General features: G+C 69.9%; 44 protein-coding genes, 4 pseudogenes and 1 riboswitch (1 of these 49 only partly in view). Of the genes and pseudogenes, 27 read left to right on the top strand and 21 right to left on the bottom strand.

Annotation, left to right across the window (positions count from 1 at the left end):
• Nucleotides 1–120: 120 nt before the first annotated feature.
• Nucleotides 121–498, bottom strand: a pseudogene (locus tag ACIRQP_RS14400) (transposase); the annotation flags it as partial.
• Between the two features lie 370 nt (nt 499–868).
• Here ACIRQP_RS14400 and ACIRQP_RS14395 point away from each other — a divergent pair.
• The 5 genes and pseudogenes from ACIRQP_RS14395 (at nt 869) to ACIRQP_RS14375 (ending at nt 3237) form a co-directional block, all read left to right on the top strand.
• Nucleotides 869–1219 (top strand): hypothetical protein, encoded by a 351-nt coding sequence (locus ACIRQP_RS14395; RefSeq protein WP_403888571.1) that lies wholly within the window; start codon nt 869–871, stop codon nt 1217–1219.
• Between the two features lie 25 nt (nt 1220–1244).
• Entirely contained in the window at nt 1245–1778 is a 534-nt protein-coding gene (locus tag ACIRQP_RS14390; protein ID WP_403888629.1) for a DnaB-like helicase N-terminal domain-containing protein, read from the top strand.
• 65 nt (nt 1779–1843) lie between these two features.
• Nucleotides 1844–2149: a hypothetical protein gene (locus ACIRQP_RS14385; protein ID WP_403888568.1), complete on the top strand. Its 306-nt coding sequence runs from the start codon at nt 1844–1846 to the stop codon at nt 2147–2149.
• Nucleotides 2150–2239: 90 nt separating this feature from the next.
• Nucleotides 2240–2758: pseudogene (locus ACIRQP_RS14380) on the top strand (hypothetical protein); the annotation flags it as partial.
• 122 nt (nt 2759–2880) lie between these two features.
• Nucleotides 2881–3237 (top strand): DUF317 domain-containing protein, encoded by a 357-nt coding sequence (locus ACIRQP_RS14375; protein WP_403888566.1) that lies wholly within the window; start codon nt 2881–2883, stop codon nt 3235–3237.
• A gap of 186 nt (nt 3238–3423) precedes the next feature.
• Here the strand turns inward: ACIRQP_RS14375 and ACIRQP_RS14370 are convergent, their stop codons facing one another.
• Nucleotides 3424–3558, bottom strand: coding sequence for a hypothetical protein (locus ACIRQP_RS14370; RefSeq protein WP_403888563.1), 135 nt, complete (start codon nt 3556–3558; stop codon nt 3424–3426).
• A gap of 378 nt (nt 3559–3936) precedes the next feature.
• On the opposite strand from ACIRQP_RS14370, the gene ACIRQP_RS14365 reads away from it, so the two are divergent.
• Complete coding sequence (locus ACIRQP_RS14365; protein WP_403888560.1) at nt 3937–4305, top strand: VOC family protein; 369 nt, start codon at nt 3937–3939, stop codon at nt 4303–4305.
• Here ACIRQP_RS14365 and ACIRQP_RS14360 read toward each other — a convergent pair.
• From ACIRQP_RS14360 to ACIRQP_RS14340, 5 genes are all read right to left on the bottom strand, one after another.
• Nucleotides 4280–5203, bottom strand: a complete 924-nt coding sequence (locus ACIRQP_RS14360) for a transposase family protein (protein WP_403888557.1) — start codon at nt 5201–5203, stop codon at nt 4280–4282. The genes ACIRQP_RS14365 and ACIRQP_RS14360 overlap by 26 nt on opposite strands.
• Nucleotides 5200–5718, bottom strand: coding sequence for a hypothetical protein (locus tag ACIRQP_RS14355; protein WP_403888554.1), 519 nt, complete (start codon nt 5716–5718; stop codon nt 5200–5202). The genes ACIRQP_RS14360 and ACIRQP_RS14355 overlap by 4 nt, the downstream gene beginning before the upstream one ends.
• 145 nt (nt 5719–5863) lie before the next feature.
• Nucleotides 5864–6034, bottom strand: coding sequence for a hypothetical protein (locus ACIRQP_RS14350; RefSeq protein WP_403888551.1), 171 nt, complete (start codon nt 6032–6034; stop codon nt 5864–5866).
• A gap of 379 nt (nt 6035–6413) precedes the next feature.
• Nucleotides 6414–6680 (bottom strand): hypothetical protein, encoded by a 267-nt coding sequence (locus ACIRQP_RS14345; RefSeq protein WP_403888548.1) that lies wholly within the window; start codon nt 6678–6680, stop codon nt 6414–6416.
• A gap of 680 nt (nt 6681–7360) precedes the next feature.
• Nucleotides 7361–7975, bottom strand: a complete 615-nt coding sequence (locus tag ACIRQP_RS14340) for an IS5 family transposase (protein WP_403888545.1) — start codon at nt 7973–7975, stop codon at nt 7361–7363.
• 508 nt (nt 7976–8483) lie between these two features.
• Here ACIRQP_RS14340 and ACIRQP_RS14335 point away from each other — a divergent pair.
• Nucleotides 8484–13178, top strand: a complete 4695-nt coding sequence (locus ACIRQP_RS14335; RefSeq protein WP_403888542.1) for a DUF6531 domain-containing protein — start codon at nt 8484–8486, stop codon at nt 13176–13178.
• A gap of 9 nt (nt 13179–13187) precedes the next feature.
• A complete protein-coding gene (locus ACIRQP_RS14330) occupies nt 13188–14198 on the top strand; it encodes a hypothetical protein (RefSeq protein ID WP_403888539.1) in 1011 nt (336 codons plus the stop codon).
• Nucleotides 14199–14249: 51 nt separating this feature from the next.
• Here the strand turns inward: ACIRQP_RS14330 and ACIRQP_RS14325 are convergent, their stop codons facing one another.
• The 5 genes and pseudogenes from ACIRQP_RS14325 to ACIRQP_RS14305 form a co-directional block, all read right to left on the bottom strand.
• Nucleotides 14250–14426 (bottom strand): hypothetical protein, encoded by a 177-nt coding sequence (locus ACIRQP_RS14325; protein ID WP_403888536.1) that lies wholly within the window; start codon nt 14424–14426, stop codon nt 14250–14252.
• Between the two features lie 1109 nt (nt 14427–15535).
• Nucleotides 15536–15925 (bottom strand): annotated as a pseudogene (locus tag ACIRQP_RS14320) (transposase); the annotation flags it as partial.
• Nucleotides 15926–15965: 40 nt separating this feature from the next.
• Nucleotides 15966–16373 (bottom strand): hypothetical protein, encoded by a 408-nt coding sequence (locus tag ACIRQP_RS14315; RefSeq protein WP_403888533.1) that lies wholly within the window; start codon nt 16371–16373, stop codon nt 15966–15968.
• Nucleotides 16374–16574: 201 nt separating this feature from the next.
• Nucleotides 16575–16931, bottom strand: a pseudogene (locus tag ACIRQP_RS14310) (Tn3 family transposase); the annotation flags it as partial.
• A gap of 241 nt (nt 16932–17172) precedes the next feature.
• Nucleotides 17173–18138, bottom strand: a complete 966-nt coding sequence (locus tag ACIRQP_RS14305) for a pirin family protein (protein ID WP_403888531.1) — start codon at nt 18136–18138, stop codon at nt 17173–17175.
• Between the two features lie 115 nt (nt 18139–18253).
• Between ACIRQP_RS14305 and ACIRQP_RS14300 the strand changes: the two genes are divergently transcribed.
• On the top strand, nt 18254–18598 hold the full coding sequence (locus ACIRQP_RS14300) for a tetratricopeptide repeat protein (RefSeq protein WP_403888529.1): 345 nt from the start codon (nt 18254–18256) through the stop codon (nt 18596–18598).
• 87 nt (nt 18599–18685) lie between these two features.
• Here the strand turns inward: ACIRQP_RS14300 and ACIRQP_RS14295 are convergent, their stop codons facing one another.
• The 5 genes from ACIRQP_RS14295 to ACIRQP_RS14275 all read right to left on the bottom strand — a co-directional run bounded on the left by ACIRQP_RS14295 (nt 18686) and on the right by ACIRQP_RS14275 (nt 26666).
• Entirely contained in the window at nt 18686–21091 is a 2406-nt protein-coding gene (locus ACIRQP_RS14295) for a phosphoketolase (RefSeq protein ID WP_403888526.1), read from the bottom strand.
• 42 nt (nt 21092–21133) lie between these two features.
• Nucleotides 21134–22543 (bottom strand): NADP-dependent succinic semialdehyde dehydrogenase, encoded by a 1410-nt coding sequence (locus ACIRQP_RS14290; RefSeq protein WP_403888523.1) that lies wholly within the window; start codon nt 22541–22543, stop codon nt 21134–21136.
• 163 nt (nt 22544–22706) lie between these two features.
• Entirely contained in the window at nt 22707–23036 is a 330-nt protein-coding gene (locus ACIRQP_RS14285) for a WhiB family transcriptional regulator (protein WP_403888626.1), read from the bottom strand.
• A gap of 389 nt (nt 23037–23425) precedes the next feature.
• A complete protein-coding gene (locus ACIRQP_RS14280; RefSeq protein ID WP_403888623.1) occupies nt 23426–25276 on the bottom strand; it encodes a transketolase in 1851 nt (616 codons plus the stop codon).
• Nucleotides 25277–25343: 67 nt separating this feature from the next.
• Complete coding sequence (locus ACIRQP_RS14275) at nt 25344–26666, bottom strand: NAD(P)/FAD-dependent oxidoreductase (RefSeq protein WP_403888520.1); 1323 nt, start codon at nt 26664–26666, stop codon at nt 25344–25346.
• A gap of 326 nt (nt 26667–26992) precedes the next feature.
• On the opposite strand from ACIRQP_RS14275, the gene ACIRQP_RS14270 reads away from it, so the two are divergent.
• Both ACIRQP_RS14270 and ACIRQP_RS14265 read left to right on the top strand, forming a co-directional pair.
• Entirely contained in the window at nt 26993–28138 is a 1146-nt protein-coding gene (locus ACIRQP_RS14270; RefSeq protein WP_403888517.1) for a glutathione-independent formaldehyde dehydrogenase, read from the top strand.
• A gap of 99 nt (nt 28139–28237) precedes the next feature.
• Nucleotides 28238–28687 (top strand): DUF5709 domain-containing protein, encoded by a 450-nt coding sequence (locus ACIRQP_RS14265; RefSeq protein WP_403888620.1) that lies wholly within the window; start codon nt 28238–28240, stop codon nt 28685–28687.
• A gap of 125 nt (nt 28688–28812) precedes the next feature.
• On the opposite strand, the gene ACIRQP_RS14260 is transcribed toward ACIRQP_RS14265, so the two are convergent.
• The gene (locus ACIRQP_RS14260; RefSeq protein WP_403888514.1) at nt 28813–29190 is read right to left on the bottom strand and encodes a hypothetical protein; all 378 of its coding nucleotides are present in this window, start codon (nt 29188–29190) and stop codon (nt 28813–28815) included.
• A 157-nt stretch (nt 29191–29347) separates the two neighbouring features.
• A complete protein-coding gene (locus ACIRQP_RS14255) occupies nt 29348–30403 on the bottom strand; it encodes an amino acid ABC transporter permease (protein WP_403888510.1) in 1056 nt (351 codons plus the stop codon).
• Nucleotides 30404–31054: 651 nt separating this feature from the next.
• Between ACIRQP_RS14255 and ACIRQP_RS14250 the strand changes: the two genes are divergently transcribed.
• The 11 genes from ACIRQP_RS14250 (at nt 31055) to ACIRQP_RS14200 (ending at nt 43188) form a co-directional block, all read left to right on the top strand.
• The gene (locus ACIRQP_RS14250) at nt 31055–32068 is read left to right on the top strand and encodes an LLM class flavin-dependent oxidoreductase (protein ID WP_403888507.1); all 1014 of its coding nucleotides are present in this window, start codon (nt 31055–31057) and stop codon (nt 32066–32068) included.
• Nucleotides 32069–32219: 151 nt separating this feature from the next.
• On the top strand, nt 32220–33185 hold the full coding sequence (locus ACIRQP_RS14245) for an ABC transporter substrate-binding protein (RefSeq protein WP_403888504.1): 966 nt from the start codon (nt 32220–32222) through the stop codon (nt 33183–33185).
• Nucleotides 33186–33201: 16 nt separating this feature from the next.
• Nucleotides 33202–34200, top strand: a complete 999-nt coding sequence (locus ACIRQP_RS14240) for an amino acid ABC transporter permease (protein ID WP_403888501.1) — start codon at nt 33202–33204, stop codon at nt 34198–34200.
• A 71-nt stretch (nt 34201–34271) separates the two neighbouring features.
• Complete coding sequence (locus tag ACIRQP_RS14235) at nt 34272–35024, top strand: amino acid ABC transporter ATP-binding protein (protein WP_403888618.1); 753 nt, start codon at nt 34272–34274, stop codon at nt 35022–35024.
• A 100-nt stretch (nt 35025–35124) separates the two neighbouring features.
• Nucleotides 35125–36117 (top strand): ABC transporter substrate-binding protein, encoded by a 993-nt coding sequence (locus ACIRQP_RS14230; RefSeq protein WP_403888498.1) that lies wholly within the window; start codon nt 35125–35127, stop codon nt 36115–36117.
• A gap of 65 nt (nt 36118–36182) precedes the next feature.
• Nucleotides 36183–37379 carry an LLM class flavin-dependent oxidoreductase gene (locus ACIRQP_RS14225; RefSeq protein ID WP_403888495.1) on the top strand — a complete coding sequence of 399 codons (1197 nt, stop codon included), beginning with the start codon at nt 36183–36185 and terminating at the stop codon, nt 37377–37379.
• A 648-nt stretch (nt 37380–38027) separates the two neighbouring features.
• Nucleotides 38028–39869: an APC family permease gene (locus tag ACIRQP_RS14220; RefSeq protein ID WP_403888615.1), complete on the top strand. Its 1842-nt coding sequence runs from the start codon at nt 38028–38030 to the stop codon at nt 39867–39869.
• A gap of 111 nt (nt 39870–39980) precedes the next feature.
• A complete protein-coding gene (locus ACIRQP_RS14215; RefSeq protein ID WP_403888492.1) occupies nt 39981–40163 on the top strand; it encodes a hypothetical protein in 183 nt (60 codons plus the stop codon).
• Nucleotides 40160–40897: a hypothetical protein gene (locus ACIRQP_RS14210; RefSeq protein ID WP_403888489.1), complete on the top strand. Its 738-nt coding sequence runs from the start codon at nt 40160–40162 to the stop codon at nt 40895–40897. The genes ACIRQP_RS14215 and ACIRQP_RS14210 overlap by 4 nt, the downstream gene beginning before the upstream one ends.
• Before the next feature lie 141 nt (nt 40898–41038).
• Nucleotides 41039–41962, top strand: coding sequence for a DUF6895 family protein (locus ACIRQP_RS14205; RefSeq protein ID WP_403888487.1), 924 nt, complete (start codon nt 41039–41041; stop codon nt 41960–41962).
• Nucleotides 41959–43188 (top strand): serine hydrolase domain-containing protein, encoded by a 1230-nt coding sequence (locus ACIRQP_RS14200; protein WP_403888484.1) that lies wholly within the window; start codon nt 41959–41961, stop codon nt 43186–43188. The genes ACIRQP_RS14205 and ACIRQP_RS14200 overlap by 4 nt, the downstream gene beginning before the upstream one ends.
• A gap of 85 nt (nt 43189–43273) precedes the next feature.
• Here the strand turns inward: ACIRQP_RS14200 and ACIRQP_RS14195 are convergent, their stop codons facing one another.
• Nucleotides 43274–44665, bottom strand: coding sequence for an LCP family protein (locus ACIRQP_RS14195; protein WP_403888481.1), 1392 nt, complete (start codon nt 44663–44665; stop codon nt 43274–43276).
• Between the two features lie 369 nt (nt 44666–45034).
• On the opposite strand from ACIRQP_RS14195, the gene ACIRQP_RS14190 reads away from it, so the two are divergent.
• From ACIRQP_RS14190 to metE, 5 genes are all read left to right on the top strand, one after another.
• Nucleotides 45035–45598, top strand: a complete 564-nt coding sequence (locus ACIRQP_RS14190) for a hypothetical protein (protein WP_403888478.1) — start codon at nt 45035–45037, stop codon at nt 45596–45598.
• 14 nt (nt 45599–45612) lie between these two features.
• Complete coding sequence (locus tag ACIRQP_RS14185; protein WP_403888476.1) at nt 45613–46098, top strand: hypothetical protein; 486 nt, start codon at nt 45613–45615, stop codon at nt 46096–46098.
• A 249-nt stretch (nt 46099–46347) separates the two neighbouring features.
• The gene (locus ACIRQP_RS14180) at nt 46348–47709 is read left to right on the top strand and encodes a bifunctional o-acetylhomoserine/o-acetylserine sulfhydrylase (RefSeq protein ID WP_403888473.1); all 1362 of its coding nucleotides are present in this window, start codon (nt 46348–46350) and stop codon (nt 47707–47709) included.
• Complete coding sequence (locus ACIRQP_RS14175) at nt 47706–48863, top strand: homoserine O-acetyltransferase (protein WP_403888612.1); 1158 nt, start codon at nt 47706–47708, stop codon at nt 48861–48863. The genes ACIRQP_RS14180 and ACIRQP_RS14175 overlap by 4 nt, the downstream gene beginning before the upstream one ends.
• A 144-nt stretch (nt 48864–49007) precedes the next feature.
• A riboswitch (cobalamin riboswitch) is annotated at nt 49008–49184 on the top strand.
• 181 nt (nt 49185–49365) lie between these two features.
• The gene (gene metE, locus ACIRQP_RS14170; protein ID WP_403888470.1) at nt 49366–51699 is read left to right on the top strand and encodes a 5-methyltetrahydropteroyltriglutamate--homocysteine S-methyltransferase; all 2334 of its coding nucleotides are present in this window, start codon (nt 49366–49368) and stop codon (nt 51697–51699) included.
• Nucleotides 51700–51726: 27 nt separating this feature from the next.
• Here metE and ACIRQP_RS14165 read toward each other — a convergent pair whose 3' ends face one another.
• A protein-coding gene (locus ACIRQP_RS14165) for a purine-cytosine permease family protein (protein ID WP_403888467.1) crosses the window boundary here: on the bottom strand, nt 51727–53110 show its 3' portion. 365 nt of this gene lie beyond the right edge of the window; the window shows 1384 of its 1749 coding nt (coding positions 366–1749); its start codon lies off the right edge, out of view — the gene reads right to left on this strand; the stop codon is at nt 51727–51729.

Genomic DNA, 53110 nt, shown 5'->3' with positions numbered 1-53110 from the left:
ACGACACCGCGCAGTAGCCACGAGGTACGACAAACTCGCCGTCCGCTACGAAGCCACAGTGCTGATCGCAGCCATCAACGAATGGCTCTGACCAGGCTTTCACAACAGGCCCTAGTACCCCGACGACAGGCCGTGCAGGTAGAGGAGGGGCAGCACCTCGCTGATCTTCGGGGACTTGCGGCACCACGGCGGCATGATCGCGGAGGAGAACCGCTTGCGCTCGCCCGTCGCCTCGTCGACGCGCTTGTCGTTCACTCGCGGCGCCTTCACCTCGACTGCCCCGGCCGCGGTGGTGACCTTCCCGGGCTGGTGGTAACCGTTGCGGACGACGACGCGGCGCCCGTTCTCGTCACACCGATCAGCCAACTCTGCCAGGCAGGCGTTGACTTCAGCTTCCAACGCGGCGGCCAGCATCCGGCGGGCGCCCTCGCGGACGATCTCGTCAATCAGAGAGGAGCCGTTGGCGGTGAAGCCGTCGGCATTGACTGCGCTGAGCACGGGGTGTGCCTTCCCGACCCGCGCGGCTACACCGGCCTACTCGATACCAGTCGATCAGTCACTCGGAAGGTACGTCTCCCGAGCCCGATCCACAGGATCTGAGCATTGCTCGCAGCCCCCCGCCTGACCTCACAGCCGAGCCCGTCACCACCTCATCCTGAAATGATCAGTAGGGCACAAGGGCCCCCTTATCGGCTGTCGGTGAGAGAGGTGCCAATTGAGTAGGTTGCTGGATGCTTGCGAGACGACGGTCTCCCCGAGTTATCGCCTGTTTGGGCTGGTCGACACGACCATGGGGGCGGAAACGTTCGATGATGATACGGACAGATCGAAGTGGCTGCTCCCGGGGCCGGGCCTGGTGTATCTGCAGGTGCCCTCGGAGGTGGGCACGACGGCGATACGTCTGGAGTCGTGGACCACCGCACCGGCACTGCCGCCCGGTCAGTGGGCGGGGCATGAGGAGGTCGAGGCGGACCTTCCCGAGGGCGAGCTTGGTCTGCGGACCGTCGACGGCGGGCTCAGGGAGATTCCGCTGGTGTTGCCGTCGCCGGGCACGTACCGGATGCGGTGGCAGTGGGTGTTCAACCCGGACACGGGTCCTTTCACCTCTCCTCTGCAGGGTTGTTCCGACGTGCTGGCCACGCCCGCCGCCCATGAAGCCGCTCTGGGCGGGGCGGATCAGTTTTGTCTGGTGCAGATCTGGCGGACCGCCACCGCTTGAACCGCGTTGAAGGGACGAGGAACGTCTGCTCCTGGCCACCGCCACCGCCTGCCCGGACAAGCTCACGGCGATGCGGTGGCTGCGGCCGGATGACTTCGCACTGCCGCTGCACGGCCAGTTGTTCCGGTGCCTGACCGCGCTCGCGTACCGCGGTGATCCCGTGGACGCGGTGACCGTGCTCTGGCAGGCCCAGCACCAGGGGCTGCTGACCGCGGACTTCACACCGGCCGACCTGATGGCCCTGGTCTCCGCACCGACCGGTTCACCCGAGTACTGGGGCGAGCAGATCCTGCGGCGCGCCCTGCTCCACCAGGCCCGCACCGTCGCCCTGCGGATCCGCTCGTTCACCGACGACCCGGCCAACACCCCGCACCAGTTCATCACCGGCGGCTGCCGCGCCCTGGCCGACCTCACCGCCGTACGCAACCGCTGGCAGCACACCAGCACGCAGCCGCGTCCCCCGGCAACGTCCCGTGCTCCACGCACGCCGGCCGTCACCCGCGCCGGCCCGCCTCCCCGCGCCAGCGCGCCCTCCTCAACCTCCCACGTGACCCGATAACCCCTCCCCGCATCAGGTCCGGCCGGGCCCCGTGTCAGGCCGGACCGTGACATCGAGGCCCCACCTTGCCCCTCTCCGACATCGCCGCACACGTCCGCCTCGCGGCACACCCCGACCATTCCTCCGCTGTCATCGCCACGATCACCGGCTCCGACGCCTCCACCGCCCGCGCCGTGCTGAGCGTGCAGGGCTTCCGTCCGCTCGGCGAGCAGACCATGGTCCCGGCCCGCATCGACCACGAGGAGCACCACTACGCAGGCCAGGCCGCCCGCGCCCTGCGCGAGGGCGGCGCCACCGTCGACATCACGCCCGGCCTGCAGGAGGACACGACACCGAATGGACCTGGGCCGACTACCCGACGCACTGGCTGAACCGCGACGAGATCCGCGAGGTCTCCAACGAGGCCCAGAAGATCCACGACGACATCGTCTCGGGCCGCCTCACCATCCACCTGCACGCGCATGACGGATGGACCGTCGTCGCCGCCGGCACCTACCGCCACGGCCAAAGCATTCACCTCCACGGCGAGAACACCTGCGCCAAGTCGCCCTCGTCTACGACAACCCCCCACAAGCCATCGCGGCGTTCCACCAGTTCTACGGCGACGCCGACCGCAACGGACCGGCGCCCGCCACCGACACCGAACGAGCCACAGCACAGGCCCTGGCCCCCACGACCACAGCCCGGCCGACGCAGTCGCCGGCCACAGCGCAGCCCGAGACGGCCACGCGGCAGAGCGGCCCCACAATGCCGGGAACCCCGGCGATCACGAACACGAAGCCCTGCCGAACGAGTTCTTCGAAGCGCACGGCGAGTGGGAGAAATACCGGACCTGGAGCGACCACACCACCGTCGCCAGCCACGAATCCCTCACCCTGCGCGCCGAGTTCGTCCACGAAGCCCATCAAGGCGATGTCGCCTGGACCGTCGCCGGATACGAATCCCCTGTCGGCGTGCGGATCTGGCACGCCACCGCGTCCACCGCCACGCCCGTCGAGATCATCCGAACCCTCCTCGACAGCCTTGCCACCGAAGACGCCTGGGGGCACGGCAAGGCGACTCCGTTACGGAGAAGACGATCAACCAGGCAACGCGCCCGCTCATGGACGCCGGCTGGCCGCAGACCATCGACGGGCGCTGGATCCGATGGACAGCACCCCAGGGCGAATCCGCCAGCGTGCACTTCGACTCCTTCGCCGCCAACGCCCGGCCCGACACCCCCCTACCGACCTGGACCATATGGGGCGGCAACCATATCGACCGACCCGACTGGACCCTGCGCTTCTCCACACATGCCCCCGCCGAACTCCTGCAGGACCTCACCTTCGAACTCGCCCTCGGTCAGGGAGTCCAGCAGGTTCCGGCTCGCACTCTCCCGCGACCGGCGCGTCTGGCCGAGCAGGCCCCACCGTACGTTCCGCCCCCGCCGTGCCGACCCGACTCGCCACGGTCACGCTGAACCAACAACCAGCCTCGCCGTTTCGTCTGCGGTCGTGATCGGCCACGCCACGCGAGATGCCGTAAAAATCGGCCAGCATGCACGAGGCAGGACATGCAGCACCCTGGGCCAGAGGACGCGTCCCTTGGTGTTTATGCGACTGGGTGGCCCAGTTGACCCCTTTGAGTGCCACGCTTGGCCAGTCTCTCAGTCCCAGGTGAGCTCTTTGAGGCCCAGGTTTACGGCGCTGGTGTCCTCCGGATAGTCCGTGAGCCCCAGGATCCAGCGGGTGGTGACGTGCTCGAAGTGGCCTCGCCGGCGGTGGTAGGTACTGGCGGCCATCCGTAGGAAGCGGGCCGCGGCCGGGCTGTAGTCGCCGTCTGATGGCCGGTCGACTGGTTGGGGAGCCCGCCGGCTGCCGCATTGCTCCAGGCGGGGGCAGGCGGGGGTCGGCCAGCAGCCGGATCAGAGCAGCGTGCCACGCGGTGATCTGCTCGGCGCGCTCAAGAAGCGCGGCGTTGATGGCGTCGGCCTCGCCATTGAAGCTCTGCCATCTTGAAGTGGCTGGTCAGCAGGGTGGCGTGACCTTCGTTCGGGGTGCTCTTGCTGGTCGTGGGCGGCAGTCTGTGTTGTAGATCGTCCGGCGGGGTGGTTTTGCCGATGAGTTCACCGTCCTCGAGCGGTCTACCCAGCGACACGACCGTTCTCGGCAGGAGTGCTATGTCCACCATCCAGCCAGTGATCATCACTGCCGACCAGGACGTTCTGCTCGGCTTCTATACGAAATTGTTCGGCGCTGAGGAGATCTTCCGGGTGCCGGCAGAAGGCCCGGCCTTCTACCTCGGCTTGCGCATCGGCGACACCGATCTCGGGCTGGTGGCCAAGGCGGACCCGGGGACCGGGGCGGCACCGCGGATCCTGCTCAGCATCGGTGTCGACGACGTCGACGAGATGCTCGGCCGGGTGACGGCACTGGGCGGCTCGGTCCGCGGCGGCCCCAATGACATGCCGTGGGGACAGCGCGTCGCCCACATCCAGGACCCCGACGGCAACCCGGTGAACCTCACCCAGCCGATCCCGGCCCGGTGACGCTGTTCCGGGGTGCTTGTGCTGGTCGTGGGCTGCCTGCGGTAGAGATCAATCCTGTAGTGGCCTCGATGTTCGTCAGTACGAGCAGCGCGCGAAACAGGTGGGTGGCGCGGGCGGGGTCAGTACGCAGCTTGGTGAGGATCCGCCAGTTCTTCAGATGGGCGAAGCCGCGTTCGACGGGGACGCGTCCGGCGGCCAGGATGCGGTTGGCCTCCTTCTCGGCGGGTGCGAGCTTGCGGGCACGGGTGGCCTTGAAGCCGGTGACGACGACGGGGTCGTCCCCGTCGTCGTCACCGTCGTCGTCCAGGCCGAGGAAGCCCAGGTCGGCCAGGGCGCCGAGACCGGCAGCGCGCAGGTGGACCAGGATGCGGTCGCGGCGGGCGGCGGTGATGTCGTGGGTGCGTCCGGGCCGGGCGGCCGACATCCACACCAGACGGCCCCGCTCGTCGGTCATCGCGAGGACGTGCAGGCCGTGGCGCCGATGCTTGCCGGAGTAGTTCGGGCGGTTCGCCTCTCCGGTACGGCGCTGTGTGGGGATGAGGGTGCCGTCGATCAGGACGACCTCGCCGCCCCGCCGGGCGATCTTCTTCAGGGCGCGGTCCAGGCGAGGGGCCTTCGCGGCCAGCAGGTGGATCAGCTCGTCGCGCCAGCGCCGGATGGTGGTGGCGGAGATGTCGTTGCCGCCGGCCATGTCGGCCAGGCGCTGGTCGTGCCGCAGCACGGCCAAAACGATCACCGCGATCCTCCCGGGCGGCAGCGCCCGCCACCTGGACCGTATTGCTTTGAGATGGCGTCGCAGCAGGTCGGTGAGGTAGTGCAGGGTGTGCGTGGACAGCGGCAGGCGGCACTGGTAGACCAGGGACACGGTGTCTCCGGCGTGCTCTTTGGTTTTCGTCACACAATTCCAACAGCCGCCGGGGGCACCTTGGTTACGCCCCGATCGCCGTGCGGACCGGTCACGGGCGGGTGGTGAACTTCCCGTCGGGTCGTTTGTGCAGCCAGCCGCGGTCGGCCAGCTTCGTGAGCTTCCCGCCGCAGCGGCTCCAGCTTGCCCCTCACCCCGGTGTCCAAGCCCAGTACCTCGCCGATCTGCCGGGTGGAGACCGGGCCGGCGGCCTGCCGCACGGCGGTCAGGATGCGCTGGTACTCCGCCGGCAGTGCGGACTCAGCCACCCCCGGTCCACGGTCCGGGACCAGCCGCACCGCCCGTCCCGCCACCTGGACCACCGGCGACCCGGCCTCCGTGCGCTCGTCGGCGAGCTGCTCACTCATCCGCTGCCACACCCGCTCGGCCACGGCCAGCTCATCGCGCTCAGCTCGTACCTCCGACAGCTGCTTGACCAGCTGCTCTTCGAGTCCGTCCAGCTCCGCACGCCGCGCGGCGATCCGCTCCAACACCCCGGGATCCATCATGGGCCGGAGCGTAGGAGCGGCACCCGCGACGATGGACGGGAATCCGCAAACCCACCCCTGTCAGACGATCTACAACACAGACTGCCGCCCACGACCAGCGCGAGCACCCCGAAACGAGGTCACGCCACCCCGCTGACCAGCCACTTCAAGATGGCGCAGCTTCAATGAAGAGCTCCTTCAACTCGGTGTGCCGCAGACAGTTGGGGACGGAGACATAGAACTCCAGGATCGCCTTACGCTCCTTCTCGGTGAGGAACGGAGCGCGGTACTCGCACAAGTCCAGCGTCCTCGCCAAGTCCACTGGCAGGGGTGGCAACACAGCAGGGTTCCTCTCCGGGGAAACGGCGGCGGAATGTCGGAATGCCGAACCCGCCGCAGGTCGGTCCATGTGGCCAACTGTGGTGTTCAAAAGTGGCCAAGTGAAGCGCACAGTGGCCAACTGGGACACTCAGTCGTGAAGTCGGCCCGGGGCGCGGTTCCGGTCTTTCGACCGACCCGTTTCCCCGGGCTGACTTCACCACACAGTCACACTCCACCCGCTCTCCGCGCGTCCGCTCGGCCTGCACCAGCAGGGCCTTCACCATGGCGAGCGCCACCGGCGAGACCCGCGAAGGCCGAGGCGGTGAAGGCACTGGACGAGAACGCGTCGCGAGAGTGGTTGTGGCACCTCGCGTGCCACAACCGCGGGCCAAGTGTCAGGACCAGCGGATTGAACTAGCCTTGTCGTCAAGGATGCCGAGGTCGGTGCGGTTTCCGGCGTAGGCGATCGAACCGCCGGCCCAGCCGCGGTGTTCGAAGAGGCTGAGCCAGCAGTTCCTGTAAGCGCGGTACGAACCGATCTCGTCGTTCCACCCCGGCTGGATCAGTTCCACCCAGTAGTCGGGCTGATCCGTCGGACCGCTGCAGTCGAAATCACCCTGATAGATCAGGGAGTCGCCGCCGTAGTCCGCGTTTTTGTACATGATGCTAATCGGGGCCAAGACAGCCGTTCCTGTGCTTCCTCCAGTAACTCCCTTTGTGCTGCCGCTTGTCGCTGTGGGCGAATCCAGTTGCGCCACGAGACGCGGGTCCGCCACGGCCGCGCGTGAGTTGTTCGGAGCGTCGGTGATACGGCCGTCAGTGGCCTTGGCCATGGCGTCAGTAAAGCTGTCGTAGCAGCTTCTCGCACCAGTCGTCACGTTGACCACGCAGTGCCGAGTTTTCTCTGCCGCTTGGGTCGGCTGCGCCGTGAGTGCGAGCCCTATTCCAGCGATGACTGCGGTTATCGCAGTTCTTCGGTTACGCATTCTGGGACCTCTCGATCAGTCGGTCCCGCCTGGCCAGGGGGCTCGGCGGTTCTAGCTGGAGAGTGCGAGTGTGTCCGAAGAGGCAGAGTGCGAGCGCGCCTCCTCGACCTGGCTGTAGCACGATGCTTTCCGCTCGCGATCAGATTCGGTAATGCTGCTGGGCGTTCGGTCGGCAGCATTACCCAGGCGTCGTTTCTGTGCGCCCCACGCGGGCAGCGATAAAACTATCGTTGAGGCCGCGTCATGTCATGAGTAGCGCGGTACTCAGTTCCAGACGGGTATCCGCTGCTGGGCCCGGATCCACCGGTTTGATTGTGGTGTGATCGTTTCGGGGTCGTGCAGGTTATGAGGATGTCTCATGTGGTGTGCTTCGCGAGCCTCTTGTAGCAGGTCAGGGCTGCGGCGAGGCCGAGGAAGGCAAGGAAGCGGCTGCCTTTTCGTTCGTACCGGACGGTGAGTCGGCGGTAGCCGAAGAGCCAGGAGATCGACCGCTCGATCTTCCAGCGGTGCCGACCGAGCCGCTCGACGGACTCAATACCAGGACGGGCGATCCGCGCGATGAGGTTCCGGCTGCGGAGCCAGCGGAGGTGCTCCGCGGAGTAGTACGCCTTGTCCACCCGGACCTTCACCGGCATCCTCCGACGTGGTCCGCGCCGGGACCGGACGGCGGGAATGCCGAGAATCAACGGCTTGAACGCCTGGCTGTCGTGCAGGTTCGCACCAGACACCGCGACGGCCAGCGGCAGCCCCTGGGCTTCGGACAGCACGTGCAGTCTGCTGCCCTTCTTGCCGCGATCGACCGGATTCGGCCCGGTCAGCGAGCCCCCCTTTTCGCCCGCACCGAGGCGGCGTCGACGGTCGTTGCGGCCCCGTGGGACCGGGCATGACCCGCGCCGTGTGCTGACCGACCTCCCGGTGATGCTCGCCGAGGCGGCGAGGCCATCTCCGACCTGTTCGTGCTGCGTGACCATAGCGCGGTGTTCGGCATGGTGGCCTCCACGCCCACAGCCTGGCGCCTGCTCGCCCGGACCGACGACGCACTGCTCGCCCTGCTGCGCCCGGCCCGCGCTCAAGCCCGTGAGGTGGCCTGGTTGCAGGCCGCTGAGCGGGGTGGGGGCATATCGGCGGTCCGGACCGGCGGACGCGAGGTGCCCGGTCAGGTGCTGGAACTCAACGCCAGACTGGTCGCCTGCCACTCGGAGAAGGAGGATGCCGCGCCGACACTGAGCGGAACGCGGTCCGCGCTTATGCACGCCGGGAGTGGATCGTCTCCCAGGAGAGGTGAGCCGGCATGTGAAGCTCAGTGTTTTTCGATCTTGTCCAGATCGTGCGGGGGCAGGTGAAAGGCTGGTGAGGATGACGGATTTCTGACTGGGGTGAGCCGAGCGGATCATGGCAGCGTAGACCTGGTCGGTGGTGAGTGAGAGCAGTTCGGGGGGCTGACCGGTGGGGTACACGATTCCTGAGGGTGTCGACACGATGCTGGACGTCGTGGGTGTGGGGTGGCCGAATGTCGACGAGGACGCGTATCGCGACATGGCGGATGCGCTGCGGGAGTTCGCGGAGGACGCGGACGACGACGGGCACACGGCGCATGGGCACATCCAGCGGTTGTTGTCGACGGGGCGGAGTGAGTCGCTGACGGCGCTGGACGCGCACTGGAAGAAGGTCGAGGGGAAGAACAAGGACCTGGCGGGTGCGGCGCGTCTCATCGCGGGTGCGTTGGACCGGGTGGCGGACATCATCGTCGCCCGGAAGATCGCCGCTGTCGCGGAACTCGCGGACCTGTGTGCGACGGTGGGGATCACGCTCGCTTTCGCGCCGGTCACGGCCGGGCTGTCGACGCTGATCGCGGGGGCGAAGATCGTGGCCACCCGTATCGCGTTCAAGAGGATCCTCAAGGAGATGGCGGAGGCGGCGGTCTCGGAGATCACCGCGATCCTCATGCAGCCGGTGGTGGCCGCGTTGGAGAGCATCGTGACGGATCTGGTGATCCAGACCGCGATGAACGTGACCGGTCAGCAGGACGGTGTCAACGTCGACCAGGCTGTCCAGGCCGGCAAGGACGGCCTCCAGCTGAACTCGGCCGGTGGCGGTAGCGGTTCGGGCGGTGGCCTGGGCATCGACCACGACGCCCACGGCAACACCGGGACCAAACTCGCGAGCGTGCAGGTGTCGATGAACACCCGTGCCGCGGCCAAGATAGGCAGGGCCAAGGGCCATCACGGCCGGGCCAAGGGCAAGGACTCCCTCACCGCCGTCCTCGACTCCACCATCGAAGGCGTCGTCGAGAAGCTGGCCAAGGGCCACGACCACATGGGCAAGCACGTCGGGAAGGAGCTGCCCGACGCCATCGGCCTCAGTTCCAAGACCCACAGGAACACCGACGTGGACGTCGACGACCGCATCAAGAGGGTCACCAGCAGCGGTCGCGGGGACGACGGCGACCTGGGCGGCAGGCGCGGCGACTCCGGCGGCCCCGCCCGCAAGCACCCCGACAGCACCCGCACGAAGCCGGCCTCCCTTGACGGAGCGACGAAGGATCCCCGCGGCAACGCGGTCTCGCTGGAGAAGACGGTCTGCAAGAACGACCCCGTCGATGTCGCGACCGGCAAGATGCTGCTTCCTCAGACGGACCTCGCTCTTCCTGGGGTGCTGCCCCTGGTCCTGCGGCGCACGCATGTGTCGACCTACCGCTACGGCCGCTGGTTCGGGCGTAGTTGGGCCTCCACGCTCGACGAGCGAATCGAACTCGACGCCCGTGGCCACGGCGCGCTGTGGGCCCGCGAGGACGGTTCCCTGCTCATCTACCCGCGCCTGCCCCGGGCGGACGGCGAGCAGGTCCTGCCGCTGGAGGGAGACCGGCTGCCGCTGGTCCACGGCGGTGTGTCCGGGGACAACACCTCCTACGAAATCCACGATCCGCACAGCGGTCAGATGCGGGTCTTCACCGGCAGCCCGTACCGCGCCTCCACCGCCTACTGGCTGTCGGAGGTGGAGGACCGCAACGGCAACCACATCTCCTTCTGGCGCCGCCCCGATGGAGCACCGACGGCCGTGACCCACTCCGGCGGTTACGCCGTGCAGATCTCGGCCGACGTCTCGCGGGTGACCGGCCTCGCCGTCCGTGGCCCGCAGGGGCCGGTCACGGTCGTGGCCTACGGCTACGACACCCCGGGCGACCTCACCGTCCTGACCGGCCCCGAGGGCCCGGACGGTCCGGCCATGCGGTTCACGTACGACGACAGCGGCCGGGTCACGTCCTGGACTGACCGCAACGACACCACCTTCCGCTACGAGTACGACGGTGAGGGGCGTGTCTCGCGCACCATCGGCCCGACCGGGATCCTCTCGTCCCAATTCGCCTACGACGACTCCGCCGAGCACGGGTACCGCACCACCCGCTACACCGACTCGACGGGCGCCACCAGTGTCTTCCTTCTCAACCACCTCCTCCAGGTCGTCGCCGAGACCGACCCCCTGGGCAACACGGTCAGCCAGGTCTGGGACCGCTACGACCGGCTCCTGAGCCGCACCGACAGCCAGGACCGCACCGTCACCTTCACCTGGGACGAGGACGGCAACCCCACTTCCGTACGCGAACCGGACGGTCCCCTCGCCACCACGCAGTACGACGAGCGGAGTCTGCCGACCGTCGTGACCGCCGCCGACGGAAGCGTGTGGCACCGCACCTATGACGACCGCGGCAACAACATCACCCTGACCACCCCGGACGGGTCCACCACCTGCTACGCCTACGACCCGAACGGCGCGCTCGCCGCGGTCACCGACCCTCAGGGCATCCGGCAGACCTACCGCTCCGACGACGCCGGTATGGTCCTGGCCCACACCGACGCACATGGCAGGACCACCACCCTGGTCCGCGACGCGTTCGGCCGGCCCGTTTCCCTCACGGACACCGACGGCGCCGCCACCAAGTGCACGTGGAGCGTTGAGGGACATCTCACCTCACACACCCGTCCCGACGGCGCCACTCAGCGGTGGGCCTACGACGGGGAGGGCAACTGCCTCACCGAGACCGACGCCAACGGCGGTATCACCCGCTACGAATACACCCACTTCGACCAGCCGGCCTCCCGCACCACCCCCGACGGAGCCCGCTACGAGTTCCACTACGACACCGAACTGCGCCTGGCCGAGGTGCACAACGCCTCCGGACTCACCTGGAGCTACGCCTACGACACCGTCGGGCGCCTGGTCTCCGAGACCGACTTCGACGGCCGCACCCTGCACTACGCCTACGACCCCTCGGGCCGCGCGCGCTCCCGCACCAACCCGCTGGGCCAGACCGTCACCACCCACCTGGACGACGCCGGTCGCGTCACGGCCCGCGATGTCGACGGCGCCGTCACCACCTACACCTACGACCGCGCCGGGCGCCTCGCCGAGGCCCACTCCGCCGACTCCACCCTGACGCTGGAGTGGGACGCCATGGGCCGCACCGTCGCCGAGACCGTCGACCGCCGCACCAGCCGGTACAGCTACGATGCCCTCTCCCGCCGGACCCGCCGGGTCACTCCCAGCGGGGCCACCACCCGCCTCACCCATAACGAGGCAGGCAACCGCACGCACATAGCCCTCGATGGCCACGGCATCGCCTTCGCCCACGACGCCGCCGGCCGCGAGGTGGCCCGGTCCTTCGGCAGCCCCGAGCAGCCCGTGGTCCTAGGCACCGCCTACGACACCGCGGGCCGGGTCCGGGAGCACCGCCTCACCGCCCAGGACCGGACCCTCAGCTCCCGCCTCTACGCCTACCGCGCCGACGACCGGCTCGAGGCCGTCACCGACGGAGTGACCGGCAACCGCAGGCATTACGAACTCGACCCGGCGGGAAGGCCCCTGCGCGTCGAGGCCCACGGCTGGACCGAGACCTATGCCTACGACAGCGAGGGCAACCAGACCTCCGCCCACTGGCCCGACAAGGCCCCGCACCCCGAGTCCCGCGGCCCGCGCGCGTACAGCGACAACCGGCTGACATCGGCCGGAGCCCTCCACTACACGTACGATGCAGCCGGCCGCATTGTCGAACGGCGCAAGAAGCGGCTCTCCCGCAAGCCGGACGTCTGGCGCTACGAGTGGGACGCGGCTGACCGGCTGACCGCCTGCACCACACCCGACGGCACCCGGTGGACCTACCGCTACGACCCGCTCGGCCGCCGCACCGCCAAGCGGCAGCACGCCCCCGACGGAGCCGTCGTCGCCCAGACCTTCTTCAGCTGGGACGGCAGCTGCCTGGCGGAACAGACCGACTCCGCCACCGGTACCACCCTGACCTGGGAGTATGACGGCCACCGCCCCATCGCCCAGGCCGAGCACCGCACGACGCAGGACCCCGGCGGCGACCAGGAGTCCATCGACTCCCGATTCTTCGCGATCGTCACCGACCTCGTCGGCACACCCACCGAACTCGTCGACCACACAGGCGCCACCGCCTGGCACAGCCGCGCAACCCAGTGGGGCGCCACCGCCTGGAACCGGGACTCCACCGCCTACACCCCACTGCGTTTCCCCGGCCAGTACGCCGACCCCGAAACCGGTCTGCACTACAACTTCTTCCGCCACTACGACCCCGAGGCCGGCCGCTACGTCAGCCCCGACCCCCTCGGCCTGGCCCCCGCCCCGAACCCCGCCGGCTACGTCACCAACCCCGCCACAGAGGCCGACCCTCTCGGCCTGGCGCCCTGTATGCAGAGCCTGGAAGACATGGCCCACAAAATCTCCCAGGTCCTGCCCAACAAGCGGCAACGGGAGGGGCAGACTGTCGCGATCATCGCCACCCGCCACAAGGGCAGGGACGTCCTCGTCGTCGCCGGAACCAGCAAGAGTAAGCTGACCCCCGCTCAGCGGAAGCTGGCTGAGGAAATGGGCCTCTACCCGCTCCCGAACGACCAGTACCTCCCACCGACACCGCCCAAGGTCCCAGGCGGGCATGCGGAGCAGAACATCCTCCACTACCTCAGCAGCCTGTACGGCAAGGGCTCGGATGACTGGCTGCCCACCCATGGCGCGGCCATGCGCAGCGTCTGCCCCGATTTCTGCGCCCCCATCATCCGCATCGAGGGCATGCTCGCGGGGCCGACGTATGGTGACGACAAACCCACCCACCGGCGGCAGTTCTACTGGCCCAGCCGCTACACCCCGGACACGGACTAGGACAAGCACGTGAACTACCCCCGCGTACCCGCACGACTGCTCACCCGTGAGTTCCTGCCCGGTATCACCGACGCGCTGGAGAACACCGACGGCTGGCTGCTGCGCGACGGCGCACACTGGCTCGTGACCCGACACGAGGGCACGATCGCTGTCGGCAGGATCGGCACCGATCCGTCCCAGGTACTCGCCGACCGCACCACGTGGACCAACCCAGCTCCAAACGACCCCAGCCAGTACTGCTCGCCACTGCCAGACGGCGCCCTGGCCATCAGCAGCCGGGAGGCCGTCACCATCTACGAGACCGGCGGAACCATCCGGTGGGAGCACCGCCACCGGGACTGGCAGCATTCGCCCGAGGCCGCCGGCGCATGCACGGCCGACCCGGCCGGCCAGGTACTTCTGGCGACCATGGCCGGACCCCTCGGACCCGACGGGCTCTCCGCGGGCGACATCTGCCGAGCCCTCGAGCTGGCCACCGGCGAAGTGCTCGCCGAGCACGTCCTGCCGTCCTTCTCAGCGACGTACGCCTTCCAGCAGTTCCCGGACGCACGCCCCCAGGTCCTGCTCACCGCCTCCATGGGCCAGGACGGCACCCACTGCCTCCTGGTCACCTACACGGCCGACGGGCTCGACGTCCGGGCGGCGGGCACCGCCGAGGAACCCCACGTCGGCCTCGGCACGGACGGAGTGCTGGTCAGCCAGGACGTCGGCGGCGGATACCTCTGCCGCACGCGGGACGGCGCCGACGACGTCATCATCGAGGCCGGCGACGCACTGTCCGAGGACTGGGTCTTCGTCGGCTACACCCCTGGCTTCGTCGACGACAAGCGGATCCTGGTCGTGGCAGCCGAGGAACAGTGGGCGGAGCAGGGCACGCACCTCCTCCTCGACGCACGCACGCTCAGGCCCATCGCCGAACTCGACTACCCGCAGGCCCCGGGGGCCCGGGCTGTACCCCTGGGCGACGGCACATGGCTCACCCACGACCAAGAGACAGTCCAGCGCTGGACCACCGCCTGACCCAGACCCCCAACCCGAAGCTACGGCGGACCCGATACTCTCCGCCAGGTGTCAGCGGGTCCACAGCGGGCGGCGAGCCGGAGACTGCCCCGACGAGGTCAGGGGCCTGGCGGTGGGCGGAGTCCGGTGACGCAGCGACAGCAGCACCTCGCCGCCTTCGCGCTTCAGGTCCGTACGTTCACCCAATGGACCCGCACGACGGCCGCTGCCGTAGTGATGGGCAGCCATGAACGCACCATACGTACTTCGTATCACTGTCGGCCCGCACGATCACAATGCTGGCGCCTACCCGGACCACTCGCCTAACCTCCGCACCCCAGCACACCGCCGAACTCCGGGTGCCCTTGCCCAGGATGAACGTGCGGCATATCAGCGACAGGAGCGCGTCCTCCGCCGGCCGCGTGACCATCACCTCCGCCTCCGACAACGGTGACGACGGTCCCTTCGACTCAGCCGTCTACCACGCCGGCCGGATCCTGACCGATGTCCACGGCCGCCCACGGGCGGTCCTGCGCGCCCAGCCGGTCCAGGTGACCGTGTTCACCAGCCACAAAATCGAAGGACTGGCCTACGCATCCACCGCGCGAGGCGTCCTGGGCACAGACGATGACCAGGCGTCCACAGCGACGCCCCATACTCCCCGGACATTCAGATCCCGGGTCACCAAGTCGCGCCGGGGAGCACAGTCGTCACCCGGTCACCGTAGTGGGCCCGCCTCTCCGACCGCGAGGAATTGGCGCACGGTCACTGCTCCCGGGATCGGGCCTGGTGGCAGCGCCGGGGTTGGCACATAGGGTGCCCGGGTGATTGAGGTAGCAGAATTGTTCGCACGGAGCACTGTCGAGCGGTGAGGCAGCGCCCGGAAGTGCGTGGATCGCCGAACTGCCCAGGGTAGTGGACGAGTTGCTGGAGCGTTGGGGATGCGTGCCGGACGGCGCGGCGAAGCACTGGGGTGTAGGGCTCATCGTCCCCGGTGCGACAGCGGAGCGAGCGCCGTGCTGAAGGTGCCGTTTCCGCATCCCGGCAACGTCCACAAGCCAGAAGCACCCGCCGGAGTCATGGAACCCCGACGCCCACCCGACGGGACTGTGAGGATGAGCGGGTGCTGCCTCGGGCGGTGGTCTGACCCGCGACGCGACTGGCCGCAGTGCCTTGCGTCTGATCTGTCGACCACCGTCCGAGGCGGTGCTTGCTGCCCGCCGGGGCAATTGTCAAGAGTTGTGGATTGACTGAGATGCTGATGCGTTCCTGCGTTCCAGCAGCGTGACCGTGACTCCGGGCGCGACCTGGCGCTCGCCGACACGTATGAATCCGCGCCGACGATAGAGCGCGACCGCGTCCTTGCCGGTTGTCGTCGCGGGCACCCCGGCGGCGGCGTGCAGGCTCTGGCTGTCGAGGATCACCAGGCTCGGGTCCTCGCTCCGTCCGGCCCGCTCGCGGACCTGGCAGCGCAGGAGCTCGTGGATCGTTTCGGAGGTGCCGTCGTCGCGCCAGGTGTAGAAGCAGTACTTGACCGCGCCCATCGGGGGCAGGTCGGCGGGCAGGTAGGACAACTGGCAGCCGATCCGGCCCTGGTAGAGGATCGCGTTGACGATCTCGCGCATCGGGTAACGGCCTTGGTGGCCGCTCACCGAGGGGTGGATCGCCTTCCACGCCGTGATCACGGGCTCGATCAGCGCACACCGCTCGTCCGTCAAGTCGCTCGGGTAGCCCTTTCGCCCACTCACCCCGCCAGCCCAACACGGCCCAACGCGCGGTACAGCAGCTTTACACACAAGCCCACACGATCGAGCGTTCCACCATGCCGATTCCGGCGCGCTGCGCGCCGGTGGCCAGCTGCACGTGACCCCGCGGCGGCCCCTCGGCCGGGTGCTGGCCCCTAGTGTCATGCGTGGGTTGAAAGCACCGGTCACCCCTGACCTCGAGCTCGACGACGATGAGGACCTCACCCAGCACGGCGGCATCGGCCGGTCCTTCTGGACCCCCGGCCACACCCCCGGCTCGGCGAGCGTCCAGCTGCCCACCGGCACCGTCCTGGCCGGGGACGCCTTCGGTGAGGCCATTTTCCCGCGGCACGGCGCCGAACGTCCGCTGTTCGCCGATGACCTGGACACCGCCCGACGAAGTCAGCTCGCCATCATCGACGCCGCCTGCGGCGACGTACGCGTCGCGCACTACGGGCGCCTGCAGGAACACTCACTGGCCAAACTGGCTCAGCGCCTGCGGGGCGCGGACACACGGCAAGCATGGGCCGCACCCATCCGACCAGACCTCGCCTGCCGGCAGTGGTACCGGCGTCCAAGCGGTGAGCACCCACTTGTCACCGGACCATCGGCCTATCAACCGAGCCCCCATCCGCTGCTGGCCCAGGCAGACCAGATGCGGCAGCATCGCCAGGCGCTCCCGCTCCGAGGCCCGCCGCGCCGGGCTGATCAGCCGGTTCGCCATCAACACCGCGAACAGGTCCAGCGCGTCATCGACCGCCTGCGCCTCCAGCTGACGCACCACTGCCGTCAGCAACGCGGTCCGCCGCGGATCGGGCGCCCGCTCGATCGTCTGCGCCTTGCTCAGCTGCCCGTACCGGGCCAGCGTGGACAGCCGGTTCACCGGCACCCGCGACAGGTTCACCCGCCCCAGCGCGAACGCGGAGATCTCCTCCACCCACTCCATGGCCCGCACCATCGCGGTGCCCGTCGACTTCGTCGGCGGCGTCCGCAGCCGCTCCAGCTCTGACTGGGCCTCCATCGTCGAGGCGGCTACGGAAGAATGGAACAACGCCCCTGACAGTCTCACCGCCGGGGTGCAGCATTAGGTCAGCATTGACGTGACTAGAGCCGACCACAGATGACTAGAGTCCGTAACCCAGCATGCCGTCAAGGAGGCCCTCGAACGGCCCCTCGGTTTGGTGAGCCACGACTGTCAGCAGAGCGCGGCACAAGGACAGCCCAACTCAACGCAGTGTAATAACGAAAGGTCAGCGCACCCGGCCGCGTGGTTTGAGGGCCACCGGCGGGAGTTCGGGGGCAGGCAGCCGGTCGCCGTCGTAGCCGTACACCTCGCCGAAGCGGGAGCCCTCCATCCAGCCCCTCCGCGCCTCCTCGATCTCCTCGTGCGAACGCCCGATGAAGTTCCACCACATGACGATCTCCTCCTCGAAGGGCTCACCGCCGAGGAGCATCAGACTTGCGTCGGACTCGGCGCGCAGGGGGAGTTCCGTGCGGCCGCAGCCGAGGTAGAGCATGGAGCCGGGCAGTACGGGTACGCCGTCGACCTCGGCCTCGCCGGACATGGCCAGTACGGCGTACTCGAAGTCGGGGTCGAGTGGCAGCCGGGTCTCCGCGCCGCGGGCGAGGGACAGGTCGGCGCCGACGAGGGGGCTGTAGGTGGTGCCGGGCGAGATGGCACCGTCCAGGGCGCCGAGGATGACGGTGGCGCTCAGGCCCGGGGCGGTGACGACCGGCAGGTCGGCGTGGTGCTGGAAGTGCGGGCTGACCTCGCGGTGGGCGTCCGGGAGCGCCACCCAGAGCTGGGCGCCGTGCAGGAAGCGCGCGTGCGAGCGCGGGCTCTCCTCGGAGTGGGAGATCGCCCGACCGGAGGTCATCAGGCCCAGTTCGCGCGGGCGTACCGTCTGGAGGCTGCCCAGGCTGTCGCGGTGCAGCACCTCGCCGTCATGCAGCCAGCTGACGGTCTGGAGGCCCATGTGCGGGTGGGGCGGCACCTGCATGCCGGGCTCGTCGGCGATGTCGTCGGGCCCGTAATGATCGACGAAGGCCCAGGCGCCCACCATGCGGCGGCCCAGGTTGGGCAGCAGTCTGCGGACCTCCGTGGACTCCCCCAGCTGGACCCGGCGGGGGCTCAGCAACTCACGAACCGGTTCGGCGACGACAAAGCCGCGACCGCCACAGACGTTGACGGATGCCTGACGATCAAGATTGCTCATGGCGGACAACCTATTCCTGTGGTGCCCGGTCGGGCAGTACCCACACGAAATCGATAGTGGAATGTTCAACCATCCTACGGTGTTCACCGTGCACGAAGACGATAAAGGAGGGCACGTGGAGACCACGTACTACGAGTACGGAACGGCCGCCGAGCGCTGGGACCGCGCGCAGCTGTTCTTCGACGCCAAGGAGTACGTCACGGCCGCCCGTATCCTCACCGGGCTGGTGGACGAGGCCCCGGACCAGGTCGCCCCGCGGCTGCTGCTGGCGCGCGCCTACTACCACTCGGCGCGGCTGGCGAAGGCCGAGGCCGAGCTGCGCGCCGTCCTGGAGCGCGACCCGGTGGAGCACTACGCCCGGCTGATGCTGGGCCGCACGCTGGAGCGGCAGGGCAGGGCCGAGGAGGCCGCGCCGCAGCTGCGCATGGCCGCCGCGCTGACCGGCGAGTTCACGCCGTAGCCGTAGCCGGCGTGCTCGCAGCGTCGCGCGCTCACGCGGTACGGGCCCGGCTCCGCCATCCGGCGGGGCCGGGCCCCCCGGGCCGACCTAGCCCGTCCAGGTCCAGTCGGCGACCTCGGGCAGGTCCATGCCGTGCTCGCGGATCCAGGTGTGATGGCGGGTGCGTACATCCGCCATCGTCTGGCGTACGGCGACCGCCCGTACCCCCAGCCCCGGCACCCGGTCGATCACATCCATGACCAGGCGGTACCGGTCGAGGTCATTACGGACGACCATGTCGAACGGGGTCGTGGTCGTCCCCTGCTCCTTGTAGCCGCGGACATGGAGGTTCTCATGCCCCCGGCGACGGTAGGTGAGCCGGTGGATCAGCCAGGGATAGCCGTGGTACGCGAAGATCACCGGCTTGTCGGTGGTGAACAGGGCCTCGTACTCGGAGTCCGTCATCCCGTGGGGGTGTTCGTCATGGGGCAGCAGCCGCGCCATGTCGACAACGTTGATCACGCGCACGACCAGCTCGGGCAGATACCGCCGCAGCAGGTCGGCGGCGGCCAGTGTCTCCTGGGTGGGTACATCCCCCGCGCAGGCCAGGACGGCGTCCGGCTCGCGGTATCTCGTCTTGGAGGCGCTCTCCGTACCGGCCCACTGCCAGACCCCCACACCCCGGGCACAGTGGGCGCGGGCCTCGTCCAGCGTGAGCCAGTCGAAGCTCGGCTGCTTGCCGGCGACGATCACATTGACGTAGTCGCGGCTGCGCAGCACATGGTCGGCCACGGAGAGCAGGGTGTTGGCGTCCGGCGGCAGATAGACGCGTACGACCTCGGGGCTCTTGTTCAGGATGAGGTCGACGAAGCCGGGGTCCTGGTGTGAGAAGCCGTTGTGGTCCTGGCGCCAGACGTGTGACGTCAGCAGGTAGTTGAGGGAGGCGATGGGGCGGCGCCAGTGCAGCCGCCGCGAGGTTCTCAGCCATTTGATGTGCTGGTTGACCATGGAGTCGACGATATGGATGAACGCCTCGTAGCTGGAGAAGAGACCGTGCCGGCCGGTGAGGAGATAGCCCTCCAGCCATCCCTGGCACAGATGCTCGGAGAGCACTTCCATCACGCGGCCGTCGGGCGCGAGATGCTCGTCCGTGTCGAGGGTCGCGGCCTGCCATGCCTTGTCCGTTGCCTCGTAGAGCGCGTCCAGCCGGTTGGACGCCGTCTCGTCGGCGCCGAAGACCCGGAAGTCGCGCCGCCCCGAGGTGGCTTCCATGACGGATTCCAGCAACGAACCGAGCACCCGGGTGGGTTCGTGCAGAACCGTGCCGGGTTTGTCCACGCGTACCGCGTGCCGCTCCAGCCGCGGGACCGGCAGATCCCGCAGCAGCAGACCGCCGTTGGCGTGCGGATTGGCGCCCAGCCTGCGCGTTCCCGCCGGTACGCAGTCGAGTACGGAGGGATGGGGCGTGCCCGTCGCGTCGAACAGTTCCTCGGGACGGTAGGAGCGCAGCCACGCCTGGAGCATGCGCAGATGGTCGGGGTTGTCCCGTACGCCGCTCAGCGGGACCTGATGCGCGCGCCAGGTCCCCTCGACGGGCAGTCCGTCGACTTCACGGGGGCCGGTCCAGCCCTTGGGCGTACGCAGCACGATCATGGGCCAGTACGGCCGGTCGGTGGTCCTGCCCTCGCGGGCGTCCCGCTGGATCTGGGCGATGCGGTCCAGGGCGCGGTCCATGGTCGCGGCCAGGGCGCGGTGGACGGCCAGGGGCTCGTCGCCGGTGACATGGAGGGGCTCATGGCCGTAGCCGCGCAGCAGGGAGTCGAGTTCGCCCTCCGGCACCCGGGCGAGCACCGTCGGGTTGGCGATCTTGTACCCGTTGAGATGCAGGACCGGCAGCACCGCGCCGTCGTGCACCGGGTCGAGGAACTTGTTCGAGTGCCAGGACGCGGCGAGCGGCCCCGTCTCCGCCTCGCCGTCACCGATCACACAGGCGACCAGCAGCTCGGGGTTGTCCAGCGCGGCTCCATAGGCGTGCGCGAGGGAGTAGCCGAGTTCGCCGCCCTCGTGGATCGAGCCCGGTGTCTCGGGGGCGACATGGCTGGGGACTCCGCCGGGGAAGGAGAACTGCCGGAAGAGCCGCTCCATGCCCGCCCGGTCCCGGCCGACATCCGGATAGGTCTCCGAGTATGTGCCGTCCAGCCAGGAGTTGGCGAGTACGGCGGGGCCGCCGTGGCCCGGCCCCCAGACGCACAGCGCGTCGAGATCCCGGGCCTTGATCACGCGGTTCAGATGGGTATGCACCAGGTTCAGACCGGGTGAGGTCCCCCAGTGGCCGAGCAGGCGGGGATTGATGTGCTCCGGCGCCAGCGGCTCCTGGAGCAGCGGGTTGGCCATCAGATAGATCTGGCCGACGGCCAGATAGTTGGCGGCACGCCAGTGGGCGTCGAGGGCGGCGAGCTCTTTCTCCGTGAGCCCGGTCGACGCCGCCGCGGTGGTCGTGGTCGCCTTACGCATACCCGTCTCCCTGCTGGCTCTAAGACAGGCCCCCGGGCGTGTCTAGGAGCCGTCGTCAGGTTCCGCGCCGTGCCACACCGTGGTGATGTTGCAGAACTCCCGGATGCCGTGCGCCGACAGCTCACGCCCGTAACCGGAGCGTTTCGCACCACCGAAGGGGAGGGCGGGATGCGAGGCCGTCATCCCGTTGAAGAAGACCCCGCCCGCCTCCAGATCCCGTACGAAGCGGCGCATGTCCCCCTCGTCGCGCGTCCAGACGTTGGAACTCAGCCCGAAGGGCGTGTCGTTGGCGAGCTCCACCGCCTCGTCCAGCCCGGAGACCCGGTAGAGCGTGGCGACCGGCCCGAAGGTCTCCTCGCGGTGGATCCGCATGGAGGCCGTGACGCCGGCGAGCACCGTGGGCGCGTAGTACCAGCCCCGCTCGTGCTCCTTCGGGCGCTGTCCGCCGCACAGCGCGATCGCGCCCCGGCTCAGCGCGTCGTCGACCAGCCTCTCCAGATCGACGCGGCCCCGCTCGCTGGAGAGCGGCCCGACATCGGTGGTCTCGTCCATCGGGTCGCCGACCGTCAGATCACGCATCCCGGCCGTGAACCGCTCGGCGAAGCCGTCGTAGACGTCCTCGTGCACGATGAAGCGTTTGGCGGCGATGCAGGACTGGCCGTTGTTCTGCACGCGGGCCGTGACCGCCGTACGCGCCGCCCGTTCGATGTCCGCCGAGGGCATGACGACGTACGGATCGCTGCCGCCCAGCTCCAGAACCGTCTTCTTGACCTCGTCGGACGCGATCGCCGCGACGGACCGGCCGGCCGGTTCGCTGCCGGTGAGTGTCGCGGCGGCCACCCGGGGGTCGCGCAGGATGTTCTCGATCGCGCTGGGGCCCACCAGCAGCGTCTGGAAGCAGCCGGCCGGGAACCCGGCCCTGCCGAACAGGTCTTCCAGGTACAGGGCCGTCTGCGGGACGTTCGAGGCGTGCTTGAGCAGCCCCACGTTGCCGGCCATCAGGGCGGGCGCGGCGAACCGTACGACCTGCCAGAGGGGGAAGTTCCACGGCATCACCGCGAGGACCACGCCCAGCGGCCGGTAGTGGACGCTCGCCCGTGTCGCGCCCGTGTCCCGTACGTCGGCGGCCGAGGGGTGCTCGTCCGCGAGCAGTTCCTCGGCGCGCTCCGCGTACCAGCGCATCGCCTTCACGCACTTGAGCGCCTCGGCGCGGGCCGCCACGACCGGCTTGCCCATCTCGATGGTCATGGTCCGGGCGATCTCCGGCGCGTCCTGCTCCAGCAGGTCGGCGGCGCGGTTCAGCAGCCGCGCGCGTTCGTCGAATCCGGTGAGCCGGTACTGCCGGAACGCATGGGCGGCGGAAGCGATCCGGCTCTCGATCTCCTCGGCTCCCAGCGCGTCGAAGGTCTTGAGCGTCTCTCCGCTGGCGGGATTAACCGTCGCGATGGGCATGGGGCGATTCCTCCTCGATTCGCCTCGATTCGGCAGTCCGACCCTCCCGTGGTCCGCCCGGCCCCGCAACACGGGACGCGGGTCCGTGGGCACGGATCACGCGGCCACGGACCACGTGGACCCGGACCACAGGCATGGCCCGGCCCGAGGACATGGGCGCGCCTCAAGGACGCGGGGGCCGGCCGGGCGCGGCGGACCCACGGGGGCGGGGCGGGGGGCCGTCCGAGGCCCTGCGCCGCTCGGCGCGGCGCCGCAGCCGTCGGCGCTCCTCCTCGTCCGTTCCGCCCCAGACCCCGAAGGCGCGGCCGGTGGCCAGCGCCCATTCGAGGCACTCGCTCTCCACCGCGCAGCCGTGGCACACCTTCTTGGCGCGCTCAGCCTGCTCGGCGGCCGGTCCCGAGTCCCCCACGGGGAAGAACAGCTCCGGGTCGACGCTGGTGCAGGCCGCGTGCCGCAGCCACTCCCAGGTGTCCGCCTCCTGGCCCGATCCCATGTCCGGGCCGATGTTCAGTCGGGCAGTCGTCAGCCGCACAGTCATTCAGTCCTCTCCACGCACAACGTTCCACTCCTGATCAGCCGTCTCCTGTCGCTCGCGGCCGGCTCCGGCGCAGCGCTCGCGCGGGGTGACCCGCGCCGGAACGCAGGTGCGTATCCGTCCTTCGCGCTCGGTCGGCCGGTGTGTCACGGCCGGTGCGGGCCGCGGGCCGGGATAGGTACTCATGCCGTCTTCCCTCTCGTCGCCATATGTCCTGTCCTTCTGTGTGCCTCCGCCATATGTGACTCCGCTCTGTGTGACTCCGCCGTATGTGTCTCCCGTTGTGCGTGCGCCTCGTTGTGCGTGCGCCTGTTGTGCGGCACTCACGTGGTGCGTGACTCACGACGTCAGCGCAGGGTCTGCTCCACGAGCAGCCGCAGCCCCGCCGCGATCGAGTCCGCGTCGATCCCGGCCGCCCGAAGCTGCTCCGCCGACGTCGCCGAGCCCGGCATGTTCCCCACCGCGAGCCGTACGAGGCGCTTCGGCGCGGGACGGCCGTCCGAGAACACCTCGGCCACCGCGTCTCCGATACCGCCCTCCGGATGGTGGTCCTCGACCGTGACCAGGCAGCCGGTCTCGTCGGCCGCGGCCTGGAGCGTCTGCTCGTCGACGGGCTTGACCGAGTACAGGTCGACGACCCGTACGGGGAAGCCCTCCCCCACCAGCAGATCCGCCGCCTTGAGGCACTCGTGAAGGGTGATTCCGGCGCCGATCAGGGTCACACGGTCCGCGTCGGAGCGGCGCAGCACCTTGCTGCCGCCGACGGGGAACCGCTCGTCGGGGCCGTAGATGACCGGCGTCCCGCCCCGGAGCGTACGCAGGTAGCAGACGCCCGGCAGTTCATGCATCGCCGCCACGAGCCGCGCCGTCTGGTTGGCGTCGCAGGGGTGGAGCACGGTACTGCCGTGTATGGCACGGAACATCGCCATGTCTTCCAGGCCCATCTGGGACGGACCGTCCTGGCCGATCGAGACGCCCGCGTGCGAGCCCACGACATTGATCGAGGCCCTGCTGACGGACGCCATCCGCAGGAAGTCGTGCGCGCGGGTCAGGAAGGCCGCGAAGGTCGACGCGTACGGGACATGGCCCAGCGCCTGCATCCCGACGGCGGCGGCGATCATCTGCTGTTCGGCGATGTAGCACTCGAAGAACCGCTCGGGGTGTTCCTTGGCGAAGAACTCCGAGCGGGTGGAGTCGCTGACCTCGCCGTCCAGTACGACGACGTCCTCGCGGGCCGTGCCGAGGGCCGCCAGCGCCCTGCCATAGGCGTCACGGGTGGCGACCGAGTCGCCGACGTCGTAGCGCGGCAGCTCGATGGTGGCGCGCCGTCCGGCGCCGCGGGGGTGGGTCTCGGGCTCGTCGGGCTGCGCCACCGATACCCGGATGGAGCGCCGGCCGCCCAGCTCCTCGATGGCGCTCTCCGCGTCGGGCAGCGGCTTGCCGTGCATACCCTCGCGGTCCTCGACGGAGGCGACGCCACGGCCCTTCCGGGTGCCCGCGATGATCGCGGTCGGCCTGCGGAAGGTCGACCGGGCCTCGGTGAAGGCGGCGTCGACGGCATCGAGGTCATGGCCGTCGATCTCGATGGTGTGCCAGTCGAAGGCGCGCAGCCTGCGGCCGTACGCGTCCAGATCCCGCTGATGGCGGGTGGGTCCGCGCTGGCCGAGGCGGTTGACGTCGATGACGAGGGTCAGCGAGTCGAGATGCTGGTCCCCGGCGTGCTCGATCGCCTCCCACACGGAGCCCTCGGCCATCTCGCTGTCGCCGGACAACACCCAGACGTGGTAGGGAGTGTGGCCGAGCCGCTGGCCGGCGAGCGCCATGCCGACGCCGACGGGCAGTCCCTGACCCAGCGATCCGGTGGCGACATCGACCCAGGGCAGCCGCGGGGTCGGATGGCCTTCGAGCCGGCTGCCGAGGGTGCGATAGGTGAGGAACTCCTTCTCGTCCACCGCGCCGGCCGCCAGATACATGGAGTACAGCAGCGGCGAGGCATGTCCCTTGGAGAAGAGCAGCCGGTCGTTGCCCGGATGGTCCGGTCGGTCGAAGTCGTAGCGCAGATGGTTGGCGAGCAGATCCGCCATGAGGTCGGCGGCGGACATCGAGGAGGTGGGATGGCCCGATCCGCCCGCGTTGGCGACCCGTACCGAATCCACCCGCAACTGCTGGCCCAGTTCGGTGAGTTGTTCGCTGTTCAGCTGGTGGTGCCGGCTCTTCGGGCGCTTGCTGTCCGGGTGTTCGCTGTTCGTGCGTCGGCTGTTCATGTCACTCCTTACGGGGTGCGCCGGGAACCCTCGCCAGTTCGGGCGAGGACGATTCGAGCGGCACCGTCCACGAGCGGACCAGTCCGAGCTGGACGGACTGCCGCGGCAGCACCGCGTCCAGCATCCAGTCGGCGGCGACCCGTACCCGGTTCCCGGGCATGGCCGCCAGGTGGTAGCCGCGCGTGACGGCCCCCGCGAGCGGTCCTGACAGCGGTACCCCGAGCGGGTTGGCCGCCGCCTTGACTCCGCCGAGGTCCACGACGAACCCCAAGTCGTTGTGTTTGTAGGTCTGCCGCTCCCCGTATCCCAGGGAGGCGGCCACGTTGCGACCCGCCACCTTGCCCTGCCTGCCCGCGTGTTGAGCCGTCATCGGGGTGAACTGTCCCGGCCTGGTGAGATCCGGTACGGCGGCGGCGTCACCGCAGGCGAACACCTCGGGATGGCCCGGCACATTGAGCTCCGGGTCCACCAGCACCCGGCCGTGCTCGACGGGCAGTCCGAGATCGGTGACCAGCGGGTCGGGCCGTACCCCCACACACCAGACCAGGGTGTGGGTCTCGATGAACTCACCGTTGTCCAGCATGATCCCGGTCGGTCGCGCCTCCTTGACGGAGGTACCGACACGTACGTCCACGCCGCGTTCGCGCAGCACCCTCTCCGCGGTGTCCGACAGCCTGTGGTCCAGCTCCGGCAGGACGCGCGGGGCGATGTCGAGAAGCAGCCAGCGGGGTTTGCCGGTCTGGCGCCACGCGGGCTGCTTACGGACCAGCGCGTCGGTGAAGAGCTTGCCCTGGGCGGCCACTTCGGTGCCCGTGTAGCCGGCGCCGACCACGACGAAGGTGGCACGCGCGGCGCCCTCCGCCCGGTCGCCCGTGACGGCGGCCAGTTCTATCTGGCGGGTGACGTGGTCACGCAGATATAGCGCCTCCGGCAGCCCCCGGAAGCCGTGCGCGTACTTCGCCACTCCGGGGACCGGGAGCAACTTGTTGACGCTGCCCACGGCGAGGACGAGCCGGTCGTACCGCAGCTCGCCCCGGTCCCCCTCCGGGCCTGTGTAGCCGACGGTGCGCGCCTCCAGGTCGACATGGTCGGCCTCGCCGAGCACCAGCCGTACCCGTGGCAGTGTGCCCGGGATGGAGACCGTCACCCGGCGTGGCTCCAGAATGCCCGCGGCCACCTGGGGCAGGAGCGGGAGGTAGAGGAAGTAGTCGGTGGGATTCAGCAGCACGATCTCGGCAGCGCCCCTGACCCGGTGGGAGAGGGTTCGGGCGGTCTGGTAGCCGGCGAACCCGGCTCCGACGATGACTATGCGTTCTCGGCTCACGTTCGACTCCGGAGGGTTACATTTCGGGTCGTACGGGACGTTTGGTCACGTGCCCGATGACAGCGGTGACAAACACGGGGGATCGCGCGGAGGCGGTCCGCGCACCCTGTCGCAGGGGGCCTCACCTGCCGTTTGACACCGCAGTGATTGGTGGGAAGGTGGACGGAGCGGATGAGCCGCTCCGGCCAGGACGTCCGAACGAAACCGCCCCGACCACTCGCGTGCTCCCCGACGGCCTCACCGGCTGTGGCCGGTCTCCCGGGCCGTGATGGCCGGGACCGGAGCCGTGAGGCGGCCTGAGCACGCCGGAAGGCAAGTGAAGCGCCATGAAAGCTCTTGTGTACGACGGCACGCGCGACGTCAAGGTCAAGGATGTGCCGGACGCCCGTATCGAACGTCCCACCGACGTCCTTGTGAGGATCACGACCACGAATATCTGCGGTTCGGACCTTCATATGTACGAGGGCCGCACCGACATGAAGACCGGACGCGTCCTCGGCCACGAGAACATGGGTGAGGTGATCGCTGTCGGGGAGGGTATCGACCGAGTGCGTGTCGGGGATCTGGTCTGTCTCCCGTTCAACATCTCCTGCGGATTCTGCCGCAACTGCGAGGCGGGGAAAACGGCGTACTGTCTGACCACCAACCCGGACCCGCGGATGGCGGGGGCCGCCTACGGTTTCGCCGGCATGGGCCCGCACAACGGTGGCCAGGCGGAACTGCTGCGGGTGCCGTACGGCGACCACAACTGCCTGGTCCTGCCGGAAGAGGCCCTGGAGAAGCAGAGTGACTACGTCATGCTCTCGGACGTCTTCCCCACCGGCTGGCACGCCACCGAACTCGCTGGTCTGCGGGCGGGCGAATCGGTGGTGATCTACGGAGCGGGTCCGGTGGGCCTGATGGCCGCGCTGTCGGCGAACCTGAAGGGCGCCGGAAAGGTCATGGTCGTCGACCGTCACCCGGACCGGCTGGCGCTGGCGGAACAGATCGGTGCCATCCCCATCGACGATTCCAAGGGCTCGGCGGTCGACCGGGTCAATGACATCACCAACGGCGCGGGCGCGGACCGCGGGTGTGAGTGCGTGGGTTATCAGGCCCATGACACCGAGGGGGTGGAACACCCCAACGCCACCCTCAACAACCTGGTGCACTCCGTCAGGTTCACCGGAGGTATCGGTGTGGTCGGTGTGTTCATCCCGCAGGACCCGAACAGCCCCGACAGCCTCTACCAGGACGGCGAGATCGCGTTCGACTACGGCCTACACTGGTTCAAAGGCCAGACCATGGGCACGGGGCAGTGCAACGTCAAGGCGTACAACCGGCAGTTGTGCGGGCTCATCGAGCAGGGCAAGGCCCGTCCGTCCTGGATCGTCTCGCATGAACTGCCGCTTGCCGAGGCTCCGTCCGGGTACCGGCACTTCGACGCCCGCGACGACGGGTGGACCAAGGTTCTCCTCCACCCGGCCGCCTGAGGTTCGCGGGGACGGATGAGGCGGATGCGCGTGCGGCCGGGGGACGGCAGGGCGCACGGAGGCGAGGAGAAGCACGTGAGCGGCGACAACGGCGAGTCGATGGGCGACGAGGTCTACCAGCCCGACGGCGCCGAGATCGGCGAGGACGAGGGCATCCTCGATCCCGAGGACACCCTGATCGACCGAGGCTCGGACCCTTTCGACGAGGGCTGGTCGCCGCCGGAGCGCCCGCTCGGTGTCGAACACGTCGGTACGACGGCCGCGGAACAGCGGGCGGGGGAAACGCTCGACCAGCGCCTCGCGGAGGAGCTTCCCGACCAGGGCGCCCTGGTCGGCGACGGCATCGGCGACCTGCCGTACGGCGAGGGTGAGCGGCTGGACGACGAGGTCGGCGACGGGCGCTCGGGCCGGCTGGTGGCGCCGGACGAGGGCGCTCACGAGGACGACGAGAAGGACATGATCGCCCGCGATGTCGGGATCGACGGCGCCGCGGCTTCGGCGGAGGAGGCTGCCGTGCATCTCGTTGCCGAGGCGGACGAGTGGGAGTGAGGGTGCGGGTGAGGATGAGTGAGGGTGAGGGTCACCGGAGCGGAGCCGCCCCCGGCCCCGGAGCGGGGGCGCCGCCAAAACACGGCTCAGCGACACGGTTCAGCTACAGGGCTCAGTGATGGGGCTCAGCGGTTCTCGCGATTCTCCAGGCGTAGCTGGACCTCCTCCTCCTGGTCGCCGGAGGCCGTACCGACCATACGGACGGTGAACGCGGAGGCGAGGCTCTTCCGGAGACTGTCCACCGCCGTGTAACCGCCCTGGAGGGTGGCCACCACCGGCGCCCTCAGCCTCGCCGGGCGGGGCTCCGCGCGTACTTCGGACACGTTGAACGTCGCGATCCACACGGTCGGACGTCCGCCGGCCACCACCTGCGGGACATCGTCCGCCGCGCGGTCGCAGGCGAAGGCCGTACGGAGCGCGCCGAACACCACACGCGCGTCTTCCTTCTCGTCACCAGTAAGAGCCACGACGACGTCCGCCGCGGGCTGGTCCGCACTGTTCACGTGGATCCTTCCTCTCCCTCGCCGCTCCGGGCCGATCCGTCTCCAGACTCCTCCCGGTACCCGGAGTGTGCGAGCGGAAGCGGTCAACAGGACGCGCCGTACACCGCCGACGGGGGCCTGACGGCCGGCGCCGCCGTCCGGCTGTCCTCCGGCGGTCTCAGAGCGGTTTCGCGTCGGAGGCACTCGCGGTACGGAGCCGTCCCGCCAGGGCCGCCGCCTGCCGGCGCAGACGCTGGAGAGGCGTGGGAGGCAGCTCGCGGGCGGCGCCACGGGCGTAGTGGCGCTCGACGTAGAACTGGCCCACGGACAGGACGGTCGTGACGGCGACGTACCAGATGGTCGCCACCATCAGCAGCGGGACGATCTGATACGTACGGTTGTAGATCAGCTGCACCGAGAACAGCAGGTCCTGGACGGCGAGGACACTGACGATGCTGGTTCCCTTGAGCGTGCCGATGAGCATATTGCCGGCCGTGGGGACGATCGAGCGCATCGCCTGGGGCACGACGACACGGCGCAGCACCCGCCGGCGGCTCAGACCGAGCGCCGCGGCCGCCTCCGTCTGGCCCGCGTCGACGGAGAGGATGCCGCCGCGCACCACTTCCGCCGCGTAGGCCGCCTCGTGCAGGGTGAGTCCGATCAGCGCCGTGAGCCCGGCGCCGAAGAGGTTGACCGTCTCGAAGGTGAGGAATTCCGGGCCGAAGGGGATCCCGATCCCCAGGGTCGGATAGAGCGCACCGATGTTGAACCAGAACAGCAGCTGCACCAGCATCGGGGTCGAGCGGAAGATCCATACGTACCCCCAACTGATGCCGCGCAGCACGGGGTTGACGGAGAGCCTCATGACGGCGAGGACCGTACCGATGAGGAAGCCCAGCACCATCACGGCGGCGGTCAGCCAGAGGGTGAGCAGCAGGCCGTCCAGTACTGCGGGAGTGGTGAAGTACTGGCTCACCACACTCCACTGGAATCTCTCGTTGCGGACGACCGAATTGACGATCATCGCGAGGCCGAGCAGCGCCAGCGCGGCCGACAGCCAGCGGCCGGGGTGGCGGCGCGGAACGATACGGGAGATCTCGTCGGGTCCTGGCGGGGAGGACGGGGAGGCCCCCGAAGGCCCCGGCGGGGCGGCGTCCGCGGGGTCGGTGAGGTGTGTCTTCCGGGAGGCCGCGGCGGAGGCACGCGGTCCATCGAGCGAGGGCGATACGGACATGAGGGGGCTCCGGCGGGAGAGACGGTCGGCGGCGTGGACCGGGCGGCAGGTGTCATCACGCGTACCGCGTCCCTCAACACGGCCGGTGCGGACCGGCGTTCACGCAGGAGCCGGCACCGCACACCTCTAGATCGTACGGCCGCACGCCGGACGACTGTCAAGACCGCCGGACCGCCCGCGCTGCCCACAGAGCGAGAGCCTGTTGACTTCGCTGAACGTCCCGTGCTCAATTGGCCTTATGCAGAAGCAGCTGCCGTTGGTCATACGCGGCCACATAGACTTCGGTCGTGTGTGGTCCGCTTCTTGTTGCGCCTGACCCGGCAGCGGGCCGCCTGACCGGCCCCTCCCTCCCTCGGTGACCCCGTCCCTTCGGTGACCCCGTCGCGGGCCGAGTTCTCTTGTCTCACCGGGCGTTCGCTGCCGCTTTCTCCCTGAAGCGCCCCATTCCTCTCCCGTCATCGCGCCCTCGCACCGTCCCGCCCGGCTGCCCCGTCGCTCCCGGCTGTCCCGTCCCGCCCGGCTGCCCGGTACCGCCGGTGGTCCCGTACCGCCGGTGGTCCCTCGTGTCCGGCGTGTCCACGGGCCGCCCGGGTCCTCCTCGGCATGCCTTCGCGCCGACGCACATCCATCTCCCCGCACGAAAGGTCCGTCATGCCTGTGGAGTTCCTCGGTATAGCCGCCACCCACAACGGGTCGGAGACAAGTCCCCGCTCCGGCGCAGCGTTTGACAAGGAATACACACTCAAGCTGGCCCGCGCCCATGAGGACCACGGCTGGGACCGGGTGCTGTTCGCGTACGGTTCCGGCTCGCCCGACCCCGCTCCGGCCGCCGCGTACATCGCCTCCCGGCGGGACACGCTGCGGATCCTGCTCGCGCACCGGCCGAATGTCTCGTATCCCACCTTCGCCGCCAAGACATTCGCGACGCTCGACCGGATCAGCGACGGCCGGCTGACGGTGCACTTCATCACCGGTGGCAGCGATCAGGAGCAGCGGCGCGAGGGGGACACGCTCACCAAGGACGAGCGCTACTCCCGTACCCGTGAGTACATCGAGATCGTCAAGCGGATCTGGACCTCGCACGAGCCCTTCGACCACGAGGGCGAGCACTACCAGTTCCACGACTTCGTCAGCGATGTCTTCCCCGTCCAGCAGCCGAGGCCCGATGTCTCGTTCGGCGGCTCCTCGGCCGCCGCGTACGCGGCCGGTGGCGCCGAGGCGGACATCTACGCGCTCTGGGGCGAGCCGCTGGAGAAGACCGCCGAGCAGATCGAGGCGGTGAAGGCTGCCGCGCGGGCGGCGGGCCGTACCACCCCGCCCCGTATCCAGGTGGCCTTCCGGCCGATCATCGCGCCGACGGAGGAGCTCGCCTGGGAGAAGGCGCACCGGACGGTGGACGCGATCAAGGCCCGCACCCCTACCGCCGCGGCCACCGGGGGCGCGGGCAACTCCAACGCCCTGGTCGGTACGCCGGAGACGGTCGCGCGGGCGCTGCTCGACTACTACGACCTGGGTGTCGACATCATCTCCGCACGCGGATACGACCTGCTGGGCGACGCCATCGACTTCGGCCGGCATGTCATCCCGCTGGTCCGCGAGGAGGTCGCCAAGCGCGACGCGGAGGACGCCCCTCGTGGCCCGCAGACCCTGGGCGAGGCCGGCTGATGACCTCCGTCGCCGAACCCGGCGGTCCGACCCGGCTGTCGACCTCCGTATCCGATCCGCCGGTGCCGCCGATGCCGTGCGAGCGAGAAGCACCTCGCCGGCCGGCCGGCCCACCGACTCCCGGATTCCTCCGAAAGAGAGGCGTGACCCCATGCGCATCCTGATCGCGGGCCGTTCGCGGCCCATGCGTCACCAGGTGGCTGCCGCGCTGGTGGCCGCCCTGCTGCTGCCGGTGCTCGCGGGCTGCGGAACCGACGCGGCCTCCGGGAAGGAGGCGGCCGGCGCCGCCTCACCGGCGCCGTCCGACGATGTCACCGTCTCACTGAAGAAGAACGCGTCGCTGGCGGCCCTGCTCCCCGAGGACGTCAGGAAGCGGGGGACCGTACGGATCGCCTCTTCCGTGGGAGCGCCGCCCAGCGCCTACTACCCCGACGCGTCGAGCAGCCGCCCCGCCGGGCTGGACATCGACATCGCCGACGCGGTCGGCAAGATCCTGGGGGTGCGGCTGCTTCGCGAAGAGGCGAGTTTCGAGGCGATCCTGCCCGCGCTCGGCAGCGGCAAGTACGACGTCGGCACCGGCAACTTCGGGGTCACCGACGTACGCCGCCGGACGATCGACTTCGTCACCTATGTCAATGACGGTCAGGGGTTCGCCGTCCGCGCGGCCGACAAGAGCCTCGACGAGGTGACCCGGCTCGACCAGCTGTGCGGCAAGACCGTCGGGGTGGGGGCGGGCACCACCTTCGAGGCCACGCTCAACTCCCGGAAGGGCGTCTGCGCCGAGGCGGGCAAGGAGCCGTACAAGGTCAGTGTGTACTCCGAGAACGGGGCGTTGCTCACCAGCCTCCAGCAGAGCCGGGTCGATGTGGTCATGTCGACGATCAACGGCCTGCGCCACCAGGCGGCCCAGCCGGCGGCCGGGGTCAGGTTCCTCGGCGAGTTCCACCGGCTCGATGTCGGCTTCGCCTTCACGAAGGGCTCCCCGCTGCTCAAGGCGTTCCAGGGAGCCGTCAACCAGCTGATCGACGACGGCGCCTACCGCCGGATTCTCGACAAGTGGGGAACGGGCGACTCCGCGATCGAGGAGTCCCGGATCAGTCCGCCCGAGAAGAAGTAGCCGGCAGGAGCCGCTGATGGACACCGCAACCGGCGCCGCGAAAGCCGCGCCGCCGCCCGGCCGCCTCGTACCACCGGGGAGATCGGTCCCGGACCGGGATGATCTCGCCACGCTGAAGGTCGTGCCCGCGCGCCATTACTGGCGCTGGGTTGCGGGTGTGGCCGCGCTCGTCGTGGTCGCCCAGTTCAGCCACGGTCTGGTCACCAACCCGGGCTGGGACTGGGAGACCTTCTTCCTCTATCTCTCCGCCGACACCGTACTGAAGGCCGTCTGGGTGACGCTCCAGCTCACCGTGTACGGCACGGCGCTCGGCTTCGCGCTCGGTGTCGTCCTCGCCTTCATGCGGCTGAGCAGGAGCGTCATCCTCCAGACGGTGGCGTGGACGTACATCTGGGCCTTCCGTTCGATCCCGCTCATCGTGCAGCTGCTGTTCTGGTTCAATCTCGCTTATCTCTACGAGGAGTTGGGGATCGGTATCCCCTTCGGTCCCGTCCTGTGGAGCTTCGGCACGGTTAACCTGGTCAGCGCGCTGTCCGCCGCTGTCATCGGGCTCGCGCTGCACCAGGCCGCGTACGCCGCGGAGATCGTCCGCGGCGGAATCATCTCGGTCGATGCCGGGCAGCTGGAGGCGGCGGCCGCCCTGGGCATCCCCCGGCTGCGGCAGCTGCGCCGCATCCTGCTGCCCCAGGCGATGCGCGGCATCCTTCCCAACGCCGCCAACGAGGTCATCTCCCTCTTCAAGGGGACCTCGATCGTCTCGGTGATGGCGATCGGGGAGCTGTTCTACCAGGTGCAGGTGGTCTACGGCCGCAACGGGCGGTTCGTACCGCTGCTGATGGTCGCGACCGTCTGGTACATCGTGCTGACCACCCTGCTGACCATCGCCCAGTACTACGTGGAGCGGCACTTCGCGCGCGGCGCCGAGCGCACGCCCCCGCCCACACCGCTCCAGCGGGTCCGTACCCTCACCCGCAGGATGCGGGCCGCTGCCGCCACCGGAGGTATCCAGAAATGAGCACCGACCCCAATCCGCTCACCGGCACGGCCACGGGCACATCCGCCGGTACGTCCGCCGACGGCGGTCCGATGGTCGATGTGCGCGGTGTCCACAAGAACTTCGGCGCGCTCGAAGTACTGCGCGGCGTCGATCTCCAGGTCCGCACCGGCGAGGTCACCGTCGTGCTCGGCCCATCGGGCTCCGGAAAGTCGACACTGCTGCGCAGCATCAACCATCTCGAAAAGCTCAGCCGGGGATACATCAGCATCGACGGCGAGCTGATCGGCTACCGCCGGGCGGGCGCCAAGCTGTACGAGCTCAAGGAACGAGAGGTGCTGAAGCAGCGTCTGCACATCGGTTTCGTCTTCCAGAACTTCAATCTGTTCCCGCATCTCACGGTGGTCGAGAACATCATCGAGGCGCCGGTCTCGGCGCTGCGCCGGCCCCGCAAAGTCGCCGTGGAGCAGGCCCGACGGCTGCTGGAGCGGGTGGGCCTCGCCGACAAGGCCGACGCCTATCCGCGTCAGCTCTCCGGCGGCCAGCAGCAGCGCGTGGCCATCGCCCGCGCCCTCGCGCCGGAACCCAAGGTGCTGCTGTTCGACGAGCCGACCTCCGCGCTCGACCCCGAGCTGGTGGGCGAGGTCCTCGATGTGATCAAGGACCTGGCGCATACCGGCACCACCATGATCGTCGTCACCCATGAGATCGGCTTCGCCCGCGAAGTCGCCGACACCGTGGTCTTCATGGACGACGGAGTGATCGTGGAGCAGGGTCCGCCGGCGGATGTGCTCGACCGCCCCCTGCACGCGCGTACCAAGGCGTTCCTGTCCAAGGTCCTGTGACGTCCGGCCCCTCATCCCCTCATCCCCCGTCCCCTCATCCGGCCTTCGCTCCGTCCTTCCTTCCGTCCGTGTGTTCCGCCACCCTGTCGAGGAGCCCTCCGTGCCGCCCCGTCGTCGTCCCCTCCGTATCACCGCCGCCCTGCTCGGCCTCGTCACCGCGTTCTCGCTCACCGCCTGCGGCAACTCGGCCGACGGCAGCACCGACAAGGTGGCTCCCCGGGCCGGCGGCAACAAGGGGTTCCAGATCGACGTGGGCCCCGACCAGAAGCGCATCACCACGCCCACGGTGGATTCCATCGCCGCGCTCGTCCCGGCGGAGATCCGTGAGCGGGGCACCCTTGAGGTCGTCAACGCGGCCGGTTCCGTGCCGCCGCTCGCTTTCTACGCCACCGACGACAAGACCGTGATCGGGGTGGAGCCGGATCTCGCCTCGCTGATCGCGGACGTCCTCGGCCTGAAGCCGCACTACAACACCGTCGACTGGGCGAATATCTTCGTCGGTCTCGACAGCGGCAAGTACGACCTCGGCCTCAGCAACATCACGGTCACCGAGGAGCGCAAGGAGAAGTACGACTTCGCGACCTACCGGCTGGACAACATCGCGTTCGAGGCCAAGAAGGGCACCGACTGGCGGGTGAGGGGCCCGGCGGACGTGGCGGGCCGGACGATCGGGGTCGCCTCGGGCACCAACCAGGAGAAGCTGCTGGTCGACTGGAACAAGGCGAATGTGAAGAAGGGTTTGAAGCCCACCGACATCAAGATCTACCAGAACTCCAGCGACTACTATCTGGCGCTCGGCTCCGGCCGCCTGGACGCGTACCTCGGCCCCAACCCCGTCGCCGCGTACCACTCGGCCTCCACGGGCCGGACCGAGGTCATCGGAACGTTCTCGGGTGCGGGGGACGAGGTCCAGGGCAGGATCGCGGCCACCACCAAGAAGGACAACGGTCTGATCAAGCCGTTCCGGCAGGCGATCGACACGGTCATCGAGAACGGTACGTACCGGAAGGTCCTGGAGCGGTGGGGGCTGGCGAACGAGGCCGTGTCCTCCTCCGAACTCAACCCCGAGGGACTGCCGAAGACCGCTCAGTAGCCGGATCGGGCTCTCCCCCGCCGGCCCTCGCCCGGACCGGACCTCGGACGCACTGGAAGGCAGTCATGAAATTCTCCGTCCTCACGATAGTCGGACACGCACCGCACCCCCTCACCGGGGAACTCCCGCCGGCGGCCGACCGGCTGAACGAAGTCGTCGAGCTGGGGGTGGAGGCCGAGCGGCTCGGCTTCGACGCCTATGCCGTCGGGGAGCGGCACGCGGGCCCGTTCCTCTCCTCCAGTCCCACGGTGATCCTGGGCGCGCTCGCGTCCCGTACGTCGCGTATCCGGCTGCTGACGGGGGTCACGGTCGTGGCGATCCTGGACCCGGTGCGGGTGGCCGAGGACTACGCGACGCTGGACCAGCTCTCCCGGGGCCGGATCGAGCTCGTCATCGGCAAGGGCGCGGAGGCCGGGCACTTCGACCTCTTCGGTCTGGACGAGGAGCGGCAGTGGGAGTACCAGGCCGAGAAGTACGAGCTGCTGCGCAGGCTCTGGCGCGAGGAACACCTCGACTGGGAGGGCCTGTTCCGGCCGCCGCTCAAGAGTGTCACGACCCTGCCGCGCCCGTACGCGGGTCCGCCCCGGGTGTGGCACGGCTCCGCCACGAGCCTCAACTCCCCCGAGCTGGCGGCCAGACACGGCGACCCGCTCTTCACCGCCAACGCGATCCAGCCGCGTGAGGCGTACGCACGGCTGATCGGCCACTACCGCGAGAAGTTCGAGGAGTACGGGCACGATCCGGCGCGGGCTCATGTGGCGGCGGGCTCCGGCGGTCTCTATATCGCGGACACGACGGAACGGGCCGTCAGGGACTTCAAGGAGCAGTACGAGACCCGCGTCCAGCAGACCTTCAAACCTCATCTGGTGGGCAAGGCCGGCTACAACACCCCGTTCACCACCATCGAGGAGGCGATCGAGAGCGGCCCGCAGCTCATCGGCGGCCCGCAGCGGATCATCGACAAGATCCTCGGCTACCACGAGGTCTACCGGCACGATCTGCAGTCCATCACCGTCGACGGGTTCGGGCTGAGCCTGCCCGAGCAGCGTGAGCAACTCCAGAGGTTCGCCGAGGAGATCGCGCCGGTGATCCGGCGGGAGGCGCCGTCGTCGCTGTGGGCGGCGCCGGAGCCGGGTGCCGCGCCGGACCGGGAGGTCCCGCCGGAGCCGGGTGCCGCGCCGGACCGGGAGGTCCCGCCGGAGCCGGGTGCCGCGCCGGACCGGGAGGTCCCGCCGGAGCCGGGGGCCGCGCCTCGGCCGTAGCGGGTCCGGCCCCCTCGTACCGGTCCCGCACCCGCTGACGGGAGACAGCCATGGTGCGGGATCCGCCGGGGCCGGGGCATCCCCATCGGGCGGCTGGTGGGATGCCCCGGCCCGTTCGGCGGGCTGAAGCGTGCCGCGGCCGCGGCGGGCCTTACGTCCGAACGGGTTGCCCGCCGTCCCCGGCCGTGTGTCGACCGGCGCGGGTGGGGCCGGTGGCGCGGTCCGCCGATGAGACTCGCGGGTGTGACGGATACCCAGGGATCCCAGGGAGACGATGGCCGAGACGGCCGGGACCGGGAACAGGAACAGGAACAGGGCGACACTCCCCCTGTGCCGCTCTCCGTGCCGAAGCTCGACGCCGAGCAGTCCACGATGCTGCGACTGGTCGGGCGGGAGTGGGAGCGGGTGTCCGCCGCCCCCGACGAGTGGCGTCGCGCGCTGCCCGTGGACCCCGATACCGGCAGTTATCCGGAGCCTGCGCAGATCGTCCCGGCCCGCTTCGGCCGTTTCGTGCAGGTGCCCCCGCTCAGCGCGCCGCCCGAGACGGTGGACACCGAGGCCGTCGAGCCTCTCGGCAGATTCGGCGCTTCCGTCCGGCGTGTGCTTCTGGGGGCGCCGCTGAAGAGCACGGCCATCGCGCGGGAGCGGATGCGCAAGCTGGTCGCGCTGCCGGTGCTCTCCGCCGACGCGCTGTCGTCGGTGGCGTACGGTCCCGAGGCGCTGCTGGCGATCCTGGTGCTCGGCGGTGCCGCGGGGCTGGCGTATTCGGTGCCGGTGGGCCTCGCGATCGTCTTTCTGATGCTGGCCGTCGGACTGTCGTACCGTCAGACGATCCGGGCGTATCCGCACGGGGGCGGCTCGTACATCGTCGCCACGGACAATCTGGGGCGGGTGCCCGGGCTGGTGGCGGCGGCCGGTCTGATGACGGACTACGTCCTGACGGTCGCCGTCTCGGTCTCCTCGGGGATGGCGGCGGTCACCTCGGCGGTCCCCGGGCTGGCCGATGACGCCGTGCTGGGCGGCGTGCTGGTCATCGCCGTACTGCTGGCCGGGAATCTGCGGGGGGTCCGGCAGGCCGGGGCGCTGTTCGCCGCGCCCACCTACGCCTTCATCATCGCCATCACCGCGCTGGTCTCCGTCGGTCTGTACGACGCGGCCGGCCGGGACTTCGAACCCGTGCCGACCCCGCCGCTGCACGCGGTGGAGGGCGTCGGTCTGCTGCTGGTGATGCGCTCCTTCGCCTCGGGGTCGACGGCGATGACCGGTATCGAGGCGATCTCGAACGCGGTGCCCGCCTTCAAACCGGTCTCCTGGCGCAACGCGCGCACGACTCTGTCCTGGATGATCGGGCTGCTCATCGCGCTGTTCGCCGGCACGATGGCGATGGTCTACCTGGAAGGTGTGATTCCGCAGTCGCGGGAGACGGTGCTGTCCCAACTGGCCCATCGCAGCTTCGGTTCGGGCGCCATGTACGTCTTCACGCAGGCGGCGACCGCGCTGGTGCTCCTGCTGGCGGCGAACACGGCGTACAACGACTTCCCCCGGGTGCTGTCCCTGCTGGCGCGCGACAACCACGCGCCACGGATCTTTCTGCGGCTGGGCGACCGACTGGCCTTCAGCAACGGGATCATCCTGCTCTCCGTGGCGGCGGTGTGCGTCTACGTCGCGTTCGAAGGGAGGACGGCCTCGCTGATTCCGCTGTACGCCGTCGGGGTGTTCCTCGCCTTCACCCTGTCGCAGACCGGGATGGTGATGCACTGGTGGCGCAAGCGCGACCGGCACTGGCGCAAGAGCCTCTGTTTCAACGCCGTCGGCGCGCTGCTCTCCGCGGTGGTCTTCATCACCGCCGGAATCACCAAGTTCACCGAAGGAGCGTGGCTCGCGATTCTCACCGTCGCCCTGTTCCTGCTGGTGACGACGCGGATCCGGCGTCATTACGACAAGGTCGGGGAGGCGCTGCGGCTGCATCCCCAGGCGATCGAGATCCCCAGCCGCACGATTACGCCGCAGCCGTGCGCGGAGCCGCCGGCCGGCCCCGAGGCCCCGTCAGCCGGGACGAAGTACCCGGAGACCGAGGAGACACCGGAGGAGATCCGCCATCTCTCGGTCGTCCCGGTCGACGCGCTGCACCAGGCGAGCATGCGCGCGCTGGCGTACGCCGCTTCCCTCCAGCAGCCTCTCCTGGTACTGCATGTAAGCCCCAGCGACGAGGATGCCGAGCGGTTCCGCGAGGCCTGGATGCTGTGGGGCGACCATCTTCCACTGCGGATCGTTCTCTCCCCCTATCGGGCTACGGTGGCGCCGCTCATCAGCTATCTCGAATCCCTGCATCATCAGCGACCCGATCTGACCATCACGGTGATCCTGCCGGAGATCGTCGAACGGCACTGGTGGCACCGTCTGCTCCGCAGCCCGCTGGCGGGACGGCTGCGGCGTGCGCTCCGGTCCCTCCCGAAGATCGTGGTGACCACCGTTCCGTTCCATGTATAGGTGCGGGAATGCCCAACCATCATCCCAATTGGCCGGTTTGTCGAGTGTCACTTAGCGTGGGCGGTGCATTGCCCAGACAGGGCATTTGGCATCTACATGAGGAGCCCATCGATGCTTTCTCAGACCGTCCGGCCGGGAGAAGTCACTCTGGACCACCACGCGTTGACCATGGCGATGGCAGAACCCGAGGCACCCTTCAGCGACGCTCCTGTCTATGCGCCGGAAGCGGCGGGCGCGCTGCTTCTGCTGCTTCTCCTTTCGCCCAAGGAGCCGAAGGAGCCGAAGGGCCTGTGAGCCAGGACCGGTCGCGTACCGCCTATCAGGAATCAGCGGCCGGCCTGGCACGACGTGCCCTCGGAGCCCTGCGGGGCGCCGAGGGCGCGGCCGTGGTCGCCGCCCATGTCGAGAGCGCTCAGGACGCCGGTGCCGCGCTGGCCGCCATCCGTATCCTCGGCGCCGATACCTTCGCCCCCGCTGTGCTGGCGGGCGCCCCGCTCCGCCCCGAGGACGCGCAGGCCATCACCCTGGCGTTCTCGGCGCTGCCGCCCGTGCGGAATGCGCCGCCCCCGCCGCCCGCCGGACCCGAGGGCCCCTGGCTGATGGCCTGGCGCGACTGGGGAACCGTCACCCTGCTGACCGTGCTCACGGGCAGTGACGGCACGCGGCTGACGGCGCCTCGGCCGGCGCTCCCGGCGGACGCCGCGCCGGCCGACGACGCGGCGGGCTGGGCCGAATGGTCCGTCAGGATGGGACAACTGTCCACGCTGGCGCTGCCGGGGCTGGACGGTCCGGTGCATGACGCCGCCCGCAGATCACCGCTGGCGCTGGCACGCGGGGCGACCCGTGCCGTACTGCGCCGGGACTACCCCACCGCCGCGCGGATCGCGCGCTGGCTGGCCTGGCTGCGCTCGGACGGGGTGAGACTGCCGCTCGACGCGGCTCCGCTGGTGGAGCACATCGGCCTGCTGGCCGGCGGTGACCGGCCGGCGCTGGACACGGCGATCTCCCGTCGGCTGATCGCCATTTGACCAGGACCCGGCCTCCGGACCCCGGAAGCGACCCCCGAACCCGGACCCCGGAACCGACCCCGGCCCCGGGCCCCCGGCCCCTTTGTTCCTCCGCACAAGCCACCCGGATCCCGCACTAGCACCCGATCGGACCGAGACCCGATGGCCATGCCCGTCACAGAAGCCGCCCACCGGATCGCCGCCCAGGCGCTGACCTGGCTCCACACCCACCGGGAGCACGGCGCCCTGCCGCCCGACACCACCGCCGAACTCGCCGAGCCCGACAGCGTGTACAAGCCGCTGGGCGAGACCGCGCTCGCGGCCTCGCTCGTGCTGCGCGAGGGCGTGGCCGGATCCTCCGAACTACGGCTCGCCCGCGAGCTGCTGGACTTCAGCTGGAAGCAGCTGGGGGGCGGCGCCATGCTCCATGAGCGGCTGCTGCGCTATCCGATGATGACCGATCCCCTGGAGACGTACGCCCACTTCACCCGCTGCGACTACCGCCACGAAGCACTGGACCTGCTGCTCGCGCACACCACGTCGCTGCGTTCGGCGCGGGCGGCGGAGATGCTGCCGAACCGCCGCCTCGCCGTCGCCAACGCGGCGCGGATCGGCGGATTCGACCAGGGCGGCCTCGCCACCGACTGGGCCGCGCTGTCCCGTGCCAGTTGGCTGGGCGCGTGCCCGGAGCCCTGGTTCATCGACTGGATGACCGCCTACTACATGACGCACACCGTCTTCCATCTCACCGACTGGGGCCGGCTGCCCTCGGGGCTGCCGGGCGATGTCGCCCAGTACCTCACCCGCTGGCTGCCCGGCTGGATCGACATCTGGTCCGAGATCGGCGAATGGGACCTGGTGGCCGAGCTGCTGATCGTCGGCAACTGCCTCCCCGAGCCCCGCCGTGATCCGGCGGAGTGGGAGCGGCTGGCCGGGATCCAGCACGAGGACGGGCTGATGCCCCGTGACGGCCACCCCGTCAGCGACGATCCCGCGGAACGCTTCGCCGCGCACCACCACACCACCGTGGTCGCGGCGGTCGCCGGGACCCTCGCCGTCTCCCGTGCCCTCGGCGCCCGCTCGTGACGCTGGGCGCCGCGGGCGCGGAGGAGGCGACCGGAACGGCGGGGCCGGCGGCGCCGGAAGAGGTCTCGGGGTCGACGGGTACGGGGACGACGGGTGCGGGCGGGGGCGGGGGCGCGATGTACGTGGCGGACGCCGACGGCGGGCCGCGTCCGCCCGACTGGACGCGGCGTCCCGCCGACGCCATCAGAGCGGCTGCGCGGCCCACCGGCGCGGTCGCGGTCGCGCTGCGCCACGGCGACCTGCGTGCCGTCGTGACGTACGGCAGCACCTCGCACCACGGCGGGATCCCGGTCACGGCGGACACCCGGTTCGAGATCGGTTCACTCACGAAGACCTTCACGGCGCTGCTGCTCGCCGAGCAAGTGGCCCGGGGGGAAGCGGCGTACGGCGATCCGCTGGCCCGGTTCCTGCCGCCGGAAGCCCTCCCCCGGCCGCGCGGCGGACCCATCACCCTGCTTCATCTGGCCACCCACACCTCGGGGCTGCCCCGGCTGCCCCCGGGGCTCCTCGGCAGCGCGGCGGCGGACTGGTTCTCCAATCCGTATGCCCATTTCTCCACCGCCGATCTGCTGCGCGCCCTGGCGCGGACACGTCCGCGCGCCCGCCCCGGCGAGCGCGTGCGGTACTCCAACTTCGGTGTGGGGCTGCTCGGTCATCTCCTCACCCGCGCCGCCTCCGGCGGCCGACAGGGGTACGGGGACCTCCTCGCGGCCCGGGTGCTCGGCCCCCTCGGGCTGAGCCGCACCAGCTGCGGGCCCGACCTTCCGCAGGCCACCGGCTACTGGCACGGACGCGCCCGGCCGCCGTGGCTGATCCCCGGGCTCGCGGGAGCCGGCGCGGTCCGGTCCAGCGCGCGCGATCTGCTGGGCCTCCTCGACGCCGTGCTGGACGCCACGCCGGACGTCCCGTCCGGTGCCCCTCACGGTTCGGCGCCATCGGTGCCGGTGCCGGTCACGTTGCGTACCGCGCTGGTGGACATGGTCCGCCCCCGGCTCTCCCTGCACGACGGCGGCAAGCGGCTGGCGCTGATCTGGAACATCCGCGTCCGCGCGGACGGCGATGTCTACCACCACTCCGGCGGCACCCGTGGCTTCAGCGCCTTCGCCGGGTTCAGTCCCCGCCACCGCACCGCCCTGGTCGCGCTGACGAATGCGTCCCCGGCCGCCGGCCAGGCGTTCATCCAGGGCGCGTACAACGCGCTGCTGTCACTGGCGCGGCCCGACTGACGGGTCGTCCGACGGCCGGTCGGGTCCGGGCCCCGGAGGCCGCCGGCCATGCGATACCAGCGGGCCGGGGCGGCGGAGTCGCGGGTCATCCCGTGACATCGGGCAGATCGGGGCCGATCGTGAGGGTCAGTGTGCCGGGCTTGGTCCCGCCGGAGGGGACGGGGGCGAGGCCGGGGAGTCTCGCGGCCAGAGACCGGGCCTGTTCCGCGAAGCCCTCGGGGTAGGTGAGCGTGCTCCGCCCGGCCGGGGCGGGGGCGTTGCCGGTCGCGGTGATCCGGAAGCCGAGCGCGCGCAGCCGTTCGGCGGTCTCGCGGGCCTTGCCGGAGACGTCGGTGCCGTTGAGGACGGCGACCCGAACGGTACCGGCCGCCGGGGGCAGTTGCTCCGCGGCTTTCAGCAGGCGGGCCCTGGTCATCTCCCGGTCGTTGACGAGGGCGTTGAACAACTGCTGGGCGGCGGCCCGGTTCCAGACGACATTGGCCGCGTCGCCGGGGACGTCTCTGGCCCGGGGATAGTGGGGGACGGTCAGGAACGTGATCCGCTCAGCGGGCATGCGTTTGATGCCGGACGCCAGATCGTAGAGGGGCTTGAGGCCTGCCAGTTCGGGGTCGGTGGTCAGTGATTCGGTGGCCGAGTCGAGGAATCCGTAGAGCGCCCGCGGCTGGTACAGCTGGGCCCTGGCCTTGGCGACGAGGGCGCGCATGAACTCCTGCTGGCGGCCGATCCGGCCGATGTCCGTTCCGTCACCGAGGCTGTAGCGGGCGCGTACGTAACCGAGGGCCTCGTCGTCCTTCACCGTCTGGCAGCCCGCGCGGAGGTCGAGATGGGCCTTCTTGTCGTGGATGGGCGTCGGAGGGCAGACCTCGACCCCGCCGAGGGCGTTGACCATGCCGGTGAACCCCCGGAAGTCCACGATCATGAAGTGGTCGACACGGACACGGGTGTTCTGTTCGACGGTCTTGATCGCGCAGGCGGCGGCCTTGGCGGTGTCGCCCGTGGAACCGCCGATCGCGAACGCTTCGTTGATCTTGAAGTGATGGGGGGTGGAGACAGCGCCGTTGCCCTGGCCGCACGCGGGGATCCGCACCCAGGAGTCACGGGGGAACGACACCACGGTGGCCCACTCGCCGCTGCCGCCGATGTGCAGCAGCATCAGAGTGTCCGACTGCATGGTGGTCAGCTTCCTGCCAAAGGCACCGCCCATCCCTTCACGGCTGTCGGAGCCGATGATCAGGACGTTCTCGCCTTGGGTGGCCCGGGGCCGGTTGTCGCCGAGGGCCTCGTCCACGCCTGCGCCACGGATGTTCCCGCTCAGCGCGGAGTAGAACCAGCCGCCCGCCGCGGCCGTGCCCAGCACCAGGGCGGCGGCGGTCAGGGCGAGCCAGCGACCGGCCCGGCGGTACTGGTCCCGCCTGCTCGGCCGGCCACGTGGTGAGGGGGCGGGACGGCCCCTCGGGCTCATGGTTGCTGCGTTCACGGCGTCAAGCCCCTTTCGGACGAGGATGGGGATCGGCCCCCGGGGCCCGGATCGGAGCGGTGCGCCGCCGGACTCCCGTGTGGTGAACAGCGGACCCGGCCCGCTGGGCACGGTCCTGCGGGGCATCTTCGTGCCGGGGGCTGTCGCCGGGCCGTCGGCGCGGTCGTCGCCACGCACCTCACCACGCGTCTCGCCACGCACCTCACCACGCATTTCCCCGTGCGTCCCACCGTGCGTCCCGCCGCGTACGTTCGGACGGCTCTGTCCGGTGGCCCCGTAGCGGGGCGTGGCGTGTAGTGGGTGGTATCGCCGTGATCCGGCGGGCGGCTCGCCGCCCGTGGAGCGGCCGGCCGGATCCGAGGAGCCGCGATGGGGACCAACACCGGGCGTGCCACCGCGATGACCCTGGCCCTGCTGTGCGGGGCGGCTGTCGCGGGGTGCTCGGGCGGCGGCGGTGCGCCGGCGAAGAGGTCCGGGGCGCCCGAGGATCTCGCGGCGGCCTCCGCGTCCGCCACCGCGAGCCCGTCCCCCTCCGCCACGGCGGTCGGCAAGGTGTCCGCGAGGTCCACCTCTCTCGGAAAGATCCTGGTCGACGGCGAGGGGCGGACCCTCTATCTCTTCGTGGCGGACCACCGGCACAAGTCCACCTGTACGGGTGACTGCGTGAAGATCTGGCCGCCCCTGATCGTCGCCGGAAAGCCGGAGGCGGGTACCGGCGGGGTGAAGGAGAACCTTCTCTCCACCACCAATCGCGACAACGGGGCGATACAGGCCACCTACAACGGCCATCCCCTGTACCGGTTCACGGGCGACCACAAGCCCGGTGACACCAACGGCCAGGGCGATGTCTCGTTCCACGACACCTGGTACGTCGTCGGCACCTCAGGCAAGAAGAACACCACTCCGCAGCAGAACACCGGCGGCGGCTACTAACCCCGGGAGAAGTGATGCCCTCAGCGCCCTCCGGCGTCCGCTCGGGTTCCGGCCGGACACTCCGGCTGCTGCGCGGAGCGGCCCGGCTGCTGGCCGCCGCCGGTCTCGCGTGGGACGCCTATCTCCACGCTTATCTGGCCGATCAGTACGACGTGGTCACCGCGAGCATCAGCCAGGGCGACCTCTTCCGCATCGAGGCCGCCCTGGCGTCGCTCGCGGCGCTGCTCGTGCTGGTCTGGCAGCGGCTGCCCGGGGATCTCTTCGCGTGGCTCGTGGCGGCCGGCGGTCTGGCGCTGCTGCTGGTCTACCGCTATGTCGATGTCGGCCAACTGGGCCCGATCCCGAACATGTACGAGCCCATCTGGTACGGCAACAAGAAGCTCACCGTCGTCGCCGAGGCGATCGCCGTCGTCGCGACCGTCTTTCTGCTGATCACCTACCCGTGGGCACAGCGTCACCGCGGCCGTCGCCGCGCGGGCCGGCGCGCCCGCCGGACCTGATGGATTCGGCGTCCGTCGCTCGACACGTCACGGCATCGCGCCTCGATCCGCCGGCGGGCCACCATCGCAAGCGCCTTGTATTTCCTGGATGTTGCGGGTTCATGGCCATGCGCGCGGCGCGCTTCCCGCCTTGTCGCGACGGCTCTACGGTCCGTAATCAAGCGATCCCGCTCGTCCAGCGATCCCCCTCATCCAGCGATCCGCTCATCATGCGTTCCCGCTGCCACAAGAACCCGTGCGAGGCCTGATATGAGCCAGCCCGTCGACTCCATCACCGGGGGACATACTCCCGAGGACATCTCCCGGCAGGACGCCGGCCCCTCATGGTCCTTCGAGACCAAGCAGATCCACGCGGGCGCCGAGCCCGACCCGACGACCGGCGCCCGCGCGGTGCCGATCTACCAGACGACGTCGTTCGTCTTCAAGGACACCCAGCACGCGGCCGATCTGTTCTCCCTCGCCGAACCGGGCAATATCTACACCCGGATCCACAACCCGACACAGAACGTCCTGGAGCAGCGGATCGCCGCTCTGGAGGGCGGGGTCGCGGCCGTCGCGCTCGCGTCGGGGCAGGCCGCCGAGACGCTGGCGATCCTGACGCTGGCCCGCGCCGGGGACCACATCGTCTCCAGCACCTCCCTGTACGGCGGGACGTACAACCTCTTCCGGCACACGCTCCCCCGGTTCGGCATCGAGGTCTCCTTCGTCGACGACCCGGACGACATCGACGCCTGGCGGGCCGCCGTACGCCCGCACACCAAGGCGCTGTTCGCGGAGACGCTGGGCAATCCGCGCGGCAATGTCCTCGACGTACGGGCGGTGGCGGACGCGGCGCACGACGCCGGGCTGCCGCTGATCGTCGACAACACCGTCCCGACGCCCTATCTGCTCCGTCCGATCGAGCACGGCGCGGACATCGTGGTGCACTCGGCGACGAAGTTCCTGGGCGGGCACGGCACCACCATCGGCGGGGTGGTGGTCGACGGGGGCACCTTCGACTTCGGCGCGCACACCGAACGGTTCGCGGATTTCCACACCCCGGACGCCAGCTACCACGGGCTGCGCTACTGGCCGGATCTGGGCCCCGGCGCCTTCGCGGTGAAGCTCCGGGTCCAGCTGCTGCGCGACATCGGCCCCGCGCTCTCCCCGCACTCCGCGTTCCTGCTGCTCCAGGGCGTGGAGACGCTCAGCCTGCGCGTCGAGCGGCACACGTCCAACGCGCTGGCCCTCGCCGAGTGGCTGGAACAGCGCGACGAGGTCTCCGCCGTCCACTACCCGGGGCTGGCGTCCAACCGCTGGTACGAGGCCGGGCTGCGCTACCTGCCGCACGGCGCCGGTGCGGTTCTCGCGTTCGAACTGCGCGACGGCGTCGAGGCGGGCAAGAGGTTCGTGGACGGGGTCGGACTCTTCAGCCATCTCGCCAATATCGGTGACGTACGCAGCCTCATCATCCATCCGGCGTCGACCACCCACAGCCAGCTCGGCGAGGAGGAGCTCGCGGCGACGGGCACCGCTCCGGGGCTGGTGCGGCTCTCGGTGGGGCTGGAGAACGTGGCCGATCTCAAGGCCGACCTGGAGGCGGGGTTCCGCGCCGCGAAGGTGGCGTCCTGAACACCTCCGCCGAACCGGCCACGCTCCCCCTCCCACCGGCCACCGGTGGCTGGCAGGAGGGGGATCCCGGCGGCCGCCGCTCCTGGGTGACGCTCGACGGTCCGCTCCCGCTGGAGGCGGGCGGAGCGCTGCCCGGGGTTCGGCTCGCGTACGAGACCTGGGGGCGGCTCGCCCCCGACGGCTCGAACGCGGTGCTGGTCCTGCACGCGCTGACGGGGGACAGCCATATCGCGGGACCGGCCGGGCCGGGGCATCCCACAGGGGGGTGGTGGGATGCCCTGGTCGGTCCCGGCCGGCCGCTCGACACCACCCGCTGGTTCGTGCTCGCGCCGAACGTGCTCGGTGGCTGCCAGGGCAGTACCGGCCCCTCGTCGGCGCCGCCGGGCGGGGGCCGCTGGGGGCCGGAGTTCCCGTATCTGACCCAGCGCGATCAGGTCGCCGCCGAGGCGGCCCTCGCCGACGCGCTGGGGATCGCGCGCTGGGCCGGCGTCATCGGCGGGTCCATGGGCGGTATGCGGGCCCTCGAATGGGCGGTGGGCCTGCCGGAGCGCACGGGGTCGCTGCTGCTGCTCGCGTGTCCCGCCGCCGCGTCCGCGGAGCAGATCGCCTGGGGCGCCGTCCAGATCGCGGCGATCCGGTCGGACCCGGCATGGCAGGGGGGCCGCTACCACGACGCCCCGGCCGGTGGCGGTCCGTACCGGGGACTGGGGATGGCCCGCCGTATCGCGCATGTGACCTACCGCAGCGAGCCGGAGCTCGGCGCCCGGTTCGGCCGGGGGCCACAGCCGGGCGGCCATCCCTGGCGGGGCGGCCGGTACCAGGTCGAGTCGTATCTCGACCATCACGCCGCGAAGCTGGTGCGCCGGTTCGACGCGGGAAGTTATGTGACGCTCACCGAAGCGATGAACGGCCATGACGTGGGCCGGGGCCGCGGTGGCGCCGCGGCCGCCCTGCGCCGGGTCCGGATGCCGGCCCTGGTCGCGGGGGTCGACTCCGACCGGCTCTATCCGCCGGCCCAGCAGGCGGAGCTGGCCGCCGCCATCCCCGGGGCCGACCGGCTCAGAACCATCGAGTCGCCGTACGGACACGACGGCTTCCTGATCGAGACCGCGCAGGTGGGCGCCCTGATCGAGGAGTTACTGACCCGTGCGTGAGGTGTGGTGGGGCGACGGGCCGGGAGCCGTCCTGTGGCCGGAATGCGAACCGTGCTGTCGGTGATCGGCCCACGAAGATCGGCCGGACAGGAGCTAAGGTGGCTCGTGCAGTCGGTTCGCCCTGCCAGCCGGGCAGGCGCGTCGTAAGAGGGAACCCGGTGGAAATCCGGGACTGCCCCGCAGCGGTGAGTGGGAACGACCGCCGTCATCAGCACTGGGTCCGAGCCGGACCCGGGAAGCGACGGCCAGTAGGGGTCCCTGTCGGTACGTGTGTGTCCGCGCACGTACGGGTACGGGACGCGCCCGCGAGTCCGAAGACCTGCCACTGCCCGCGCGCCACCGGTGCGCGCGGAGATCTCGGTGGCCTCGAGGGCGGGTCGGCGTACATATCGGGCGGGGCAGCCGCGCCGGCACAGCGCCGTGGACCGCTTGATCTGTCACCTCTTCGCGCCTTCGGTCCGTCGTCGGGATCTTGGGAGACATACTCGCGAAGGAGAGTCCCTTGACCACGAAGTCCGCAGCCGCGGAAGCACGGGCCACCGTGTACGGCTACCCCCGTCAGGGCCCGGACCGGGAACTGAAGAAGGCCGTCGAGGGCTACTGGAAGGGCCGGGTCGGCGCCGACGCCCTCCGGGACACCGCGGCCGAACTGCGCCGCGCCACCTGGCGGGAGCTCGCCGACGCCGGTGTCCATGAGGTGCCGACCGGTGACTTCTCGTACTACGACCATGTCCTGGACACCAGTGTCATGGTCGGCGCGATCCCCGCCAGGCACCGCGCCGCCGTCGAAGCCGACGCCCTGGACGGGTACTTCGCGATGGCGCGCGGTACGCGGGAGGTGACGCCGCTGGAGATGACCAAGTGGTTCGACACGAACTACCACTATCTGGTGCCGGAACTGGGTCCCGACACCGTCTTCACCGCGGATTCCGGCAAGCAGGTCGGCGAGTTCCGGGAAGCCCTCGCCCTCGGGCTGACCGCGCGACCGGTGCTGGTCGGTCCGGTCACCTACCTGCTGCTGGCGAAGCCGGCCCCCGGGGTCGACGCCGGCTTCGAGCCGCTCACGCTGCTGGAACGGCTGCTGCCCGTGTACGCGGAGGTACTCGCCGATCTGCGCGCGGCGGGCGCCGAGTGGGTCCAGCTGGACGAGCCCGCCCTGGTGGCGGACCGCTCCCTGGCGGAGCTGAACGCCGTCACCCGCGCCTACCGGGATCTGGGCGCCCTCACCGACCGGCCGAAGCTGCTCGTCGCCTCGTACTTCGACCGGCTCGGGGCCGCTCTGTCCGTACTGGCCAAGGCCCCCATCGACGGGCTCGGGCTGGACTTCACCGGCCCCGCCGTCGCGAATCTCGATGAACTGGCGGCGGTCGGCGGGGTGCCCGGCAAGCGTCTCCTCGCGGGTGTGGTCAACGGCCGCAACGTCTGGATCAACGACTTCGAGAAGTCGCTGTCGCTCCTCGGCACGCTCCTCGGACTCGCCGGACAGGTCGATGTGGCGTCCTCCTGCTCCCTGCTGCACGTCCCGCTGGATGTCACGGCCGAGCGCGAGATCGATCCGTGGATCGCCCGCTGGCTCGCCTTCGCCCGGCAGAAGACCGAGGAGGTCGTCACGCTGGCCCGGGGCCTCGCGCACGGCACCGGCGCCATCACGGCCGAACTCGCCGCGAACCGGGCCGACCTGGCCTCGCGGGCGGGATCCGCCCTCACCAACGATCCGGCCGTACGCGCGCGGGCCGCGGCCGTCACGGAAGCGGACGGCCGCCGCTCCCAGCCGTACCAGCAGCGAGCGGCGGCCCAGCGCGCCGGGCTGGGACTGCCGTTGCTGCCGACGACGACCATCGGATCGTTCCCGCAGACGGGGGAGTTGCGCACGGCCCGTGCCGATCTGCGGGCCGACCGTATCGACGCGGCGGGGTACGACAAGCGTATCGAGGCCGAGATCCGTGAGGTCGTCTCGTTCCAGGAGGAGACCGGCATCGATGTCCTGGTGCACGGCGAGCCCGAACGCGACGACATGGTGCGGTACTTCGCCGAGCAGCTGACGGGGTATCTCACCACACGGCACGGCTGGGTCCAGTCGTACGGCACCCGCTATGTCCGGCCGCCGATCCTCGCCGGGGACATCTCCCGCCCCGCCCCGATGACGGTGCGCTGGACGACGTTCGCGCAGTCCCTCACCGACCGGCCGGTCAAGGGCATGCTGACCGGCCCGGTCACCATGCTGGCGTGGTCGTTCGTACGGGACGACCAGCCGCTCGGCGACACGGCGCGGCAGGTCGCCCTCGCGCTGCGCGACGAGGTCGACGACCTGGAGCGCGCGGGCACTTCCATGATCCAGGTGGACGAGCCCGCGCTGCGTGAGACGCTGCCGCTGCGCGCCCGCGACCACGAGGCGTATCTCGGCTGGGCGACCGAGGCGTTCCGTATCACCACCGCCGGGGTCCGCGCGGACACGCAGATCCATACGCACATGTGCTACGCGGAGTTCGGCGACATCCTGCCGGCCATCGACGCCCTGGACGCCGATGTGATCAGTCTGGAGGCCGCGCGCTCCCATATGCGGGTCGCCGACGAGCTGGCCGCCGCGGGCTATCCGCGTGAGGTCGGCCCGGGGGTGTACGACATCCACTCGCCCCGCGTCCCGTCCGCCGGGGAGGTGGCGGGTCTGCTGCGCAAGGGACTTGAGGCGGTGCCCACCGAACGGCTCTGGGTCAACCCGGACTGCGGGCTGAAGACCCGTGGCTGGCCCGAGGTCCGTGCCGCGCTGGAGAACCTGGTCGCGGCGGCCCGGGAGGTCCGGGGCACGCTCTCCGCCCCGGCCTCACCGAGGCCGTAACACACCGCGCCCCGGGGCCCGCCCTCCTCAGGGAGCGGCGGGCGCCGCGGGCAGCAGATGGCCGCCCGCCTTGTCCGTGCTCAGGCAGAGCGAGCAGACCACGGCGTCGTGGGTGAGGCAGGCGGCCAGGTCGGGCCGTTCGAACTCCTGCCGGCACACATGGCAGGTGTAGGTGGTCGCGCCGGGGTTTCCTTCGGCGTCGAGCAGCGGCTCGTCGATCCCGTCGTCGGTGCGCCGCAGATAGTAACGGCCCTTGGTGGCCACGGCCATCAGCGGTGTGACGACGAGCGCGATCGCGGCGGCGGCGACGGGTGAGTACGGCTGGAGCGTGTCGCCCAGCGCGTGGAAGTACATGGCGATCGAGAGTCCGGACGCGGCGACGAAGGCCACCACACCCACCGGGTTGACCGCGTAGAGCATGCCCCGGCGGAACTCGGGCGTCCGCGGGGAGAGTCTGAGCAGATACTTGTTGATCATGATGTCCGTGGCGACGGTCACGACCCAGGCGATCGCGCAGTTGGAGTAGAACCCCAGGATGCTGTTGAGGAAGCTGAACATGTCGGCCTCCATCAGGATCAGCGCGAACGCCAGATTGACCAGGACGAAGATCATCCGGCCCGGATAGTGCTTGGTGACGCGGGTGACGGAGTTGGTCCATGCCAGGGAGCCCGAGTAGGCGTTGGTGACATTGATCTTGATCTGACTGATCACGACCAGCACCACGGCCAGCGGTACGACCAGCCAGGACGGCATCATCGCGTCGAAGGCGCCGCGGAACTGCTGGATGGGTTCGGTGGCCGCCGCCGGCCCCACCTCGGAGAGGATGTACACGGCCAGGAAGACCCCCATGGCCTGCTTGAGCGCGCCGAGCACCACCCAGCCGGGTCCTGCCATCACCACGGCCGTCCACCAACCGCGCCTGTTCGCCTCGGTCTTGGGCGGCATGAAGCGCAAGTAGTCGATCTGCTCGCCGATCTGGGCGATGAGCGACAGGCATACGCCGGCGCCCAGCAGTACCGAGGCGGTGTTGACACCGCCGTCGCCGTCGGTCCCCGCGTACGCGAGGAAGCGGTTGACCGTGCCCGGGTCACTGGCGACCAGATAGACCAGCGGGCCCACCATCAGCAGCAGCCAGACGGGAGTTGTCCAGACCTGGAGTTTGCTGAGTGCCTTCATCCCGTAGATGACCAGTGGGATCACCATGAGGGTGGAGACGAGATAGCCCAGCCACAGCGGCAGTCCGAGGCCCAGTTTCAGCCCCTGCGCCATGATCGAGCCTTCGAGGGCGAAGAAGATGAAGGTGAAGCTCGCGAAGATGACGCTGGTCAGCACGGACCCGTAGTAACCGAAGCCGGAACCGCGGGTGATGAGGTCCAGGTCGATGTTGTACCGCGCCCCGTAGTACGCGAGC

The sequence above is a fragment of the Streptomyces sp. NPDC102274 genome, from assembly GCF_044766385.1.
In the GTDB taxonomy this organism is placed as follows: domain Bacteria; phylum Actinomycetota; class Actinomycetes; order Streptomycetales; family Streptomycetaceae; genus Streptomyces.
This window is presented reverse-complemented; position numbering and strand designations above follow the sequence as displayed.

Bases quoted from the DNA above. Each gene is read 5' to 3' on its own strand.
- ACIRQP_RS14375 (WP_403888566.1), top strand. From the start codon at position 2,881: ATGGACGCCGGCTGGCCGCAGACCATCGACGGGCGCTGGATCCGATGG.
- ACIRQP_RS14370 (WP_403888563.1), bottom strand. From the start codon at position 3,558: ATGGCCGCCAGTACCTACCACCGCCGGCGAGGCCACTTCGAGCACGTC.
- ACIRQP_RS14365 (WP_403888560.1), top strand. From the start codon at position 3,937: ATGTCCACCATCCAGCCAGTGATCATCACTGCCGACCAGGACGTTCTG.
- ACIRQP_RS14355 (WP_403888554.1), bottom strand. From the start codon at position 5,718: ATGATGGATCCCGGGGTGTTGGAGCGGATCGCCGCGCGGCGTGCGGAG.
- ACIRQP_RS14345 (WP_403888548.1), bottom strand. From the start codon at position 6,680: ATGTACAAAAACGCGGACTACGGCGGCGACTCCCTGATCTATCAGGGT.
- ACIRQP_RS14340 (WP_403888545.1), bottom strand. From the start codon at position 7,975: ATGGTCACGCAGCACGAACAGGTCGGAGATGGCCTCGCCGCCTCGGCG.
- ACIRQP_RS14335 (WP_403888542.1), top strand. From the start codon at position 8,484: ATGCTGGACGTCGTGGGTGTGGGGTGGCCGAATGTCGACGAGGACGCG.
- ACIRQP_RS14325 (WP_403888536.1), bottom strand. From the start codon at position 14,426: ATGGCTGCCCATCACTACGGCAGCGGCCGTCGTGCGGGTCCATTGGGT.
- ACIRQP_RS14305 (WP_403888531.1), bottom strand. From the start codon at position 18,138: ATGAGCAATCTTGATCGTCAGGCATCCGTCAACGTCTGTGGCGGTCGC.
- ACIRQP_RS14295 (WP_403888526.1), bottom strand. From the start codon at position 21,091: ATGCGTAAGGCGACCACGACCACCGCGGCGGCGTCGACCGGGCTCACG.
- ACIRQP_RS14290 (WP_403888523.1), bottom strand. From the start codon at position 22,543: ATGCCCATCGCGACGGTTAATCCCGCCAGCGGAGAGACGCTCAAGACC.
- ACIRQP_RS14285 (WP_403888626.1), bottom strand. From the start codon at position 23,036: ATGGGATCGGGCCAGGAGGCGGACACCTGGGAGTGGCTGCGGCACGCG.
- ACIRQP_RS14270 (WP_403888517.1), top strand. From the start codon at position 26,993: ATGAAAGCTCTTGTGTACGACGGCACGCGCGACGTCAAGGTCAAGGAT.
- ACIRQP_RS14265 (WP_403888620.1), top strand. From the start codon at position 28,238: ATGGGCGACGAGGTCTACCAGCCCGACGGCGCCGAGATCGGCGAGGAC.
- ACIRQP_RS14255 (WP_403888510.1), bottom strand. From the start codon at position 30,403: ATGTCCGTATCGCCCTCGCTCGATGGACCGCGTGCCTCCGCCGCGGCC.
- ACIRQP_RS14250 (WP_403888507.1), top strand. From the start codon at position 31,055: ATGCCTGTGGAGTTCCTCGGTATAGCCGCCACCCACAACGGGTCGGAG.
- ACIRQP_RS14245 (WP_403888504.1), top strand. From the start codon at position 32,220: ATGCGCATCCTGATCGCGGGCCGTTCGCGGCCCATGCGTCACCAGGTG.
- ACIRQP_RS14240 (WP_403888501.1), top strand. From the start codon at position 33,202: ATGGACACCGCAACCGGCGCCGCGAAAGCCGCGCCGCCGCCCGGCCGC.
- ACIRQP_RS14235 (WP_403888618.1), top strand. From the start codon at position 34,272: ATGGTCGATGTGCGCGGTGTCCACAAGAACTTCGGCGCGCTCGAAGTA.
- ACIRQP_RS14225 (WP_403888495.1), top strand. From the start codon at position 36,183: ATGAAATTCTCCGTCCTCACGATAGTCGGACACGCACCGCACCCCCTC.
- ACIRQP_RS14220 (WP_403888615.1), top strand. From the start codon at position 38,028: ATGCGCAAGCTGGTCGCGCTGCCGGTGCTCTCCGCCGACGCGCTGTCG.
- ACIRQP_RS14215 (WP_403888492.1), top strand. From the start codon at position 39,981: ATGCTTTCTCAGACCGTCCGGCCGGGAGAAGTCACTCTGGACCACCAC.
- ACIRQP_RS14205 (WP_403888487.1), top strand. From the start codon at position 41,039: ATGGCCATGCCCGTCACAGAAGCCGCCCACCGGATCGCCGCCCAGGCG.
- ACIRQP_RS14190 (WP_403888478.1), top strand. From the start codon at position 45,035: ATGGGGACCAACACCGGGCGTGCCACCGCGATGACCCTGGCCCTGCTG.
- ACIRQP_RS14185 (WP_403888476.1), top strand. From the start codon at position 45,613: ATGCCCTCAGCGCCCTCCGGCGTCCGCTCGGGTTCCGGCCGGACACTC.
- ACIRQP_RS14180 (WP_403888473.1), top strand. From the start codon at position 46,348: ATGAGCCAGCCCGTCGACTCCATCACCGGGGGACATACTCCCGAGGAC.